This is a genomic window from Georgenia ruanii, assembly GCF_009193175.1.
Taxonomy (GTDB): domain Bacteria; phylum Actinomycetota; class Actinomycetes; order Actinomycetales; family Actinomycetaceae; genus Georgenia; species Georgenia ruanii.
This window is the reverse complement of sequence record NZ_VUKE01000003.1, coordinates 167397-223035: the sequence shown is the minus strand read 5'-3', so window position 1 is coordinate 223035 and position 55639 is coordinate 167397. Positions and strand designations below refer to the sequence as shown.

At 75.5% G+C, this 55639-nt stretch carries 54 protein-coding genes and 1 pseudogene (2 of these 55 only partly in view); 32 read left to right on the top strand and 23 right to left on the bottom strand.

The genetic code is table 11. The annotated features are described in order from the left end of the window. Both GD880_RS05525 and GD880_RS05520 read right to left on the bottom strand, forming a co-directional pair. On the bottom strand, nucleotides 1–833 hold the 5' portion of the coding sequence (locus GD880_RS05525) for a ferrochelatase (protein WP_152230614.1). Its footprint begins 289 nt before the window's first position; 833 of the gene's 1122 nt are visible here — the first part of the coding sequence; it begins with the start codon at nucleotides 831–833; its stop codon lies off the left edge, out of view. A gap of 86 nt (nucleotides 834–919) precedes the next feature. After that, entirely contained in the window at nucleotides 920–2287 is a 1368-nt protein-coding gene (locus GD880_RS05520; RefSeq protein WP_152230613.1) for a glutamyl-tRNA reductase, read from the bottom strand. 38 nt (nucleotides 2288–2325) lie between these two features. On the opposite strand from GD880_RS05520, the gene hemE reads away from it, so the two are divergent. The 6 genes from hemE to hemL all read left to right on the top strand — a co-directional run bounded on the left by hemE (nucleotide 2326) and on the right by hemL (nucleotide 9387). Continuing rightward, on the top strand, nucleotides 2326–3378 hold the full coding sequence (gene hemE, locus GD880_RS05515; protein WP_226909403.1) for a uroporphyrinogen decarboxylase: 1053 nt from the start codon (nucleotides 2326–2328) through the stop codon (nucleotides 3376–3378). Further along, on the top strand, nucleotides 3375–4826 hold the full coding sequence (locus GD880_RS05510; RefSeq protein ID WP_264372270.1) for a protoporphyrinogen/coproporphyrinogen oxidase: 1452 nt from the start codon (nucleotides 3375–3377) through the stop codon (nucleotides 4824–4826). The genes hemE and GD880_RS05510 overlap by 4 nt, the downstream gene beginning before the upstream one ends. Nucleotides 4827–4991: 165 nt before the next feature. Continuing rightward, nucleotides 4992–6065 (top strand): hydroxymethylbilane synthase, encoded by a 1074-nt coding sequence (hemC, locus tag GD880_RS05505; protein ID WP_152230611.1) that lies wholly within the window; start codon nucleotides 4992–4994, stop codon nucleotides 6063–6065. After that, complete coding sequence (locus tag GD880_RS05500; protein WP_152230610.1) at nucleotides 6062–6859, top strand: uroporphyrinogen-III synthase; 798 nt, start codon at nucleotides 6062–6064, stop codon at nucleotides 6857–6859. Before hemC ends, GD880_RS05500 begins: the two co-directional genes overlap by 4 nt. 116 nt (nucleotides 6860–6975) lie before the next feature. Next, nucleotides 6976–7968 (top strand): porphobilinogen synthase, encoded by a 993-nt coding sequence (gene hemB / locus GD880_RS05495; RefSeq protein WP_152230609.1) that lies wholly within the window; start codon nucleotides 6976–6978, stop codon nucleotides 7966–7968. Nucleotides 7969–8025: 57 nt separating this feature from the next. Continuing rightward, entirely contained in the window at nucleotides 8026–9387 is a 1362-nt protein-coding gene (hemL, locus tag GD880_RS05490; protein ID WP_152230608.1) for a glutamate-1-semialdehyde 2,1-aminomutase, read from the top strand. A gap of 40 nt (nucleotides 9388–9427) precedes the next feature. Here the strand turns inward: hemL and GD880_RS05485 are convergent, their stop codons facing one another. Then, nucleotides 9428–10018 (bottom strand): histidine phosphatase family protein, encoded by a 591-nt coding sequence (locus GD880_RS05485; protein WP_152230607.1) that lies wholly within the window; start codon nucleotides 10016–10018, stop codon nucleotides 9428–9430. A gap of 317 nt (nucleotides 10019–10335) precedes the next feature. Here GD880_RS05485 and purB point away from each other — a divergent pair, with 317 nt between their 5' ends. Both purB and GD880_RS05470 read left to right on the top strand, forming a co-directional pair. After that, on the top strand, nucleotides 10336–11775 hold the full coding sequence (purB, locus tag GD880_RS05475; RefSeq protein WP_226909402.1) for an adenylosuccinate lyase: 1440 nt from the start codon (nucleotides 10336–10338) through the stop codon (nucleotides 11773–11775). Between the two features lie 109 nt (nucleotides 11776–11884). Further along, on the top strand, nucleotides 11885–12571 hold the full coding sequence (locus GD880_RS05470; protein ID WP_226909401.1) for a DedA family protein: 687 nt from the start codon (nucleotides 11885–11887) through the stop codon (nucleotides 12569–12571). A 120-nt stretch (nucleotides 12572–12691) separates the two neighbouring features. Here the strand turns inward: GD880_RS05470 and GD880_RS05465 are convergent, their stop codons facing one another. After that, on the bottom strand, nucleotides 12692–13621 hold the full coding sequence (locus GD880_RS05465; protein ID WP_152230604.1) for a Ppx/GppA phosphatase family protein: 930 nt from the start codon (nucleotides 13619–13621) through the stop codon (nucleotides 12692–12694). Nucleotides 13622–13808: 187 nt separating this feature from the next. On the opposite strand from GD880_RS05465, the gene GD880_RS05460 reads away from it, so the two are divergent. The 4 genes from GD880_RS05460 (at nucleotide 13809) to GD880_RS05445 (ending at nucleotide 18866) form a co-directional block, all read left to right on the top strand. Beyond that, the gene (locus GD880_RS05460) at nucleotides 13809–15389 is read left to right on the top strand and encodes a hypothetical protein (protein ID WP_152230603.1); all 1581 of its coding nucleotides are present in this window, start codon (nucleotides 13809–13811) and stop codon (nucleotides 15387–15389) included. Between the two features lie 308 nt (nucleotides 15390–15697). Next, on the top strand, nucleotides 15698–15979 hold the full coding sequence (locus GD880_RS05455) for a metal-sensitive transcriptional regulator (RefSeq protein ID WP_152230602.1): 282 nt from the start codon (nucleotides 15698–15700) through the stop codon (nucleotides 15977–15979). 71 nt (nucleotides 15980–16050) lie between these two features. Continuing rightward, a complete protein-coding gene (locus GD880_RS05450) occupies nucleotides 16051–16296 on the top strand; it encodes a heavy-metal-associated domain-containing protein (RefSeq protein ID WP_152230601.1) in 246 nt (81 codons plus the stop codon). A gap of 185 nt (nucleotides 16297–16481) precedes the next feature. Continuing rightward, nucleotides 16482–18866 (top strand): heavy metal translocating P-type ATPase, encoded by a 2385-nt coding sequence (locus tag GD880_RS05445; RefSeq protein ID WP_264372269.1) that lies wholly within the window; start codon nucleotides 16482–16484, stop codon nucleotides 18864–18866. Nucleotides 18867–19109: 243 nt separating this feature from the next. Here the strand turns inward: GD880_RS05445 and GD880_RS05440 are convergent, their stop codons facing one another. Further along, entirely contained in the window at nucleotides 19110–19790 is a 681-nt protein-coding gene (locus GD880_RS05440; protein WP_152230600.1) for an HAD family hydrolase, read from the bottom strand. Nucleotides 19791–19914: 124 nt separating this feature from the next. Here GD880_RS05440 and GD880_RS05435 point away from each other — a divergent pair, with 124 nt between their 5' ends. Next, nucleotides 19915–20295 carry an STAS domain-containing protein gene (locus GD880_RS05435; RefSeq protein ID WP_193314371.1) on the top strand — a complete coding sequence of 127 codons (381 nt, stop codon included), beginning with the start codon at nucleotides 19915–19917 and terminating at the stop codon, nucleotides 20293–20295. A gap of 101 nt (nucleotides 20296–20396) precedes the next feature. Next, complete coding sequence (locus tag GD880_RS05430; RefSeq protein WP_452176732.1) at nucleotides 20397–21278, top strand: CPBP family intramembrane glutamic endopeptidase; 882 nt, start codon at nucleotides 20397–20399, stop codon at nucleotides 21276–21278. Between the two features lie 47 nt (nucleotides 21279–21325). On the opposite strand, the gene GD880_RS05425 is transcribed toward GD880_RS05430, so the two are convergent. Then, nucleotides 21326–21922, bottom strand: a complete 597-nt coding sequence (locus GD880_RS05425) for a DUF308 domain-containing protein (protein ID WP_193314370.1) — start codon at nucleotides 21920–21922, stop codon at nucleotides 21326–21328. 165 nt (nucleotides 21923–22087) lie between these two features. On the opposite strand from GD880_RS05425, the gene GD880_RS05420 reads away from it, so the two are divergent. From GD880_RS05420 to GD880_RS05395, 6 genes are all read left to right on the top strand, one after another. Continuing rightward, nucleotides 22088–24814: a lysylphosphatidylglycerol synthase transmembrane domain-containing protein gene (locus tag GD880_RS05420; RefSeq protein WP_152230597.1), complete on the top strand. Its 2727-nt coding sequence runs from the start codon at nucleotides 22088–22090 to the stop codon at nucleotides 24812–24814. A 91-nt stretch (nucleotides 24815–24905) separates the two neighbouring features. Next, entirely contained in the window at nucleotides 24906–25598 is a 693-nt protein-coding gene (locus GD880_RS05415) for a hypothetical protein (RefSeq protein ID WP_152230596.1), read from the top strand. 83 nt (nucleotides 25599–25681) lie between these two features. Beyond that, nucleotides 25682–27199, top strand: coding sequence for a DUF2079 domain-containing protein (locus GD880_RS05410; protein WP_152230595.1), 1518 nt, complete (start codon nucleotides 25682–25684; stop codon nucleotides 27197–27199). A gap of 48 nt (nucleotides 27200–27247) precedes the next feature. Continuing rightward, nucleotides 27248–27685 (top strand): CrcB family protein, encoded by a 438-nt coding sequence (locus tag GD880_RS05405; RefSeq protein WP_226909400.1) that lies wholly within the window; start codon nucleotides 27248–27250, stop codon nucleotides 27683–27685. After that, a complete protein-coding gene (locus GD880_RS05400; RefSeq protein WP_152230594.1) occupies nucleotides 27682–28044 on the top strand; it encodes a fluoride efflux transporter FluC in 363 nt (120 codons plus the stop codon). The genes GD880_RS05405 and GD880_RS05400 overlap by 4 nt, the downstream gene beginning before the upstream one ends. A gap of 44 nt (nucleotides 28045–28088) precedes the next feature. Next, on the top strand, nucleotides 28089–28676 hold the full coding sequence (locus GD880_RS05395) for a copper resistance CopC family protein (RefSeq protein ID WP_152230593.1): 588 nt from the start codon (nucleotides 28089–28091) through the stop codon (nucleotides 28674–28676). Between the two features lie 101 nt (nucleotides 28677–28777). On the opposite strand, the gene GD880_RS05390 is transcribed toward GD880_RS05395, so the two are convergent. Next, nucleotides 28778–29332, bottom strand: a complete 555-nt coding sequence (locus GD880_RS05390) for a gluconokinase (protein ID WP_152230592.1) — start codon at nucleotides 29330–29332, stop codon at nucleotides 28778–28780. 276 nt (nucleotides 29333–29608) lie between these two features. Here GD880_RS05390 and GD880_RS05385 point away from each other — a divergent pair, with 276 nt between their 5' ends. After that, nucleotides 29609–29896: a hypothetical protein gene (locus GD880_RS05385; protein ID WP_152230591.1), complete on the top strand. Its 288-nt coding sequence runs from the start codon at nucleotides 29609–29611 to the stop codon at nucleotides 29894–29896. Between the two features lie 84 nt (nucleotides 29897–29980). Here the strand turns inward: GD880_RS05385 and GD880_RS05380 are convergent, their stop codons facing one another. After that, on the bottom strand, nucleotides 29981–30454 hold the full coding sequence (locus GD880_RS05380; RefSeq protein WP_152230590.1) for a VTT domain-containing protein: 474 nt from the start codon (nucleotides 30452–30454) through the stop codon (nucleotides 29981–29983). 193 nt (nucleotides 30455–30647) lie between these two features. Here GD880_RS05380 and GD880_RS05375 point away from each other — a divergent pair, with 193 nt between their 5' ends. Then, complete coding sequence (locus GD880_RS05375) at nucleotides 30648–31190, top strand: DUF488 domain-containing protein (RefSeq protein ID WP_152230589.1); 543 nt, start codon at nucleotides 30648–30650, stop codon at nucleotides 31188–31190. An 86-nt stretch (nucleotides 31191–31276) separates the two neighbouring features. Here the strand turns inward: GD880_RS05375 and GD880_RS05370 are convergent, their stop codons facing one another. Together GD880_RS05370 and GD880_RS05365 are read right to left on the bottom strand one after the other, a co-directional pair. After that, on the bottom strand, nucleotides 31277–32293 hold the full coding sequence (locus GD880_RS05370) for a Gfo/Idh/MocA family protein (protein WP_152230588.1): 1017 nt from the start codon (nucleotides 32291–32293) through the stop codon (nucleotides 31277–31279). A 17-nt stretch (nucleotides 32294–32310) separates the two neighbouring features. Next, a complete protein-coding gene (locus GD880_RS05365) occupies nucleotides 32311–32976 on the bottom strand; it encodes a histidine phosphatase family protein (protein ID WP_152230587.1) in 666 nt (221 codons plus the stop codon). Nucleotides 32977–33101: 125 nt separating this feature from the next. Between GD880_RS05365 and GD880_RS05360 the strand changes: the two genes are divergently transcribed. Beyond that, nucleotides 33102–33710 carry a protein-L-isoaspartate O-methyltransferase family protein gene (locus GD880_RS05360; protein WP_152230586.1) on the top strand — a complete coding sequence of 203 codons (609 nt, stop codon included), beginning with the start codon at nucleotides 33102–33104 and terminating at the stop codon, nucleotides 33708–33710. Here the strand turns inward: GD880_RS05360 and GD880_RS05355 are convergent. Further along, complete coding sequence (locus GD880_RS05355; protein ID WP_152230585.1) at nucleotides 33671–34669, bottom strand: helix-turn-helix transcriptional regulator; 999 nt, start codon at nucleotides 34667–34669, stop codon at nucleotides 33671–33673. The genes GD880_RS05360 and GD880_RS05355 overlap by 40 nt on opposite strands. A gap of 62 nt (nucleotides 34670–34731) precedes the next feature. Between GD880_RS05355 and GD880_RS05350 the strand changes: the two genes are divergently transcribed. Both GD880_RS05350 and GD880_RS05345 read left to right on the top strand, forming a co-directional pair. Beyond that, nucleotides 34732–35769 (top strand): ATP-binding cassette domain-containing protein, encoded by a 1038-nt coding sequence (locus tag GD880_RS05350; RefSeq protein ID WP_152230584.1) that lies wholly within the window; start codon nucleotides 34732–34734, stop codon nucleotides 35767–35769. Beyond that, a complete protein-coding gene (locus tag GD880_RS05345; RefSeq protein WP_152230583.1) occupies nucleotides 35766–36581 on the top strand; it encodes an ABC transporter permease in 816 nt (271 codons plus the stop codon). Before GD880_RS05350 ends, GD880_RS05345 begins: the two co-directional genes overlap by 4 nt. Nucleotides 36582–36676: 95 nt before the next feature. Here GD880_RS05345 and GD880_RS05340 read toward each other — a convergent pair whose 3' ends face one another. Next, nucleotides 36677–37690: a glycine betaine ABC transporter substrate-binding protein gene (locus GD880_RS05340; RefSeq protein WP_152230582.1), complete on the bottom strand. Its 1014-nt coding sequence runs from the start codon at nucleotides 37688–37690 to the stop codon at nucleotides 36677–36679. Between the two features lie 248 nt (nucleotides 37691–37938). Between GD880_RS05340 and GD880_RS05335 the strand changes: the two genes are divergently transcribed. Then, the gene (locus tag GD880_RS05335) at nucleotides 37939–39888 is read left to right on the top strand and encodes an HNH endonuclease signature motif containing protein (RefSeq protein WP_152230581.1); all 1950 of its coding nucleotides are present in this window, start codon (nucleotides 37939–37941) and stop codon (nucleotides 39886–39888) included. A gap of 11 nt (nucleotides 39889–39899) precedes the next feature. On the opposite strand, the gene GD880_RS05330 is transcribed toward GD880_RS05335, so the two are convergent. Then, nucleotides 39900–40613, bottom strand: a complete 714-nt coding sequence (locus GD880_RS05330; RefSeq protein ID WP_152230580.1) for an ABC transporter permease — start codon at nucleotides 40611–40613, stop codon at nucleotides 39900–39902. Next, the gene (locus tag GD880_RS05325; protein ID WP_152230665.1) at nucleotides 40610–41278 is read right to left on the bottom strand and encodes an ABC transporter permease; all 669 of its coding nucleotides are present in this window, start codon (nucleotides 41276–41278) and stop codon (nucleotides 40610–40612) included. The genes GD880_RS05330 and GD880_RS05325 overlap by 4 nt, the downstream gene beginning before the upstream one ends. Before the next feature lie 62 nt (nucleotides 41279–41340). Between GD880_RS05325 and GD880_RS05320 the strand changes: the two genes are divergently transcribed. Further along, the gene (locus GD880_RS05320) at nucleotides 41341–42336 is read left to right on the top strand and encodes an ABC transporter ATP-binding protein (protein ID WP_152230579.1); all 996 of its coding nucleotides are present in this window, start codon (nucleotides 41341–41343) and stop codon (nucleotides 42334–42336) included. 88 nt (nucleotides 42337–42424) lie between these two features. Here the strand turns inward: GD880_RS05320 and GD880_RS05315 are convergent, their stop codons facing one another. From GD880_RS05315 to GD880_RS05290, 6 genes are all read right to left on the bottom strand, one after another. Continuing rightward, nucleotides 42425–43645: an aminotransferase class I/II-fold pyridoxal phosphate-dependent enzyme gene (locus GD880_RS05315; protein WP_152230578.1), complete on the bottom strand. Its 1221-nt coding sequence runs from the start codon at nucleotides 43643–43645 to the stop codon at nucleotides 42425–42427. 62 nt (nucleotides 43646–43707) lie between these two features. Then, nucleotides 43708–43896 (bottom strand): hypothetical protein, encoded by a 189-nt coding sequence (locus GD880_RS05310; RefSeq protein WP_152230577.1) that lies wholly within the window; start codon nucleotides 43894–43896, stop codon nucleotides 43708–43710. A 94-nt stretch (nucleotides 43897–43990) separates the two neighbouring features. Beyond that, nucleotides 43991–44224 carry a hypothetical protein gene (locus tag GD880_RS05305; RefSeq protein WP_152230576.1) on the bottom strand — a complete coding sequence of 78 codons (234 nt, stop codon included), beginning with the start codon at nucleotides 44222–44224 and terminating at the stop codon, nucleotides 43991–43993. A 146-nt stretch (nucleotides 44225–44370) separates the two neighbouring features. Next, on the bottom strand, nucleotides 44371–45195 hold the full coding sequence (locus tag GD880_RS05300; RefSeq protein ID WP_152230575.1) for an ABC transporter permease subunit: 825 nt from the start codon (nucleotides 45193–45195) through the stop codon (nucleotides 44371–44373). 194 nt (nucleotides 45196–45389) lie between these two features. Then, nucleotides 45390–46343 (bottom strand): carbohydrate ABC transporter permease, encoded by a 954-nt coding sequence (locus tag GD880_RS05295; protein WP_152230664.1) that lies wholly within the window; start codon nucleotides 46341–46343, stop codon nucleotides 45390–45392. A gap of 8 nt (nucleotides 46344–46351) precedes the next feature. Next, complete coding sequence (locus GD880_RS05290) at nucleotides 46352–47716, bottom strand: ABC transporter substrate-binding protein (protein ID WP_152230663.1); 1365 nt, start codon at nucleotides 47714–47716, stop codon at nucleotides 46352–46354. A gap of 290 nt (nucleotides 47717–48006) precedes the next feature. Here GD880_RS05290 and GD880_RS05285 point away from each other — a divergent pair, with 290 nt between their 5' ends. Beyond that, entirely contained in the window at nucleotides 48007–49494 is a 1488-nt protein-coding gene (locus tag GD880_RS05285; protein ID WP_152230574.1) for an FAD-dependent oxidoreductase, read from the top strand. A gap of 95 nt (nucleotides 49495–49589) precedes the next feature. Here GD880_RS05285 and GD880_RS20255 read toward each other — a convergent pair whose 3' ends face one another. Continuing rightward, entirely contained in the window at nucleotides 49590–49811 is a 222-nt protein-coding gene (locus tag GD880_RS20255; protein WP_193314369.1) for a helix-turn-helix domain-containing protein, read from the bottom strand. Nucleotides 49812–50067: 256 nt separating this feature from the next. On the opposite strand from GD880_RS20255, the gene GD880_RS05275 reads away from it, so the two are divergent. The 4 genes and pseudogenes from GD880_RS05275 (at nucleotide 50068) to GD880_RS05265 (ending at nucleotide 54073) form a co-directional block, all read left to right on the top strand. Continuing rightward, entirely contained in the window at nucleotides 50068–52053 is a 1986-nt protein-coding gene (locus tag GD880_RS05275) for a thioredoxin domain-containing protein (protein ID WP_152230573.1), read from the top strand. A 9-nt stretch (nucleotides 52054–52062) separates the two neighbouring features. Next, nucleotides 52063–52518: pseudogene (locus tag GD880_RS21245) on the top strand (UPF0158 family protein); the annotation flags it as partial. A gap of 57 nt (nucleotides 52519–52575) precedes the next feature. After that, the gene (locus GD880_RS21240; RefSeq protein ID WP_452176733.1) at nucleotides 52576–53346 is read left to right on the top strand and encodes an HAD-IIA family hydrolase; all 771 of its coding nucleotides are present in this window, start codon (nucleotides 52576–52578) and stop codon (nucleotides 53344–53346) included. Nucleotides 53347–53449: 103 nt separating this feature from the next. Then, nucleotides 53450–54073, top strand: coding sequence for a DUF2231 domain-containing protein (locus tag GD880_RS05265; RefSeq protein ID WP_193314368.1), 624 nt, complete (start codon nucleotides 53450–53452; stop codon nucleotides 54071–54073). A 167-nt stretch (nucleotides 54074–54240) separates the two neighbouring features. Here GD880_RS05265 and GD880_RS05260 read toward each other — a convergent pair whose 3' ends face one another. Together GD880_RS05260 and GD880_RS05255 are read right to left on the bottom strand one after the other, a co-directional pair. Next, complete coding sequence (locus GD880_RS05260) at nucleotides 54241–54963, bottom strand: cache domain-containing protein (RefSeq protein WP_152230572.1); 723 nt, start codon at nucleotides 54961–54963, stop codon at nucleotides 54241–54243. 70 nt (nucleotides 54964–55033) lie between these two features. Beyond that, a protein-coding gene (locus GD880_RS05255; RefSeq protein ID WP_226909396.1) for a FadR/GntR family transcriptional regulator crosses the window boundary here: on the bottom strand, nucleotides 55034–55639 show its 3' portion. 174 nt of this gene lie beyond the right edge of the window; 606 of the gene's 780 nt are visible here — the last part of the coding sequence; its start codon lies beyond the right edge, outside the window; the stop codon is at nucleotides 55034–55036.

Here is a 55639-nt window from a genome sequence, read left to right as displayed (position 1 = left end):
ATGTGGTCCGAGACGAACCCGATGGGCGCGAGGACCACCCGGGCGGCGCCGTCGGCGTGCAGCGCGTGCAGGGTGCGGTTGACGTCCGGCTCGGTCCACGGGGTCAGCGGGGTGCCCGAGCGCGAGCAGTAGGCCAGCTCCCAGGGCACCGGGTGCCCGAGCCGCTCCCCGGCCGCCTTGGCGACCTCGGCGGCGACGTCGAGGTGCTGCACGGAGTAGCTGCCCGTCGTCCGCGTGCCCGAGGCGACCTCCATCGTCGTGGGGATGGAGTGGGTGACGAAGACCAGCGGCGCGTCCGGGCCCGGCGCGGCGCCGAGGCGCTCGTAGGCGGCGACGACGGCGTCGACGTTGGCGGCGACGAAGCCGGGGTCGTTGAAGTAGGCGCGCACCTTGTCGACGACCAGGTCCACGCCCTCCCCGGCGAGCTCGTCGAGCGAGGCGGCGATGTTCTCGCGGTACTGGCGGCAGCCCGAGTAGGAGGCGTACGCGCTGGTCACGATGGTGAGCACGCGGCGGGCGCCGCCGGCGTGCAGGTCGCGCAGGGCGTCGGTGAGGTAGGGGTCCCAGTTCCGGTTGCCCCAGGCGACCGGCAGGTCCAGGCCGCGGCGCGCCAGCTCCTCGCGCAGGGCGGCGAGCAGCGCCTTGTTCTGGTCGTTGATGGGGCTGCGGCCGCCGAAGTGGTAGTAGTGCTCGCCCACCTCCTCCAGGCGCTCGTCCGGGATCCCGCGCCCGTGGGTGACGTTGCGCAGGAACGGCACGACGTCCTCGGGACGTTCCGGTCCGCCGAAGGAGAGCAGGAGGATCGCGTCGTACGGGGCAAGCGTGGAGGTCATCTGGCTCGTTCTCGTCTCGGCCGGCAAGCCGGCGTGCGGGACCGCCTCGCGGGCGGCGGGGTAGGTGCGGCGGCGGGCGCCGCGGGTCAGGCCGGCGTCGCCACCGGCGGGGGCCCGTCCTGCGGGGCCGGCACGGCCACGCCGAGCACCTGCTCCAGCGCGCGCAGGTGCTCCGCGCCGCGCCCCTCGCGGCCGGCGGCGCGGGCCCGGACGGTCGGCTCGTGCACCAGGCGGGCGGCGAGCCGGCGCAGCGCCTGGGCGGCCTTCTCGGCGCTGACGCTGCCCTCGGCGGGCAGCCGGTCGAGCTCGGCGGCGACGGCGTCGGCCACCCGGGTGCGCAGCGCGACGACGGCGTCGTCCATCTGCCGCTCGGCGGTGTCGTCGGCCAGGGCGCGGATGCCCTCGCCGACGATGTCGCGGGCGCGGGCCACCTCCCCGGCGGTGGCGGCCGGGGCGTGCTCGCGCACGGTGGGCAGGTCCACGAGGACGACGTCGTCGAGGCCGGCCACCGCCGGGTCGACGTCGTGGCGCAGGGCGAGGTCCACGAAGACCACCGGCCCCTCGGCGCCGGCGGCGCGGCGGGCGGCGAGCCCGGCGCGCACGGTGGCGAGGTCGAGGACGGGGGTGCCGGTGCCGCGGCAGGTGACCACCAGGTCGGCGGCGGCGAGGGCGGCGGCGAGGTCCTGCGGGGCGGTGCGCACGCCGTGGGACTCGGCGAAGGCCCGGGCGCGGCCGGACGCGGACCAGACGGCGACGTCGCTCGCGCCCCGCTCGCGCAGCGCGGCCAGCGACGCACCGGCGTAGGAGCCGGTGCCCACGAGCAGCACCCGCCGCCCGGACCAGCTCGCCGTCGGCACCGGGCCGGTATGGGCGTCGGCGGGCCAGGGGCGCTGCTCGCGCTCGCACTCCAGGTGGGCGAGGCGGGCGCCGGCCAGGTCGAGGGCGACGGCGACGACGGAGCGGCCGGCGCGGGCGAGGTCGGTGGCCACGGCCACCTGCCGGGAGGTGCGGGTGGCGTGCTGCAGGGTCGCCTCGAGCAGCGGGGAGGTCAGCCCCTCGGCGCGGGCGGCGGCCAGCGCCCGGCGCACCTGCCCGGTGATCTCCCGCTCGCCGACCACCATGGAGTCCAGCCCGGAGGCCACCTCGAACAGGTGGCGCACGGCGTCCTGGCCGACGGCGGGGGTCATGAGCCGGGCGACGTCCTCCTCGCTCGCGCCGCTGGCCTCGGCCACCGCGTGCCGGGCGGCGCGGGCGGCCTCCTCGGGGTCCGCGTCGGCGTCGAGGTAGACCTCGAAGCGGTTGCAGGTGGCCAGGACGACGGCGCCGCGCACGGCAGCACCGTCGGCCACGACCTGCCGGCCCACCTCGGGTGCGCCGACGCTGAGCCGCTCGATGTCGGCCAGGTCCAGGTCGTGGTGATTCGCAGTCAGGAGAAGGAGCACCACAGCACCCATAGTGAACCATTTCCCCGAGCGCCAGGCACAATGCCCTCGTGACAAATGCTGCCCCCGAGCCAAACGTGCCGGAAATCACCGCGTCCCCGCTCCTCGAGGCGTATTCCGGACGCCGCCCCGACCGGCTGCCGGTGTGGTTCATGCGCCAGGCCGGCCGGTCCCTGCCCGAGTACCGGGCCGCCCGCGAGGGCGTGGCCATGCTCGACTCGTGCCTGCGCCCCGAGCTCGCCGCCGAGATCACCCTGCAGCCGGTGCGCCGCCACGGCGTGGACGCCGCGATCTTCTTCTCCGACATCGTCGTGCCGCTCAAGCTCGCCGGCGTCGACGTCGAGATCGTCCCCGGGGTGGGCCCGGTGGTGGCCGAGCCGGTGCGCACCCGCGCCGACGTCGACCGCCTCGTCGAGCACCGTCCCGGCGACCACGCCGCCATCACCGAGGCGGTGCGCCTGACGGTCGCCGAGCTCGGCGCCACCCCGCTCATCGGCTTCGCCGGCGCGCCCTTCACGCTGGCGGCCTACCTCGTCGAGGGCCGGCCCTCGCGCGACCACCTCGCGGCCCGCACGATGATGCACGCCGACCCCGAGGCGTGGCGCCACCTCATGCGCTGGGCGGCGGACATCACCGGCGCGTTCCTGCGCGCCCAGATGCTCGCCGGGGCCCGCGCGGCCCAGCTCTTCGACTCCTGGGCCGGCGCCCTGTCCCTGGCCGACTACGCCACCCACGCCGCCCCGTTCAGCGCCCGGGCGCTGTCGCGGGTGCGCGACCTCGACGTGCCGGTGGTCCACTTCGGCACCGGCACGAGCGAGCTGCTCGTGGCCATGCGCGACGTGGGCGCCGACGTCGTCGGCGTGGACTACCGCCTGCCCCTGGACGAGGCGAACCGCCGCCTCGGGGGCACCACGCCGCTGCAGGGCAACATCGACCCCGCCCTGCTCGCCGCCCCCTGGGAGGTGCTCGAGGCGCACGTGCGCGCCGTGGTCGAACGCGGCCGCGCCGCGCCGGCGCACGTGGTCAACCTCGGCCACGGCGTCCCGCCGGCCACCGACCCCGCCGTGCTCACCCGCGTCGTCGAGCTGGTCCACTCCCTGTGACCCCCACGCCGGACGTCCTCGTCGTCGGCGCCGGCATGGCGGGGCTCACCGCCGCGCACGCCCTGGCCGCGCGGGGTCTGCGCGCGGTGGTGCTCGAGGCCGGCGCGGACGTCGGCGGGCTGGTCGCCGCCGGCACGGTCGGCGGGTACGAGGTCGACCTGGGGGCGGAGGCGTTCGCGCTGCGCCGGCCCGAGGTGCTCGCCCTCGCCGAGGGCCTGGGCCTGGCCGTCGAGCGTCCCGCGGGCCGGTCGTGGGTGTGGGCGGAGGACGGCGACGCCGTCGGCGCCGTGCCCATCCCGGCCGGCTCGCTCCTGGGCATCCCCGCCAACCCCGACGACGCCGACGTGCGGCTCGCGATCGGCCCCGACGGCGCCGCCCGCGCGGCCCAGGACGCGCACCTGGGCCCGGAGGTGGGCGCCGACGCCGCCGACCTGGCGGCGCTCGTACGCGCCCGGATGGGCGAGGCGGTCCTCGCCCGGCTGGTGCGCCCGGTCGCCGGCGGGATCCACAACGCCGACCCGGCCGACCTCGCGGTGGACTCGGTGGCCCCCGGCCTGCGCGCCGCGCTGGCCCGGGAGGGCTCCCTCGCCGCCGCGGTGCGCGCGCTGCTCGCCGCCGCCCCGCCCGGCGCCGCGGTGGCCACCACCACCGGCGGGCTGTTCCGGCTGCCCCGGGCGCTGCGCGACGCCGTGGTGGCCGCGGGCGGCGAGGTCCGCACCGGCAGCCGCGTCACCGCGCTGCGCCGGGTCGCCGCGCCGGGGCCCGGCGCGGGCGAGCGGGCCGGCGCCAGCCGGGGTGGCTCCGGCGCGGACGGGGCGGAGGCGGCCATCTGGGAGGCCGCCGTCACCGGGCCGGGCGGCCCGGCGACGCTGCGGGCCCCGCGCGTCGTCCTCGCCACCCCCGGCGGCGCCGCGCTGGACCTGCTGCGCGGTCTGGTCGACGTCTCCGACGTCGCCCTGCCGGCGGGCTCGGCCATCACCCACGTCACCCTCGCGGTCCGGGCCACCGCGCTCGACGCCGCCCCGCGCGGCTCCGGCCTGCTCGTCCCGCCGGGCGCCGCCGCGGTGCGGGCCAAGGCCCTCACCCACGCCAGCGCGAAGTGGGCCTGGCTGGCGGCCGCCACGGCGCCGGGCGAGCACGTGCTGCGGGTGTCCTACGGCCGCCCCGGCGAGCGGACCGACGACGTCGAGCCCGCCCTGGCGCTGCGCGACGCCGCGACCCTGCTCGGCGTCCCCCTCCCCCCGGCGTCCCTGCTCGACGCGCGGGTGGTGGCGCGCGCCGGCGCGCTGGCCGCGTCCACCCCGGCCCACCTCGCCCAGGTGGCCCGGCTGGGCGAGCGGGTCCGCGCCCTGCCCGGCCTGCGGGTGACCGGGGCGTGGGTGGCCGGAACCGGGCTCGCCGCCGTCGTCGCACACGCGCAAGCGGTCGCGGGGGAAATCTCACAGTGATGGTGACGCCGTGTCACCATATTTCCGAGGGGCCGGAAAAATGTCGCACAGCGGCCATGGGAAATGCGGCTCCGGTATTTTCTGACGGCCCGTCAGATACCGATCTGACAGCCAGTCAGCAAACGCGGAATCGACATTTCCGGCGGGCCTGGGGAGACTGATCCGGTGAGCACGTCGACCCCTCCCCTGCGCGTCGGAACCCGGGGCAGCGAGCTCGCCCTCACCCAGACGTCCGCCGTGGCGGACGCGCTCGCCCTCGCCGCCGGCCGCGAGGTCGAGCTCGTGCGGATCCGCACCGAGGGCGACCGCTCCACCGCCTCCCTGGCCAGCCTCGGCGGCACCGGCGTCTTCGCCGCCGCCCTGCGCGAGGCCCTGCTCGCCGGCGCGTGCGACGTCGCCGTGCACTCCCTCAAGGACCTGCCCACCGCCCCCACCGCCGGGCTGAGCATCGGCGCCCTGCCCGTCCGCGAGGACCAGCGCGACGTGCTGTGCGCCCGCGAGGGCTGGACGCTGGCCACCCTGCCCGCCGGCGCCCGCGTGGGCACCGGCTCGCCGCGCCGCGCCGCCCAGGTGCGCCTGGCCCGGCCCGACGTCGAGGTCGTGGACATCCGTGGCAACGTCGGCACCCGCCTGGCGCGGGTGGAGACGGACCTCGACGCCGTCGTCCTCGCCCGGGCCGGCCTCGCCCGCCTGGGCCTGCTCGAGAAGGTGACCGACACCCTCGACCCCGACGTCATACTCTCCGCGCCCGGGCAGGGCGCGCTGGCCGTGGAGTGCCGGACCGCGGACCTGGCCGGCCCGCTCGGCGAGGCCCTGCGCGCCATCGACGACCTGCCCACCCGCCTGGCCGTGGTGGCCGAGCGCGCCCTGCTCGCCACCCTCGAGGCCGGCTGCGCCGCCCCGGTGGCCGCCTGGGCCCACGTGGTGCCCGCCACCGCCGCCGCGCCGGCCCGCCTGGAGCTGCGCGGCGGGGCGTTCGACCCGGCCGGCGCCCAGGGCCTGGTCCGCACGGGCGGCGTGGAGCTGCCCGGGCTGGGCGAGGCCACCGAGGACCCGGGCAACGCGCTGGGCCAGGACGTGGCCGTCTCCCTCGCCCGCGAGCTCGGCGAGGCCACCGCCGTCGAGCTCCTCGACGCCGGCGCGGCCGCGATCGCGGGCCTGCCCACCCCCGACGACGTCGGCGCCCCCGACCTGCCGGGCGTCCTCGACGGCGCCGACGGCACCGACGCGCGCCCATGACGGCCACGCCGGTGGGGGGCCCGGCGCCGGACCTGCGCGGCGCCACGGTGCTCCTGCCGCGCACCGGCCCCGACGACCCGCTGCTCGCCGCGGTCGCGGCGGCCGGCGGGGTGCCCCTGGGCACCGAGCTGGTGCGCACCGTCGCCGTCGACCCGCCCCACCAGCTCGACCAGGCGCTGCGCGCGCTGGGCGAGGGCGCGCACACCTGGCTGGCGGTGACCAGCGCGACGACGGTGGAGGTCCTCCTCGCCCGGGCCGCGGCGCTAGGCACCAGCCTGGCCGACCTCGCCCGCGGCGCCCGCGTGGCCGCCGTCGGCCCGGCCACCGCGGCGGCCCTGGAGGCGGCCGGCGTGCCGGTCGACCTGCGCCCGGCCGAGTCGAGCGCCGCCGGCCTGGTCGCCGCCTGGCCCCCGGCCGACGGGCGCGGCATCGTGCTGTTCCCGCACTCCGAGATCGCCGGCCCCACGCTGGCCACCGGCCTGCGCGAGCGGGGCTGGCTCGTCGACGACGTCGTCGCCTACCGGACCCTGCCCGTCCCCGAGCCCGACCCGGCGGTCGCCGCCCGGCTCGCCGCCGGGCAGGTCGCCGTCGTCGTCCTCACCTCCGGCTCCACCGCCCGGGCGCTGGTCGGCCTGTACGGGGTGCCGCCGGCGCACGTGGTGACCATCGGCGCCCCCACCGCCCGGGCCGCGGCCGAGGCGGGGCTCGCGGTGCGCGCGGTGGCCGCGGAGCCCACCCCCGCCGGGGTGGTCGCCGCCGTCGCCCAGGCCCTGGCCGCCCCGCCCCCGCCTTGAGGTGCCGTCTTCCCGGTGAGGCGTCCCGCGACGTCACACCGAGAAGATGACCTCGCGCGCCCCCCAGGCCCGTCCCGCTTGCACCCCGACCGCCACCGACCGTCCCAGGAGCACCGATGACCACGCTCACCTCCGTCCCGCAGCCCCTCGAGCGTCCCCGCCGGCTGCGCACCACCGCCGCGATGCGCCGCCTCGTCGCGGAGCACCGCACCCACCCGGCCGACCTGGTGCTGCCCATGTTCGTCCGCGAGGGCCTCACCGAGCCGGCCCCGCTGGCGTCCATGCCCGGCGTCGTCCAGCACACAATGGACTCCCTGCGCCGCGCCGCCATCGAGGCCGCCGAGGCCGGCGTCGGCGGGCTCATGCTCTTCGGCGTCCCGGCCGCGCGCGACGCCGTCGGCACGGCCGCCAGCGAGCCGGACGGGATCCTCAACGCCGGGCTGCGGGCGCTGGTCGAGGAGGTCGGGGACGCCGTCGTCGTCATGTCCGACCTGTGCCTCGACGAGTTCACCGACCACGGTCACTGCGGCGTGCTCGACGGCGCCGGCCGGGTGGACAACGACGCCACCCTGGTGCGCTACCAGGAGATGGCGCTGGCCCAGGCGGCCACCGGGGCCCACATGCTCGGCCTGAGCGGCATGATGGACGGCCAGGTCGCCGCGGTGCGCGAGGTCCTCGAGCGCGACGGCTACGCCGACACCTCGGTGCTGGCCTATTCGGCCAAGTACGCCTCGGCGTTCTACGGCCCCTTCCGCGACGCCGTCGACTCCCAGCTGCGCGGGGACCGCAAGACCTACCAGATGGACCCGGCGAACGGCCGCGAGGGCCTGCGCGAGGCCACCCTGGACCTGGCCGAGGGCGCCGACGTCGTCATGGTCAAGCCCGCCCTGAGCTACCTCGACGTCCTCGCCGAGGTCGCCGAGCTCTCCCCCGTGCCGGTGGCCGCCTACCAGGTCTCCGGCGAGTACGCGATGATCGAGGCCGCCGCCGCGAACGGCTGGATCGAGCGGCGCCGCGCCATCGAGGAGTCGGTGCTGAGCATCCAGCGCGCCGGCGCCGACTTCGTGCTCACCTACTGGGCCACCGAGCTCGCCGGCTGGCTGCGCTGACCGCGCCCGCCGTGCCGACCCGGTAGCCTCCGCCCACCGCCACCCCAAGGAGCCGTGATGACGACCACCACCTCGACCATGCACGAGATCTTCGAGCGCGCCCACCGCGTGACCCCCGGCGGGGTCAACTCGCCGGTGCGCGCGTTCGGCTCGGTGGGCGGGGACCCGCGGTTCATCGCCTCCGCCCGCGGCCCCTACGTCACCGACGTCGAGGGGCGCGAGTACGTCGACCTCGTCATGTCGTGGGGCCCGGCGCTGCTCGGCCACGCCGCGCCCGAGGTGGTCGCCGCGGTGCAGGAGGCCGCCGCGCGCGGGCTGTCCTTCGGCGCGCCGACGGTGGCGGAGGTCGAGCTCGCCGAGGCGGTGCGGGCCCGGGTACCGGCGGCCGAGAAGGTCCGCTTCGTCTCCACCGGCACCGAGGCGACCATGACCGCGGTGCGCCTGGCCCGCGGCGCCACCGGCCGCGACCTCGTCGTGAAGTTCGCCGGGTGCTACCACGGCCACGTCGACGCCCTGCTCGCCGACGCCGGCTCGGGGGTCGCCACCTTCGGCCTGCCCGGCTCGGCCGGGGTGACGGCCGCGAGCGCGGCCGAGACGATCGTCGTGCCCTACAACGACCTCGCCGCCCTGGAGGCCGTCTTCGCCGAGCGCGGGGACGACATCGCCGCGGTCATCGCCGAGGCCTCGCCGGCCAACATGGGCGTAGTGCCCCCGCGGCCGGGGTTCAACGCCGCGATCCGCCGCCTCACCACCGAGCACCGCGCCCTGTTCATCCTCGACGAGGTCCTCACCGGCTTCCGGGTGGGCCCGGCGGGCTGGTGGGGGCTCGACGGCGTCGCCCGCGACGGCGGGGTGAGCGCCACCGGCTCCGAGGCGTACACCCCGGACCTGTTCGCGTTCGGCAAGGTGGTCGGCGGCGGCATGCCGCTGGCGGGCCTGGGCGGGCGCGCCGCGCTCATGGACCTGCTCAGCCCCTCCGGGCCCGTCTACCAGGCCGGCACCCTCTCCGGGAACCCGCTGGCCACCGCCGCCGGGCTGGCCACCCTGCGGCTGGCCGACGACGCCGTCTACGCCCGGGTGGACGAGGCGGCCCGGGTGATCGGCGACGCCGTGGGCGCGGCCCTGGACGCCGAGGGCGTGCCGCACCGGGTGCAGCGCGCCGGCAACCTCTTCTCGGTGATGTTCGGCGAGACGGCCGCCCGCGACGGCGTGCACAGCTACGCCGACGCCCAGGCGCAGGACACCTTCCGCCACCCGCCGTTCTTCCACGCCATGCTCGACGCCGGCGTCGCCCTGCCGCCCAGCGTGTTCGAGGCCTGGTTCCTCTCCGCGGCGCACGACGACGCCGCGGTGAACCGCATCCTGGAGGCGCTGCCCGCGGCGGCGCAGGCGGCGGCCGCGGCGCGCCCGGCGCGGTAGGAGCGTTGGGCGCCCGGCAAGGGGTTCCCGGTCTGCGCCGTCAGGCGGACAGGGGCACGTTCCAGTGGCCGATGACGGGCAGGGAGTGCTCGTAGGTCAGCACCCCGCGGCGGGCCGCGCCGAGCAGGAACCCCGAGCCGTGCCGCGGGTCGAGCTCGAGCCAGCGCGCCGCCAGAACGCGCAGCACGTGGCTGTGGGCGATGAGGAGCACGTCGCCGCCCTCCATCTCCCGGCGTGCCCGCTCGAGCACTCGGTCCACCCGGACGCCCACCGCGGCGGCGTCCTCCCCGCCCGGCGCCCCGTCGGCGAAGAGCTGCCAGCGAGGCAGGCCGACGGACGTGCGGCGCGCCTCGTACTCGGCGGTGGTGTGCCCCTCGAGCACGCCGTAGTCCCACTCGGCGAGGTCCTCGAGCACCTCGTACTCCGCGATGCCGGCGAGCTCGGCCGTGCGCCGGGCGCGCTGGCGCGGGCTGACCAGGACGACGGCCCAGCTGCGGTTGCCGAGGTCCGCGAGCAGGCGGCGAGTCTGGTCCTCACCCTCGGCCGTCAACGGGATGTCGCTGACACCGGTGTGGCGGCCGGACTTGCTCCACTCGGTCTCGCCGTGGCGCACAACGATCAGCTCGGCCATCGCCGCTCCCTCCCGAGGGGCACGAGCATGCGCCAGGCCCCGCGCCCGCGCACCCCGGAGGCGCCAGGCCCGCGCCCGCGCACCCCGGATGCGTCAGCCCCGCGCCCGCGCACCGGGTCGCGGCGCGGCACGGTCGGGCACCGGCGGGGAAGCCACAGAACGCCACAACCGGTACTGGTGAGACCGGTGTGACGCCTCGCCGCGCCGGGATCGCCTCATCTGCACCAGTTGTGGCGTTCCACGGCCCGCCGGACGCCGACCCCGGGCGCGATGGACAGCCCGGCCCCGCGCGCGGCGCGGCTGGAATGATGACGGGCATGACTGAGCGCGTCGACCTCGCCACCGTGACCCCGCCCGTCGCCCTCGGCCCGCTGGACGGGCGCTACCGCAGGGTCGTCGCCCCGCTCGTCAACCACCTCTCCGAGGCCGCCCTCAACCGGGCCCGCCTGCACGTCGAGGTCGAGTGGCTCATCCACCTCACCGACGCGGGCGTGCTGCCCGGCGCCCCGCGGCTGAGCGAGGGCGACAAGGGCTACCTCCGCGACGTCGTCGACGTCTTCGGCGCCGGCGACGAGCTCGAGGAGCTCGCCGCCATCGAGCGCGAGACCCTCCACGACGTCAAGGCCGTCGAGTACTTCCTCAAGCGCCGCCTGGACGCCGCCCCGGCCGTCCTCGGCGAGGACACCGTGCTGCCCCAGGTGCACGAGATCGTCCACATCTTCTGCACAAGCGAGGACATCAACAACCTCTCCTACGCGCTGACGGTCAAGAGCGCCGTCGAGGACGTCTGGCTGCCCGCCGCCTCCGCGATGGCGGACGACGTCGCCGCCCTCGCCAAGGAGCACGCCGGCGCGGCGATGCTGGCCCGCACCCACGGCCAGCCGGCCACGCCCACCACGCTGGGCAAGGAGCTCGCCGTTCTCGCCCACCGGCTGCGCCGCCAGCTGCGCCGCGTCGAGGGCGCCGAGTACCTGGGCAAGATCAACGGCGCGACCGGCACGTTCGGCGCGCACACCGTCTCCGTCCCCGGCGCCGACTGGGAGGCGGTGTCGCGCGGGTTCGTCGAGCACCTGGGCCTGACGTGGAACCCGCTGACCACCCAGATCGAGTCGCACGACTGGCAGGCCGAGCTCTACGGCGACGTCGCCCGCTTCAACCGGGTGCTGCACAACCTCGCGACCGACGTGTGGACCTACATCTCGCTGGGCTACTTCCACCAGCGCCTCTCCGCGCAGGGCTCGACCGGCTCGTCGACCATGCCGCACAAGGTCAACCCCATCCGCTTCGAGAACGCCGAGGCCAACCTCGAGATCTCCTGCGCGCTGCTCGACACCCTCGCGGCCACGCTCGTGACCTCCCGGCTCCAGCGCGACCTCACCGACTCCTCCACCCAGCGCAACATCGGCGTCGCGTTCGGCCACTCCCTGCTCGCCGTCGACAACGTCCGGCGCGGGCTGGCCGGCCTCGACGTCGACGGCGCCGCCCTGGCCCGCGACCTCGACGCCAACTGGGAGGTGCTCGGCGAGGCGGTCCAGCAGGCCATGCGCGCGGCGTCGATCGCCGGGGCGACGGGCATGGAGGACCCCTACGAGCGGCTCAAGGACCTCACCCGCGGCAAGAAGGTCGACGGACCGGCGATGCGGGAATTCATCGGCGGACTCGGCCTTCCCGACGACGTCGAGGCCCGCCTGCTCGCCCTCGAGCCCGGCACGTACACGGGGCTGGCCGAGCAGCTGGTGGGCCACCTGGACGACTGAGCCTGCGCCGCCAGCGCCGGCGCGGCGCCCGGTTCCGGCGGCCCGGCGCCGCGGGCGTCACAGGCCGTCTTCACGACATTCCCAGGAATCGGCCGTACCGTAGCCGCTCGTGACCCCGATCTTCGCCAGCGCCTCGTCCACCGCCACCGCCTCCCTCGACGGCGTCGCCGCCTGGGCGGTGAGCGTCATGGAGGCGCTCGGCGGCCTCGGCGCCGCCCTGCTCATCGCCCTGGAGAACATCTTCCCGCCGCTGCCCAGCGAGGTCATCCTGCCCCTGGCCGGGTTCACCGCGTCGCAGGGCTCGCTCGGCCTGGTCGAGATGATCGTGTGGTGCACGGCCGGGTCCGTGGTGGGGGCGTGGGTGCTCTACGGCGTCGGTGCGCTGCTGGGGCGCGAGCGCACCCGGGCGATCATGAACTGGCTGCCGCTGGTCAAGATCGAGGACGTCGACAAGACCGAGGCGTGGTTCCACCGGCACGGCAAGGGCACCGTCTTCCTCGGCCGGATGATCCCCATCTTCCGCAGCCTCATCTCCATCCCCGCGGGCATCACCCGCATGCCGCTGGTGCTCTTCACCGTCCTCACGGCGGCCGGGTCCCTCGTGTGGAACACCGCGCTCATCGTGGCCGGCTACGCCCTCGGGGAGAACTGGAGCGTCGTCGAGAACTACGTCGGGGTCTTCACCAAGGTCGTCATCGTCCTCGTCGTGCTGGCCCTGGCGTGGTTCGTCGTGTCCCGCGTGCGGGCCATGCGGGTCGCCCGCCCCTCCGGCGAGACGGGCGACGACGCCGCCTGACCCGCGCGAGGACGACGCCACCGCCTGACCGCGGGACGACGGCGCCTCACCCGCTGGCGACGCCCATCCCGCCGTCCCCGTGGGACACACCGTCCTGGGACTCGGCGCCGCTCGACGCGCTCAGTCCGTCAGGACGTCCAGCCGGCGCAGCAGCACCCCCTCGCGCAGCGCCCAGGGGCACACCTCGATCTCCTCGATGCCCAGGTCCTTCATCGCCCGCTGCGCGACCATCGCGCCGGCGACGATCTGGTATGTGCGCTCCGGCGTGATCCCGGGCAGCTCCATGCGCTGCTCCGCCGGGATCTTCGCGAGCCGCGGGGTCCAGTCCACCAGGTCCGCGAGCTGCATGCGACGCCGTTCCTCGGGGCCGATCACCTCGACCCGCTGACCGGCGAGCCGGGCGAGCGAGCGGAAGGTCTTCGACGTCGCGACCACGTGGTCGGGGGCCGCCTGCTTGCGGATCTCCTTGGCCACCGGCGCCAGCGTCTTCTTGATGTGGGACTTCAGGGCGTCGAGCTGCTTGTCCGTGGCCGGGTCGGAGCGCAGGAAGTCGTGCGTGAGCCGGCCGGCTCCCAGTGGCACGGAGACGGCGTAGTCCGGGAGCTCGTCCATGCCCATGGCGATCTCCAGCGACCCGCCGCCGATGTCGAGCACCAGCAGCCGCCCGGCGGCCCAGCCGTGCCAGCGGCGCGCCGCGAGGAACGTCAGCTCGGCCTCCTCGCTGCCGGTGAGCACCTGCAGCGGCACGCCCGCGATCTCCTCCAGCCGGGCGAGGACCTCGGGGCCGTTGGTCGCCTCGCGGATGGCCGAGGTGGCGATGCCGATCAGCTCCTCCGCCCCGAGCCGCTTGGCGGCCTTCGCGGCCTTGCGCACGGCCTCGGAGAGCGCCGCCACGCCGTCGTTGTCGATGCGGCCCTCGTCGTCGAGGTAGCGCATGAGGCGCACGGTGCTGCGGTCGTCGGCCGCGGGGTCCGGGCGCCCGTCCCGTACGGCGTCGACGACGAGGAGGTGGACGGTGTTGGAGCCGATGTCGAGGACGCCCAGACGCATGGGCACACGGTAGCGGCGCGCGCCGCCGGGCCGGACGGCCGCCCGCGGCGCGGGCGCCTGGCGCGGCCGGGCACGACCGCGCCGATCGGCCGGGCACGGCCGCGCCTGGCAGCCGGGCGGGGCGCGGGCCGTGGCGCGCACCACCTAGAGTCGAGGCAGCCCCGCGTCCCCGACCGACAGGCCCACCATGAGCACCGTCACGCTGCAGAAGGCGATCACGCCGCCGATGTCCGCCGCCTACCTCGAGCGCGGGCTGGATCGGGTCGCCGGGTTCGTCGTCCCGGCCGCGGACGTCGCCGCCGTGACGAGCACCGCAGCGCTGTTCGAGCTGCACGGCCTGGGCTTCCCCGGCTCCCCGTTCGCCCCGGACCGCCCCATCGACATCCTCCACCTGCCCGCCTCCCCCACCGCGAACCTGGTCCGGGCCACCGGCGGCGCGGACGAGGCGGGCCGGCGCGCCACCGGCGGGCCGTTCCTCGACCGGCCACCGTTCACCGGCACCGGCCTGGCCGCCGCCGGCGACGTCGTCGCGCCGCTGTCCTGGCTCGAGCACACCCGGCTGACCCCCGGCGCCCGACTGTGGCGCTTCACCCCCGGCGCGGAGGAGCCCGAGCTGGTCGGCACCTACCACGGCGTCGCCTTCGGCTGGCAGAACCACCTCGCCGGCGACGAGCTGCACGCGCTGGCGCCGTCGAAGTTCGTCGGTCCGCTGGCCAAGCTCGACCTCGGCACCTTCGCGGTGGACGTCCGCACGGACGACGACGGCGCCCCCACCGTGGTCACCCTCGTCACCATGGCCGCGGGCTCGGAGGAGCACGGCTTCACCCGCACGAACGCCGGCACGTGGGCCAAGCAGGTCCCCGCCGCGGACGTCGAGCTCTTCGAGATCCACGCCACCGCCCGGTGGCACGGGCTGCCGGTGCGCATCGTCGACCAGGGCCCCGGTCCCGACGGCGAGGTGATGTGCCGGGTCAGCTCGCTCGCGTACGACGCCGACGCCGCCGAGCGGATGCTCATGGACAAGATCGACGCCGGCGTCTACGAGACCACCGCGGCGCTTAGCGCGCTCACCGACGTCCGCTACACCCAGCGGGTGCCCAACGCCTGGGCCAAGGAGAGCCAGCTCGCCGAGGCGCGTGCCGCCCGCGAGGCGGCCGCGGCGGGTGCGGCCGCAACCGCGACGGGGGCCGGCGCGGCCGCGGCCGGCGTGGGGCCGGCGGGGCCGGCGGGTGGCCCCGTCGGGGCCGGTGCCACGGCGGGCGACGGCGCGGCGCCAGGCGGCGCCGCCCCGTCCCAGGCCCAAGCGACCGCCAGCGGCCCGCTGGCCGCCCACGGTGACCTGCTCGAGCGGGTCGCCCGCGGGCTGGCCACCGGGCTGCCGGCGGGGTGGACCCGGGTGCGGGTGCTGTGCCGGATGGCGGGGTCGCGCGGGGAGATCCTCGGCGCCGTCACCGGCCAGGACGGCAAGGAGGTCGTCCTCCCCCGCCTGGCCGACGACGTCGGCCAGGCGCTCTCGCAGCTGCGCCACGTCAGCTACAACCCCGGCGAGGGCACCTGGTTCACCGCCCTGGCCACCCTCGCGGCCGACGGCACGCTGACGCTGAACGTGGATTCGACGAACGAGCCGAAGTGGAGCACGCCGATCGAGGCCGCCGAGTTCGCCGAGGACGTCCGGCGCTACCCCCGGGACGAGGAGCACACCCCGGACTGGCTCCGCGCCCGGCTGGCCGAGGCCGCTGCCGGCGCCGCCGGCGAGTCCGGCGCGTAAGCAGCCCGTCCGCGCGCGAGCCAGCGGTCTCGAGCGCGAGCCAGTCCTGCGGTCGACACCTCGGCGGGCAGCCCGAGCCAGCCCTGCGGTCGACACCTCGGCGGGCCGCTCGTAGGCGTCGTCGGTGAGCCGGACGTGCGCCGATTCCCCCGGACCGAGAGCCACGCTCCCCCGGGACGGGCAGCCCGGAGGACCTTCGTCCCCGCCCACACATACCCCCGCCGGGTACTCTTGAACTCGATACCCCCAGGGGGTACGTTGTCGTTGTCGCGGCCCGCAGGGGGCCGTGCAGGACCGAAGGAGCCGGCGTGCCCGGATACAGCGGGACCAAGGAGCAGTACCTCAAGCGGCTGCGCCGCATCGAGGGGCAGGTGCGGGGGATCGCCCGCATGGTCGACGAGGACACGTACTGCATCGACGTGCTCACGCAGATCTCGGCGGTGACCAAGGCCCTGCAGGCCGTCGGGATCGGGCTGGTCGAGGACCACCTCGGCCACTGCGTCGTGGACGCCGCCCGCGCCTCGGACGAGGCGGGCCAGGAGAAGGTCGCCGAGGCCGCCCAGGCCATCGCGCGGCTCGTCCGCTCCTGACCCACCGCGCGGTCCCCACCGACCGACGTCGCCGCACCGGCGCCGCCCCCGCTCACACAGAGGAGAACGAGATGAGCACCACCGAGATCGACCGGACCACCGTCGTCGACGTCGAGGGCATGACCTGCGGGCACTGCGTGCAGCACGTGACCACCGAGCTGTCCGCGCTCGAGAACGTCAAGGACGTCTCCGTCCAGCTCAACGCCGGCGGCCTCTCCCCGGTCACCGTCGTCTCCGACGTCGTCCTCGACGACGCCGCCATCCGCGCCGCCGTGGACGAGGCGGGCTACGCCGTCGCCGCGATCCACCGCGACTGACCCGTGGAACGGCCCGGGCCCGCCGGCGCCGTCCACCGCCACTGCCGGGTGGCGCCGCCCGCTGCTGCCGGCGACGCCATCCCCTCCCCACCGAGCGGGGTGCCTCCCGCCACCCGCCCAGGCACCCGGCTCCGGCGTCGCGTACCGTCGACGCCGCGCCACCCGACTCCCGGGAAGAAGAATCCGTGTCCACCGCGACCGACCCCACCGCCCCGTTCGTCCCGCTCGGCGAGGCCGACCTCGCCGTCGAGGGCATGACCTGCGCCTCCTGCGTGAACCGCGTCGAGAAGAAGCTCAACAAGGTCCCCGGCGTGCGCGCCACCGTCAACCTGGCCACCGAGTCCGCCCACGTCGACCTCGCCCAGGACGTCCCCGACGCCGACCTGCTCGCCGCCGTCGAGGCCGCCGGCTACACCGCCCACGTCACGCGCCGGCGCACGACGGCGCCCGAGCCGGCCCCGGCCGCCGCGCGCGACGCCGGCGCCGGCAGCGAGACCGCCGCCGCACGAGACGCCGACACCTCCGCCCCCGCCGACCGCCGCGCCGCCGACCTGCGCCGCCGCCTGATCGTCTCCGCCGTCCTCACCGTGCCGGTCACCGTCCTGTCGATGGTCCCGGCGCTGCAGTTCCCCGGCTGGCAGTGGCTGGTCCTGGTGCTGGCCCTGCCGGTGGTCACCTGGGGCGCCTGGCCCTTCCATACCTCCGCGCTGCGCGCGGCCCGGCACGGGGCCTCGACGATGGACACCCTCGTCGCCCTCGGCGTCGGCGCCGCGAGCCTGTGGTCGCTGTGGGCCATCACGCTCGGCGGCGCCGGCGAGATCGGCCTGCGGATGCAGTTCTCGCTCTTCCCCGCCCAGGGCGCCATGCACGCCGCGCCGGAGATGTACTTCGAGACCGCCGCGGTGGTCACGACGTTCCTGCTCGCCGGCCGCTACGCCGAGTCCCGCTCGCGCCGCCGCGCCGGCGACGCGCTGCGCGCCCTGCTCTCCCTCGGCGCCAAGGACGTCGCCCGGGTGACCCGGGACGCCCAGGGCCACCGCACGGAGACCCGGGTCCCGATCGACGCGCTCGCCGTGGGCGACCTGTTCGTCGTGCGCCCGGGCGAGAAGGTGGCCACCGACGGCGTCGTCGTCGAGGGCCGCTCGGCCGTGGACACCTCCCTGCTCACCGGCGAGCCGGTGCCCGTCGACGTCGGGCCCGGCGACGAGGTCGCCGGCGCGACCGTCAACACCGCCGGCAACCTGCTCGTGCGCGCCACCCGGGTGGGCGAGGAGACCACGCTGGCCCAGATCGGCCGCCTGGTGACCCAGGCGCAGACCGGCAAGGCGCCCGTCCAGCGCCTCGCGGACCGCATCTCCGCGGTGTTCGTCCCCATCGTCATCGTCCTCGCGCTCGCCACGCTGGCGGCGTGGCTGCTGCTGGGCAACCCGGTGCAGTCGGCGTTCACCGCCGCGGTCGCCGTGCTCATCATCGCCTGCCCCTGCGCGCTCGGGCTGGCCACCCCGACGGCGCTGCTCGTCGGCACCGGCCGGGCCGCCCAGCTGGGCATCCTCATCAAGGGCCCGGAGATCCTCGAGTCCACCCGGCAGGTCGACACCATCGTCCTGGACAAGACCGGCACCGTCACCGAGGGCCGCATGCGGCTCGCCGAGGTCCTGACCCCCGCCGGCGACGACCACGCGGCGCACGTCCTCCGCCTGGCCGGCGCCGCCGAGGCCGGCAGCGAGCACCCCATCGCCCGGGCCGTCACCGAGGCCGCCCGCGCGGCCCAGGACGGCAGCCCCCTGCCGCGGTCCACCGACTTCTCCAACCACGCCGGGCAGGGCGTGTCCGCCACGGTGGACGACGGCGGCACCCCTCGTCTCGTGCTCGTCGGGCGCCCGTCCTGGCTCGCCGCGCAGGGCGTCGTCGGCGCCGCGCCGGAGGACGCGGTCACCCGCGAGCACCGCGCCGCCGAGCGCGACGGGGCCACCGCCGTCGTCGCTGCCTGGGACGGCCGGGCCCGGGGGGCGCTCACGCTGCGCGACGAGGTCAAGGACACCTCCCCGGAGGCGATCGCGCAGCTCAGGACTCTGGGCATCACCCCGTACCTGCTCACCGGGGACAACCGCGCCGCGGCCGAGCGGGTGGCCACGCGGGTCGGCATCGCCCCGGACCACGTCGTCGCCGAGGTGCTCCCGGAGCAGAAGCTCGACGTCGTCACGGACCTGCAGGCGCAGGGCAAGGTCGTCGCGATGGTCGGCGACGGCGTCAACGACGCCGCCGCCCTCGCCCAGGCCGGCCGGCGGGGCCTGGGCCTGGCCATGGGCACCGGGACGGACGTGGCGATCGAGGCCTCCGACATCACCCTGGTGCGCGGTGACCTGCGGGCGGCCCCGACGGCGATCCGCATCTCCCGCCGGACGCTGCGGATCATCAAGGAGAACCTGTTCTGGGCCTTCGCCTACAACGTCGCGGCGATCCCGCTCGCCGCGCTCGGGCTGCTCAACCCGATGATCGCCGGCGCCGCGATGGCGGCCAGCTCCGTCATCGTCGTGACGAACTCGCTGCGGCTGCGCCGCGCGGGCTGAGTCGGGGCCGCTCACGCGCCCTCTGCGGTAGGCGCGTCGCCTCCGCAACGACGTGGCCGGCCGGCGGACCGGTCCCAGCGCCCCAGATCCCAGCACCCCATTCAGCGGGCACGGGTGCCAGGTCAGTGGAGATGTGGTGAGTCAGTCGGGTCCGGCCCACTGGCTCACCGCATCGTCCCTGGGTCGATAGGCTGTGCCGCTGCTGGCCGGGCCGTCGCGGCTGGGGTCCAGCGCGCCGCGGGATCAGCGCGGCGGCGCGAGCGCCTCGAGCAGGTCGGGGGTGACGTCGTCCAGGGTGCGCACCTGCGCGGCGGTGACCGCGAGGGCGTCCGGGGCCGGCGGGAACGCCTGGTGGGGGACCGCGACGACGATCATCCCGGCCGCCGAGGCCGACCGCAGGCCGTTGCTCGAGTCCTCGATCGCCACGGTGCGGGCGGGGTCGGCGCCGAGCAGCTCGCAGACCCGCGCGTAGCCGTCGGGGGCCGGCTTGCCGCGGGCCACCTCCTCGGTCGACACCGTCGCCCGGAAGCACGCGGCGATGCCCAGCGCGTCCAGCGAGGCGTCGATGAGGCGACGCGGGGAGGACGAGGCCAGGCCCAGCGGCCAGCGGGCGGCCAGCCGGGTCACGGCCTCGACCGCGCCGGGCAGGGTGGGCAGGTGCTCGTGGTACCGCCGGGCCATCTCGTCGATGACCCGTTCGGCCACCTCCCGCGCGTCCCCGCGGACCCCCACGGTGGCGGCCATGTACTGCGACCACTCCGGCGTGCTCATCCCGAGCATCGCCTCGGACGCGCCGTCCGGCCAGGGCAGGCCGTCGGCCGCGGCGAGGGACCGCCGCACCTCGTCCCAGATGGTCTCGGTGTCGGTGAGCACACCGTCCATGTCGAAGACGACGGCGTCGAGCGGGGAGGGGGGCTGCGGCATGGTCCCATCGTGCCCGACGGAGCCGACCCGGTGCGCGCCCAGCCTCGCCGCGCGGGACCGTGATTTAGTCCGTAAACTTCCCGAAATCAGGAGCCTGCCGAAGGTGCGGGCGAGAGGAGCACCGATGCAACGGCGGACGAACGACGTGGGCTGGGTGTCCGTGCTCGCCTCCGAGGAGCGCACCCGCCTCCTGCTCGCCGGCGAGCTGGACGACAGCCTGACCGCGGACCTCACCGAGGCGGTGGACCTCGCGGTGCGCCGAGGCCTGCCGGTGGACATCGACGCCCGCGGCCTGACGTTCATGGACTCCTCCAGCGTCGCCACCCTCACCCGCCTCGCCGCGCGCCTGCCAGCCCGGGCGCGGCTCATCGAGCCGCCCGAGCTTCTGCTGTTCCTGCTGGAGGTCACCAAGCTCGACCAGGCGATGGACGTGCTGGACAAGGACCCCGGCTTCGAGGGCGTGCCGCTGTCGTCGCGCCCCGCGCCGGACGTGACCCCGGCCTGACGCCCCGCGCCGGACGTGACCCCGGCCTGACCGCCCGCGCCGAGGGCCGCCACCAGCCCGCCTTCGCCGCCCCGGCCGCCGCCGGGGGCACACTGTCGTAGGTGAGCGCGAACGACACCACGGACCCGCCGGACGGCGGCGTCCGCACCGCCGCCGCCCCGGCGGGCGCCGACCACGCCACCGCGGCGCCACCCCGCGCCGTCGGCAGCCCGCCCGTGCCCGCCGGGTGGCAGCGCCGTCGGCTGCGCACCGAGATCTGGATCGTCCTGGGGCTGTCGCTGGGGCAGTCGGCGGTCTACGCCGTCGTCACCATCGTCGCCCGGCTCACCGCCGGCACGCCGCTGGGCGAGCAGGCCGCCGCGCTGAACCCCTCGCGCTCGCCGCGGCCGTACCTCGACCTCACCTACCAGCTGCTGTCCATCGGCTTCGCGCTCGTCCCGGTGGCCCTGGCGCTGTTCCTGCTCTCCGAGCCGGGCCGGCGGGCGACGGCGCGCATCGGCCTGGACGCCCACCGGCCCTGGCGCACGCTCGCCGACGGGGTGGGCCTCGCCGCCCTCATCGGCATCCCCGGCCTGGGGCTGTACCTGCTGGGCCGGGCCCTGGGCGTCACCGTGGAGGTGCACGCCTCGGCGCTCAACGCCCACTGGTGGACCGTGCCGGTGCTCATCCTCGCGGCGCTGCAGAACGCGCTGCTCGAGGAGGTCATCGTGGCCGGGTACCTCGTCGAGCGGCTCGAGCAGCTGGGCTGGCGGCCGGCCGCCGTCGTCGCCACCAGCGCCCTGGTGCGCGGCGCCTACCACCTCTACCAGGGCATCGGCCCGTTCGTGGGCAACGCCGTCATGGGCGTGATCTTCGCGCAGTACTACCGGCGCCGACGGCGCACCATGCCGCTCGTCGTCGCCCACGCCCTCATCGACGTGGTCGCCTTCGTCGGTTACGCGTTGCTGCCGGCCGGGGTGCTGGCGTCCCTCGGCCTGACGTGAGACGGGCGGCGCGCCCGGTCACGCGGCTCAGCGGTGCCGCAGGTCGCTCAGCGGTGCTGCAGGTCCTTCGCCGCGCGGCGCAGCCGGACGCCGTGGACCAGGCCCACGATCCCGGCGGCGCAGGCGGTGAGCCCGACGAGGACGGCCACGGTCGCGACGCTCGTGGCGGGGAAGGCGAGGAGGACGGCGCCCACCAGCGCGAGCAGCACGCCGACCCGGACCTGCCAGCGCCAGGTCGACGGCCCCATGCGGCGGGTCTGGGCGGCGATGACCGCCATGCCCACCCCGACGACGACCAGCGCGACGCCGGCGATCGCCGCCAGGGACACGAGCAGCACCTCCGGCTGCCACATGAGCAGCAGCCCGAGCAGCACGCTCACCACGCCCTGGGCCAGCCGCCAGCCCGAGCCCGCCGCGCCGCGGGCGCGCAGGCCGACGACGAGGGCGACCACGCCGTCGACCACCGCGAGCGCGCCGAGCAGGGCCACCACCGCCACCACGCTGGTCAGCGGCGCGAGGAGGATGACGAGGCCGAGCGCCAGCACGACGACGCCGCGCACGAGGGTCAGTCGCCAGGTCCGCGTGGTGAAGCGCTGGAGCTCGTCCAGCAGCCGGCGACGGTCCGGTCCGCGCATCCAGGTCATCGCCCGCTCCCTCCCGTCGACGAGGCGCACGCCGCCGATTTCCCCGCCGTCCACGATACCTAGCGGACCTGAGCGCGAGGAGACGGCGCGGCCGCCCGCCGCGGGCTGGCGCCGCCCGCTCGCGGCACACCGTATTCCCGCAGGTATGCCCCGTAGACTCCCCGCATGAGGCAGCAGCTGGGCGAGGGCGGCGCCGCCGTGCCCGCGAGCGCCCCGCGCGAGGACTCGCCGCGCCGGCAGGTGCTGCTCGTCGACGCCCCGCAGGCCCGCGTGCGCCGTCCGGCCGACCTCATCGCCCTGATCCTCTGCGCGGTCGGCATCGTCGTCGTGCTGATCCTCGCCGTCTACGCGAACGCCACCACCCAGGGCGTGACCAAGGACGTGCAGTCCGCCGTCGCGGACGTGCTGCGCCAGGTGCTTCTCGTGCCGGTCACGGTCCTGCAGGGCATCGTCACGCTGTTCGTGCCGCTGGCCGTCCTGGCCGACCGCCTCATCCGGCGCAGCTGGCGCTCCGCGCTCGAGGCGGCCATCACCGCCGTCGTCGCCGGACTGCTCGCCGTCGGCGCGGTGTGGCTGCTCGACGCCGTCGGCCCCTCCGCCCTCGTCACCGGCCTGGCGATCACCAACTCCCAGGGCCACACCCACATCGCGCTCAACCCGTTCGTCGCGGCCATCGCCGGGCTGCTCACGGCCGTGGGCGACCGGTCCCACAACCGCACCCTCGGCTGGTCCTGGATCCTGCTGTGGGTGGTGCTCGGCCTCGGGGTCGTCCAGGGCGAGCAGACCCTGCCCGGCGCACTCGTCACCGTGCTCCTCGGCCGCGCCACCGGCCTGGGCATGCGGTACGCGTCCGGCGTGCTGCACGAGCGGGCCACCGGCGTCACGCTCGTCCGGGGGCTCCGGCGCGCCGGCGTCGACGCGGTGCGGGTGGTGCGGGTCGACCCCCTGCTGCCCACCACCCCCGTCCAGGCCTGGACGGTGACCACCTCGTCCCCCATCGGCTACACCGAGCGGCTGCCGGAGGGCGCGCCGGCCCGCGCGGGCGACGCCGCCGCGGCCGCCGGGCACGAGGAGTACCGCTCCTCCCGGCCCGGCCGGGACACCGACCTCTCGCCCGCCGAGCTGCTCGCCGCCGTCGACCAGGAGGGCGGGACGGGCGACACGATCGTCCCCGACGTGCTGACCGACCCCCAGCAGGTCCTCGCCGAGGTGGCCTCCTCCGCGGCCGTCGCCCCCGAGAGCGAGGACACGCCCCGGTTGTACGCGGTCTGGGACACGGACGGGCGCCGGCACGACGTCACCGTCCTCGACGGCGACCGGCACGTCGTCGGCTACCTCTCCGGCCTGTGGGAGAGCATCCGGCTGCGCGGCTTCTCCCGGCGTCCGGCGCGGACCCTGCGCGACGCCGCCGACGGCGCGGCGCTCATGGCGCTGGCCACCCGCGCCGCCGGCGTGCACACCCCGGCCATGACCGGGATCACCGAGGCGCGCGACTCCGTCCTCATCGTCACCGACCACCTGCCCGACAGCCGCCCGCTCGACGAGCTCGCCCCGGAGGAGATCGACGAGGCCCTGCTCGACGAGGTCTGGGCCCAGGTCCGGGCGGCGCACGCGCACGGCATCGCGCACCGCGACCTCCACGCCGGCTCGGTCGTGGTCGACGGCGACCGGCACGTGTGGCTCGTGGGCTGGGAGAACGGGGAGATCATCTCCACCGAGCTCGCCCGCCGCATCGACTTCGCCCAGCTCCTCGCCATGCTCGGCATGCTCGTCGGCACCGAGCGTGCCCTCGCCTCCGCCGCCCGGGTGCTCACCCGCGACCAGATGGCCTCGATGGCGCCCCTGCTGCAGCCGGTGGCGCTGCCCAGCCGCACCCGTGCCGCGGCGAAGGACCACCGCGGCCTGCTCGCGAGCCTGCGCTCCGAGCTCGTCGACCTCATCCCGACGGCGGACGTCCCGCCGGTCCAGCTCGCCCGGTTCTCGCCGCGCACCGTCATCACGGTCACCGTCGGCGTCGTGGCCCTGTGGGTGCTGTTCGGGTCGCTGAACTTCCAGCAGGTCGCCGAGTCGGTCCGCGGGGCGTCGGTCGGGTGGATGGTGGCCGCGTTCCTGCTCGGCATGACGACGTACGTCGGCTCGGCGATGTCCCTGGTGGCCTTCACCCCCGAGAAGCTCGGGCTGTGGCGCACCACGCTGGTGCAGATCGCCGCCTCGGTCATCGCGCTGGTGGCGCCGGCCGGGATCGGGCCGGCCGCGGTCGACCTGCGCTTCCTGACCAAGCAGAAGGTGGCCACCGCGATGGCCGCGGCCACGGTGGGGCTGGTGCAGCTGTCCCGGTTCGTCACCACCGTGCTCCTGCTCGTCGCCGTCGCCCTGGCGACCGGCTCCGCCGGGACCCTGGGGATGCCGTCGAGCTCGGTGGTGGCCGTCGTCGTCGGCGTCCTGGTGGTCGTGGGCGTGCTGTTCCTCATCCCGCGGCTGCGCGAGTGGGTGTGGGAGAAGGTCGCCCCGACGGTGCGCCAGGCGTGGCCCCGGCTGGTGTGGGTGGCGTCGAACCCGCGCCGCCTCCTCGTCGGGATCGCGGGCAACCTCATCCTCACCGCCGGGTACGTCGCCGCGTTCGGCGCCTCGCTGGCGGCGTTCGGCTACCAGCTGCCGCTGACGTCGCTGGCCATCACCTACCTGGCGTCGAACTCCCTGGGCTCGGTCATCCCGTCCCCCGGCGGCATCGGTCCGGTCGAGGCCGCCCTCACCGGTGGGCTGGCCCTGGCCGGCATCCCGGGCGCGACGGCGGTCTCGGTCTCGATCGTCTTCCGGCTGCTGACCTTCTGGCTGTGCGTGCCGCTGGGCTGGGCGGCGCTGCGGCTGGTGCAGCGCCGCGGCATCCTCTGACGCCGGCCGGCACCTCGGCGGCGGGCCGGACCGCTAGGTTGAGCCCAGCACGCCCGACGGAGGGCGGGGACGGACCGAGGGAGCCCCCGGCATGACTGTCGCCAGCGCGTCGCCCGCGGCGCTCACGCCGTCTCCGCCGGCCTCGCCCGCCCTGCTCGCCCTGCGCTGCGTGCTCGCCGCGCTCCTGCTCCTGGGCTGGGCCAGCACGCTGCGCCAGCCCGTGGAGCGCCCGCTCGAGAACCTCCTCGCGGACCTGGCGGCCGGGTCGGTCACCGCGCTGACCCTGGAGCGCCCCGCCGGCCCGGACGACGGCGGCCCCTTCTCCGTCGTGTGGACCACCGCCGGCGGGCACCGCGCGTCCGCGACCTTCCCCTCCCCCGCCGGCCAGGGCGATGTCGGCGCCGACGCCGCGGCCGGCTCCGCCGACGCCGAGCGGATCCTCGCCGCGGCCGACCGGTCCCCGAGCCACGTGGCCGTCACCGTCCAGGACGCGCCCGTGCGCCTCGACGGCGGCCCGCTCGCCTGGCTGACCGGGCTCGCCGCCTTCGCGGCCCTGTGCCTGCTGATCGCCGGGCCACAACCGCACCTGGCGACGAAGTGGGCCTGGTTCTGGCTCGCCGGCGCCACGCCCCTCTGGATCGCGTTCCTCCTCCTCGAGCCCGCCCCCGCCTGGGCCCGGAGCATGCCGCCGCCGCGGCGGCGCCTCACCGGCGGGTGGGCGTTCCTCATCAGCCTCACCCTCCTGCCCCTCCTGCTGTCGATGGTGGGCCTGCGGCACCGCTGACCCGGGCACCCGCCGCTCGACGCGGGCGCGCCGCGGGCGCAGGTACCCTCGGACCGGCGGCCGCGATCGGCGAGAGGACTTCCATGGCTCGGCTGGAGGCGACCCAGGCCCCGCCCGGGCCCGGCGCCGTCCGCACCCGCGCCGACCGGTGGGTGCCGTGGGCACTGGCCGGCACCGTCGCCGGGCTCTACACGCTCTTCGCGGTGCTGCAGTGGCGGCTGCTCGAGTCCCCGTCCTGGGACCTGGGCATCTTCACCCAGCTCGCCCAGGCCTACGCCCACGGCCGGGCACCGATCGTGACGATCAAGGGCGCGGGGTTCAACCTCCTCGGCGACCACTTCCACCCCCTGCTCGTCGTCCTCGGCCCGATCTACCGGATCTTCCCGTCGGGGCTGACGCTGCTGATCCTCCAGGCGCTGCTGCTGGGGCTGTCGGTCGTGCCGGTCGCCGCCGTGGCGCGCGAGCGGCTGGGCTGGCGCCGGGGCACCGTGCTCGGGGTCGCCTACGGCCTGAGCTGGGGCCTGCAGGGCGCGGTGGCGGCGCAGTTCCACGAGATCGCCCTCGCCGTGCCGCTGCTCGCGTGGTCGCTCGCCGCGTTCGTGCGGCGGCGCTGGTGGGCGTGCGCGGCCTGGGCGGCGCCGCTGGTCTTCGTCAAGGAGGACCTGGGCCTGACCGTGGCGGTCCTCGGCCTGGTCATGGCGTGGCGGGGCCGGGTGGCCCCCGTGGCGCCCGACGCGCCCGTGGGGCCCGACGCGCCCGTGGGGCCCGACGGGCCCGACGCGCGAGCGACCGGGCCCGGCTCGCCGCGCCGGGTCGGCCTGGGGCTGGCGGCGTGGGGGGTCGCGTGGGTGGTGCTCGCGATCGGCGTCGTCCTGCCGGCGCTGAACCCCCACGGGCGCTGGGACTACACCGGTCGGCTGGGCTCCGCGGAGTCGGGCGGCCTCCTCGATCTGCTCCTCGGCGCCGTCGTCCCGGCGGAGAAGTACCTCACGCTCCTGCTGCTCGTCGGCGTCGCGGGCGTCGTCGGGCTGCGCTCACCGCTGGCCTGGCTGGCGGTGCCCACGCTGGCGTGGCGGTTCCTCGGCAACGTCGAGTACTACTGGGGCTGGCAGTGGCACTACTCGGCGATCCTCATGCCGGTGGCCGCCATCGCCCTGGTCGACGCCGTGACCGCCCGCGCCCCCGGCCCGCGGCGGCCCGCACGGTCGACGACGGCGACCCTCGCCGTCGGCGTCTCCCTCGCCACCACGCTGGTCATGCTGCCGTCGCTGCCGCTCGCGCGGCTCGCCGACCCCGACACCTGGCGGCTGCCGGCCCGGCACGACGCCGCCATGGGCGCGCTGGCGGCCGTCGCCCCCGGCGCCACCGTGGAGACGGACATCTACCTCATGGCCTACCTCGTGCCCCGGGCGCAGGTGTACTGGGTGGGCAACTCCGGCAACCCGTCGCCGGACTTCGTCGAGCTCGACACCTGGCGGCGGACCTGGTCGGACCGGAACATCACCGACGCCGCGGCGTTCGCCGAGGAGCGCCACCCGGGCACCGACTACCGGCTCGTGTTCGACGCGGAGGGCTACCAGGTGGCCGAGCGGGTGCACTGAGCCGCCGACGCCAGGGGTGACCGCCGCGACCGGATAGCGTTACCCGACGTGAGCGTCCCCGACGGGCCGGTGCCTGTGCACCGACCGACCTACCTGCGGGCGGGGGCGTGGGCGGCCGTCGGCGTGGGCGGCGCCGCCGGGACGCTGGCGCGCTTCGGGACGGACAGGCTCGCCGGGCCCGCCGAGGTGCCGTGGTCGACGTTCGCCGTCAACATCGTCGGCGCCTTCCTGCTCGGGCTGCTGCTCGAGGTCTACGCCGCCCGCCGGCCCAGCCGGCGCGGAGACCGGCTGCGCCTGCTGCTGGGCACGGGCTTCCTCGGCGGCTTCACGACCTACAGCACGTTCGCACGCCAGGTCGGCGTGCTGCTCCACGGCGGCGCCCTGGCCGGCCTCGGCTACGCGGCCGCCATGGTCCTCACGGGCCTGGGGGCGGCGGCGCTCGGCGTCAAGCTCGCCGAGGTCCTGCTCCGCCGGAGGCCGTCGTGACGGTGCTGCTGCTCGCGCTCGCCGGCGGCCTCGGCGCCGTCTGCCGGTTCGTCGTCGACGGCGTCGTGCGGGCCCACACCTCGCTGGCCGACCCCGACGGCATCACGGTGGTCAACGTCACCGGCTCGTTCCTGCTGGGCCTGCTCACCGGTCTGCTCACCGCCCCCGGCGGCGCCCTGCTCGTCCTCGGGACCGGGTTCTGCGGCGGGTACACCACCTTCTCGACCGCCATGGTCGACGGCGTCAACCTCCTGCGCGACGGACGCCTGGCCCGGGCGCTGGCGACCGTGGGGGGCACGCTGGTGCTTACCGTGGCCGCGGCGGCGCTGGGCGCCGCGGCGGGCGCGGCGCTGGTCTGAGACGGCGTGCGAGGGCGCCTCGTCCGGTGGCTTACGGTGGCTCCATGTCGTTCCGTCGTCCCCGCGTGCCCGCCGTGCTCGCCGGCCTGCTGGTCGGTCTCCTCACCCTCGTCGCCGCCCCGGCCCAGGCGCACGACGTCCTGCTGAGCACCTCGCCCGCGGCCGACCAGACGCTCGGCGAGCGGCCCACCGAGATCGTCCTGACGTTCAACAACGACCTGCTCGACAGCACCCAGGCCGTCGTCGTGGCCGACGCCGCCGGGCAGAAGGTGGCGGAGGTCGCCGGCGTCGTCGCCGGGCCCGCGGCCACCTTCGCGCTGCCCACGCCGCTCGGGGACGGGAGCTACCGGGTCACGTGGTCGGTGGTCTCCTCGGACGGGCACCGGATCGACGGCGAGTACGGCTTCAGCGTGGCCGGCACCGGCGCGGCGACGCCGACCCCCGAGCCGACCGCCGCGGCGACGCCAAGCCCGGCCGGGGGCGACGTGGTCACCACACCGCAGCCCACGACGCAGCCCGAGCAGGGCAAGGACCAGGGCGGGTTCCCGGGATGGGTCGCCGTCGTCCTGGCGCTGGGCGTGGCCGGCGGGGTCATCGCGATCGCCATCCGGAACTGGCCGCGGAAGGGCTGAGCCCGGCCGCTGCGGCGCGCGCCCCCGATGCATCGACGGCCGCGAGCTCGTCAGGGTGACGAGCTCGCGGCCGTCGTCGTGGTCGAGCGGCGCGGCCCGGCTCAGTGGTCCTTGAGCTGGCCCAGCACCTCGGCGAGGATCTCGGGCGGGGTGCCGCCGGAGGTGACCTTGAAGCCGGCCTCGTCGTCCTCCAGCTCCTCGAGCGTCGCCACCTGGGAGTTCAGCAGGCTCGCGGGCATGTAGTGGCCCTTGCGGGTGGCGAGCCGCTCGGCGGTGAGGTCGACGGGCGGGGCCATGTGCACGAAGATCGTGCTCCCCTCCGCGCCGCGCAGCACGTCGCGGTAGCGCCGCTTCAGCGCCGAGCAGGTCACCACGGTCGACCGGCCGGCGCGGGCCTCGGCGGTCATCCAGTCCTGGATGGACTGCAGCCAGGGCGCGCGGTCGTCGTCGTCGAGCGGGGTGCCCGAGTGCATCTTGTCCCGGTTCGCCTGGCTGTGGAACTCGTCGCCCTCGGCGAAGACGTAGCCGAGCTTGCCGGCGAGCATCATCGCCAGCGTGGTCTTGCCGCCGCCGGAGACGCCCATGACGACGACGTGGCGCGGCCCGCGCGAGCGCTTGGGCAGCGGGGAGAGCTCGGGGACAGGAATCTGGGTCATGCTGGAACGCTCCTCAGGACTGGGCTGAAGGGACGGTACCGAGCCGTCGACGGCGCGATCCACGCCTTGCCAGCAGTTGCCGCTCGTCCAGGCGGGCGAGATGGGTCACACCCGGTGACGCGCCGTCAGCAGTCAGTCACCGGTTCCGCGTGGGTGCGGTGCCCCGCGAGCGGGTCGTATGGTGGAGGGGCGCGTTCGCACCGCGGCGTCACGCGCGCCGGGGCTGCCCCGAACGCCGATCCCGCAGGCCACGGCGACACACACCAGGAGATTTCCATGGATGTCGTGATCAGGCACTACAAGGGCGCCTCCGAGCTCATCGACGAGCTGGCACGCCGATCGGGCGAGGTCGAGCAGCTGATCCGGGGGGTCCCGGGCTTTGTCGCCTACCACCTGGTGAAGACCGCCGACGGCGGGTTCAGCGTCAGCGTCTACCAGGACGCGTCCGGCACCGAGGAGTCGGTGAGGGCGGCCGCCGACTTCATCCGCACGAACGTGCCTCAGCTGAGCGTCGCCCCGCCGGAGGTCATCACGGGCACGTCGGTCATCTCGTTCACTGCGTGACCACAGCTGTCGCTGCGCTGCCCGGCCGGTTCGCGGGCGGCCGCGGTGCCGGCCCGGCGCCGGACGGGTGCGCGCCCTCGCCCGTCAGCTCCCCAGCCACCCGGGCGGGAGCAGCTCGGGGGACAGCACCAGGAGCCAGAAGCGCAGGAAGCGCCCCACCAGCGACACGACCACGAAGAGCCACCACCGCATGCCCACCGTCCCGGCCAGCACCGAGACCACCGCGTACGGCGGCACCCCGGCGAAGGCGCTCACGGCGGTGACGGCGCTGGTCCCCCAGGTGTGCCGGCGGCACCACTGCTCCACCGCCGTCATCCGCGCGGCCCAGCGGCCCTCCGTGCGCCCGCCGCGGCGCAGCCGCGTGACGTCGAGCAGGCCCCGGCCCATGAGGTAGTACGCCATCTTCCCCGCCACCTGGCCCGCGGCACCGGCGAACGCCAGCGCGAGCGCGGGGACGTCGGAGAGCAGCGCGGCACCGACGAGGTACGCCTCGGCGGGCAGGACGACGGCGACGGCGGCGAGCAGGCAGTAGAGGAAGGCCGAGAGGAGGACGGCCATGTCACGCCCCGCACGCGGGGACGGTGGCGCAGGACGACGGCAGGGCGCGGGCAGGCACGGCCGCCATCATGGCGGACCCGGGGACGTGCGAGGCGTCGGCGCCACGACCGGCGCGGCGCCGACCACCTCGGGGTGAGACCGTGCCGACAAGGGGCTGACGTTGCCCCGCCCGCCACACCGAGGAGGTGCCCGCTTGCTCCTCACCGTGGGGCACGGCCGGCTGGACCGGCCCGCCCTGGTCGCGCTGCTGCGCGGCGCGTCGGTGGCCGAGGTGGTCGACGTGCGCCGCTTCCCGGGCTCGCGGGCGAACCCGGACGTGCGCCGCGAGGCGCTGGAGGCGTGGCTGCCGGCGGCCGGGATCGGCTACCGGTGGGAGGACCGCCTCGGCGGCCGGCGGCACCTGCGCCGGGCGGACCCCGCCCCCGACACCTGGTGGGACGTCGACGCGTTCCGTGCCTACGCGGCCTGGACGCGCACCGCCGACTTCCGCGCGGCGCTCGCCGACCTCCTGGCCGAGGCGGCGCAGCGGCGCGTGGCCATCATGTGCTCGGAGACCGTGTGGTGGCGCTGCCACCGCCGGCTCATCTGCGACGTCGCGGTCCTCGCTCACGGGGTGGAGGTCTGGCACCTCATGCCCGACGGCGCGCGCCGGGCTCACGTCGTCGCCGCGGGTGCGCGCCTCGCCGGTCCGGAGGAGGTCGTGTGGGACGGCCCGCCCGAGGCGGCGCCGTCGTAGCCGCCGGGTACGCACGGCCATCGCCGTGCGCGCCGCGTCGCCGCAGGGCTGCGGGGCCGCGGGGGCGCGTCGCCGCGGGGCCGCGGTCAGAACGTGATGCCGTGCTCCGCGCGGTAGACCGCGAGCACGGTGTCGACGAACCGGGCGGTGCGCAGCGCGCTCGCCCCGGTGCTCGGGCAGTTGCCCCGCCCGGTCAGCTCGTCGACGACCGTCTGGATGAGGGGCTGCTGGACCACCTCCGGGTAGGGCGCCTCGATGCGGCGCTCGCCGTCGGCGGTGCGCAGCACGAGCGGCTCGGTGCCGAAGGAGGAGAAGGTCAGCGACCCGGCGCTGCCGACGATCTCGACCTCGTCGCGCTGCTCGGTCGCGTCGAAGGCCCACAGGCCCACCCCCTGCACCCCGGAGGTGAAGACGAAGGTGGCCGTGACGGTGTCCTCGGCGGGGTAGCGGCCCGCGTGGTTGGCGGCCACGCCGCTGACGGCGCCGATGGGGCCGAGGAGGTGGTCGAGCAGGTCCAGGGTGTGCGAGCCGAGGTCGACGAAGAGCCCGCCGCCGGAGATCTCCGGCTGCACCCGCCAGGGCAGGTGCCCGGGCTCCCACATGCCGGGCACGCCCTGGGTGCGCACGCTGACGGCGCGCGGGGTGCCGATGGCGCCGTCGTCCAGGAGCCCCTTGACCGTGACGAACCGGGGCATGGCGCGGCGGTAGTACGCCACGAACAGCGGCACCCCGGCCCGCTCGCAGGCGGCGATCATCTCCTCGCCCTCGGCGGCGGTGCGGGCCATGGGCTTCTCGACGTAGACCGGCTTGCCGGCGGCGGCCACCTTCAGGGTGAGGTCGCGGTGGCTGTCCGGCGGGGTGGCGATGTAGACGGCGTCGACCTCGGGGTCGGCGATGAGCGCGTCGGCGTCGTCGTACCAGCGCGGCACCCCGTGGCGCCGCGCGTAGTCCGCCGCCTTGGCGCCGTCGCGGCGCATGACGGCGACGAGCTCGGACCGGTCGGCGCGCCGGAGCCCGGGCCCGCTCTTGCGCTCGGTGACGTCACCGACGCCGAGGATCCCCCAGCGGACGGTTGTGGGCTGGTGGCGGGAGGAGCGGCGCATGCCCCGAAACTACCTGCTCAGTACGCGTCGACCGGCTCGCCGGCGGGGCCGTCGGTGGCGGAGGTGTCCAGCGCGGGCCCGCCGAGCGCCTGCCCCTCCCAGGTGAGGGCCGTCCAGCCCTCCGCCGGGGATCCCTCGAGCACGATCGCGCCGGTGTTGCTCACCGGGTTGGCGGCGACGAACTCCACCGGGAGGTTGTCGGTGCGGGCCGAGGTCCACGCGCGGATCGCCGCGCCGTGGCTGACGAGGACCGCCGTGCCCACGCCCGAGGCGGCGACCTCGGCGACGACCTCGTCGTAGCGGCCGAGGAACTCCTCGCCGCTCTCCCCGCCCGGCACGCGCACGTCGGTGTCGCCGGCGGGCCAGGCGAAGACGGCCTCCAGGTAGGCGCGGACCGAGGCGTCGTCCCCGAGCATCTCCAGGTGACCGGCCGTCACCTCGCGGATGCCGTCGCGCACGACGACCTCGAGGTCGCGCGCCTCGGCGAGCGGGGCGGCCGTCTGCTGGGTCCGCACGAGCGTGGAGGCCCACAGCGCCTCGATCCGCTCGCCGCCGAGCGCCGCCGGCAGGGCGGCGGCCTGGCGGCGCCCGAGGTCGGTCAGGTCAGCGCCCGGTGCGCCGGTGTCGAGGAGCCCGCCGAGGTTGGAGGTGGTCTGGCCGTGCCGGACGAGGATCAGTCGCATGCCGCCATCCTGTCATCCGTCGCGAGGCCGGCCCGGGGCCCGGCGGCGGCCCCGGGGCGTCCGGGCGCACCCGCGCGGGCCGTGCCCGGCGCGCCGTGGACCTGGTCCGGCACCACCATGGCCGCATGGCCGACGGCGCACCCGAGGACCCCGCCGCCGCGCGCGTCGCCGCGGCGATGCACGCCGTCGACCGCCGCGACTTCCTCCCGTCCTCCCAGCAACGCTTCGCCCATGCCGACCAGGCCCTGCGCATCGGCCACGGCGCCACCTGCACCCAGCCGAGCACCGTCGCGGTCATGCTCCGCCTCCTCGACGCGTGCCCCGGCCAGCGGGTGCTCGACGTCGGCTCCGGCTCCGGCTGGACGACGGCGCTGCTCGCCCGCCTGGTGGCGCCCGGCGGCACGGTGGTCGGTGTGGAGATCGAGCCCGCGCTCGTCACGCTGGGCCGGGCGAACCTCCTGGCCGCGGGCCTGCCGGCGCGCATCGAGCCGGCGGTGCCGGGCCGGCTGGGCCGCCCCGAGGACGGCCCCTACGACCGCATCCTCGTCTCCGCCGAGGCCCGGCGGGTGCCGCGCGGCCTCGTCGAGCAGCTCACCGAGGCGGGCCGGATGGTGGTGCCGGTGCGCGGCGACCTCGTCGTCGTCGAGCGGGCCGGGCCGGACCCGCATCAGGTGCGCACCCGGGCCTACGGCACCTACTCCTTCGTGCGGCTGCGCGCGACCGGCGAGGACTGATCGGCCAGCGCCTGCCCCAGCCGCTGCCCGAACGCCGCGAGCGCGCCCGCGACCTCCGGGGAACAGGAGATCGTCCACTCGTACTCCGCCGGGATCCACAGCAGCGCGGCGACCACCTCGGGCACCGACCCGCCGGCGATCTCCCAGTCCACGGTGCCGTCCGGGCCCTCCGTCGCCGCCTGCGCCCACACCCCGAAGTACGCGCGCACCTGGTGCAGCGGCGCCCTGAGGTGGACGACGGCGGTGTGCCGGCGGGCGAGCGCGCCGTGGGCGGCCCGGACGAACTCGGCGGCGTCCTCGGCGGGCAGGTCGCGCGGCGCGACGCGGACGCCGGTGGGCAGCAGCGCGCTCATCCGGTCGATGCGGAAGGTGCGCCAGTCCGCCCGGTCCACGTCCCAGGCGACGACGTACCAGCGCCGCCCGTACGGCACGAGCGCGTGCGGCTCGACGTGCCGGGCGGTCTCCGCGCCGGCGCGGTCGGTGTAGCGGAACCGCAGCCGCTCGTGGTCGCGGCAGGTCAGGGCGAGCTGGGCGAGCAGGTCCGCGGCCACCCGCGCGCCGGGCCGGACTGCGGGGATGGTGTGCTCCTGGAGGGCCGAGACGCGGCGGCGCAGGTGGCGCGGGAGCACCTGCTCGAGCTTGGCCAGCGCGCTGAGCGAGGTCTGCTCGCCCGCGCCCACGCCCTGGATCGCCGCGGTGCGCAGGCCGACGGCGATGGCCACGGCCTCGTCGTCGTCGAGGAGCAGCGGGGGCACCGCCCCGCCGCTCTCGAGCTGGTAGCCGCCCGCGCCGCCGGGCCGGGCGGCCACCCGGTAGCCGAGCTCGCGCAGCCGGTCCACGTCCCGGCGCAGCGTCCGGTCGCTGACCTCCAGCCGGGCGGCCAGCTCGGGACCGGACCAGAAGCGATGGGTCTGGAGCAGCGAGAGGAGCCGCAGCGCCCGCGCGGTGGGATCGGACATGCCCGCCAAACTACGCCCCGTCGCGGACAGGATCTGACCGCATAGGTTCCTAGCGTGGCGCCATGGCCACTCCCCCGATCATCAGCGCCCGGCACCTCCGCAAGCACTTCCGCGGCCCGGGCGGCGCCCGCGTCGAGGCGGTGCGCGACCTCACCATGGACATCGCGGAGGGCTCGCTCACCGCCTTTCTCGGCCCCAACGGCGCGGGGAAGTCCACCTCCCTGCGCCTGCTCACCACCCTGCTCGAGCCCTCCGGCGGCACGGCGACGGTGTGCGGCTTCGACGTCGTGACCCAGCCGGCGCAGGTGCGGGCGCGGCTGGGCTACATCGGCCAGAAGAACGGCGCGGGCCTGTACCAGCGCGTGCGCGACGAGCTGACGAGCCAGGGCGCCCTGTACGGGCTCGGCCGGGCCAAGACCCGGCGGCGGGTGGACGAGCTGATCGAGGCCCTCGACCTCGGCGAGGTCGCGGACCGCAAGACCATGCAACTCTCCGGCGGCCAGAAGCGCCGGGTCGACATCGCGCTCGGGCTCGTCCCCGCCCCGCGGCTGCTCTTCCTCGACGAGCCGTCCACCGGCCTGGACCCCCAGTCGCGCGCCCACCTGTGGGAGCACATCCTCGACCTGCGCCGCCGCTACGGCATGACCCTGCTGCTGACCACCCACTACCTCGACGAGGCCGACCAGTTCGCCGAGCGGGTCATGGTGGTCGACCAGGGCCGGATCATCGCCGACGACACCGCCCCGCGGCTCAAGGCGGACCTCGCCGGCGACCGGATCACCCTGACGCTCGCCGGGCCGTGGGACGGGGCCGACGCCGTCGTCCGCCGCGCCGCCGCCCGCGCCGGCGTGGGCGAGCCCGAGATCGAGGCGAACCCGACCACGGAGGGCACCCGCGTCGTCGTCCGCCTGGACTCCGGGGACCGGGTGCTCCCCGGGCTGATCACCGCGCTGCACGCGGCCGGGCACCGGGTCCTCGCCGCCGAGCTCGCCCGCCCGACCCTCGACGACGTCTTCCTCGGCCTGACCGGGCGCAGCCTGCGCGAGGAGGGCCAGGACAGCGACGTCCCCACCCCCGAGACCGCAGGAGCGATCCGATGACCACCGCGACTCATTCCGACCCCCGCCCGTCCGGCCCGGACCAGGCCGGCCCCCGTCCGTCGGGCGTGCTGCGCGACTCGCGCAGCGTGTTCGTCCGCGAGATCCACCCGCTGCTGCGCGACCCGCTCAACATCGTCTTCTCGCTCATGCAGCCGCTGATGTTCGTCGCGCTCTACGCCCCGCTGCTCGGCGGCATGACCGGCGCGCCCATCGGGCAGGCGTTCCAGTGGTTCATCCCCGGGATCATCGTGATGATCGCACTGTTCGGCACCGCCATGACGGGGTCGAACCTGCTCTACGAGATCCAGAGCGGCGCGCACGAGCGGATGCTCGTCGCCCCGGTCGCCCGCTCGGCGCTGCTGGTGGGCCGGGCGTGCAAGGAGATGGTCCCGCTGGTGCTGCAGGCGGTGGTCATCACGGCGATCGCGGCGCTCTGGGGGTTCCGTCCCTCGCTGCCCGGGATGGTCGCCGGGCTCGTCGTGCTCGCGGTGTTCGGGCTCGGCCTCGGGGCGCTGAGCTACGCGCTGGGCATCGCCTCCCGGGAGCGGGACTGGATGTTCTGGACCGTGCAGCAGGGCCTGCTGTTCCCGCTGATGCTGCTCTCGGGGATGCTGCTGCCGCTGGAGAACGGGCCGCGGTGGATGCAGGTCCTCTCCGCCTTCAACCCGCTGAAGTACATGGTCGAGGCGGAACGGGCGCTGTTCAACGGCGCGTTCGGCGACCCGGCCGTGTGGCACGGCGCGCTGGCCGCGGTGCTCACCGCCGTCGTCGGGCTCTGGGTGGGCATCCGTCAGATGCGGCACAGCATCTGAGCGGTGAAGGGGCGGCGTGCCGTGCCGGCCTTGCTACCGGCACGGCACGCCGCGCCTCTGCCCGCGCGACGCGCCGTCCCTCTGCCCGCGCGGGGTCAGCCCTGGGCGAGCGCCGCGTCGGAGGAGAAGACCAGCCCGAAGGTGATCTGACCCGACTTCAGCGCCTGCTTCGTCAGGGGCCCGCCGGCATCGAGCGAGACGAACTGGGTGACGTCCAAGCCGTAGGTCTGCTTGAGGCCGGGCTCGCAGAACGGCCGGTCCGGGCACTCGGCCGGCCCGCCCAGGACGAGTCCGCCGCACGCACCGGCAAGGTCGGACAGCGTCTTGACGTCGTGCTCCTTGGCGAAGGCCGTGGTGACCGCGAAGGCGTTCTCGTCCGCCGCCTTCGACGCCGCGCCGAAGGTCAGCCCGACCTTCTCGCCGAGCGTCTGGAGGTTCTTGACCGTGCTGTCCAGGTCCGCACTGGCCTGGGGGTTGTTGGTGGTGGCGTCGGGGCCGTTGATCTTCTTGTTGAGGAACTCTGTCAGGGTGCCGGCGTACTCGGGCACCACGGTGAGCTCGCCGGACTCCAGCGCGGGCTCGTACGTCTCGCGGTTGCCGATCGTGCGGACCTCGGCGTCGTAGCCCGCATCGCGCAGGGCCAGGGCGTACAGCTCGGCGAGGGTGGCGGACTCGGAGAAGTTGCCGGCGCCGACGACGACCTTGCCCGACCCCTTCTCGCTGACCGTGATGCCGGCGTCCTTGTAGTACTGCTGCGCGGCCTGGCTCGACGTGGTGCGCTCGACGTCGACCTGCTTGTTCAGGGCGATGAGCGCGGGGGTGTCGAGCGTGGCGGAGACGGCGTCGAGGGCCGCGATCATCGCCGGCTGGGCTTCCTTGGCGTTGACGGCCGGGATGATGTTGTCCACCGTCTGCAGGTGCTTGTCGTCCTCGAGCACCACGAGCTGGTCACCGGCCACCGGCTTGCAGGCGGCGAGCGTGGAGGAGCCGGACGCCGAGCCCGACGGCGCGGCGCTGCCACCACCACCGGACGAACCCGGCGCGCCGCACCCGGCGAGCGTGAGGGCCGCGAGGGCGGCCAGGGCGGCGATGATGCGTGTCCTGCGCATGGGGACCTCCGTTGTGGGCACGCCGCACCCGGCGACGACGACGGGGGTCATTCGACCGTGACGAGGACCCCATCCGCAACCCGATTGGGGCGAAAGAGCCAATTCGGCCGACTCCACCACGCCCGCTCCGCACCGGGCAGAAGGACCGTCCGAGGGGCACGCCGGCCCCGCACCCACCGATCCGGACCGGCCGGAGCGCTGTCCACAGGCCTCCAGCGGATGTCGGTGGTCGAACGTATGTTGGACGCATGGACGAGCCAACGGAGGATCGCCAGCCCGACGAGGACGGCGCGGCAGACAACGAGGTCTGCCTGCACTGCTCCCTCGGGGTCTGCGAGAAGCACCCCGACCTCTCTCGCAGCAGCGAGGTCCTCGACCAGTCGCACCTCAAGCCGCTGGCGCGTGACATCGCGCCGCTGTTCCATGTCGACGGGCCGCCCGGGGCGGACCGGAAGGCGGTCGCCGCCCTGCGCGAGATGCCTCCGGGCCCGCGCCTGGCGGCCGTGCTGGAGAGCATCGACCCCACGACGGTGGACGACTACGTCGCCGTCGAGGTGATCGCCGGCTACCACCGGATGGAGGCGTGGTCCGCCGCCCGTACCGCCGAGGCGGCCGCCCAGCTGGCCTCCCGGGACGTCATGTTCCCGTTCCTGCACGACCCAGACCCCAGCCGGAGGGACGTCAACGTCGCCGCCGAGGAGCTGTCGATGCGGATGGGCCTCACCCGCGCCGAGAGCCGCCGCCTCATCTCCGTCGGCGGCGCCTTCGACGGCGTCATGGCCCCGACGGCGGAGGCGCTCGAGGCGGGCCTGCTCGACTGGCGCAAGGCCGCGACGATCATCACCACGCTCGACCACCAGCCGGCTCCCGTTGCATGGGCCGTGCAGGAAGAGGTGCTTCCCCGCGCCCCCTTGCGCTCCCACCCTCAGGTGGTCCGGGACCTCAACAAGGCCCTCATCGCCGTCGACCACCACGACGCCGACCAGCGTCAGCATCGAGCTTCCGCGCGGCGGCACGTGCAGCGGCTGACCCCGCTGCCCGACGGGCAGGCCGCCATGCGCCTGGTCGGCCCGGCGCAGGAGCTCATCGCGCTGGACCTGGCCGCCGAGGCCGGCGCGCGGGCCGCGAAGGGTGCCGGGGATTCGCGCAGCACCGACCAGCTGCGCTTCGACACCCTGGTCACGCTCGCCCAGCACGCCCTGGTCACCGGGTGGGCGGGGACCCCACCGAACGAGGCGGGCGGCCCTGCCTCGTCCCCCGCGGGTGCCTCCGGAGCGGCGACCGTGTCGGCCGACGGCCCCGCGGCGCCCGCCCGCGGCGCGGACCCCTTCCCCGGCTGGCCTGGCCCGGCGATGCGGTTGTCGCCCGCCCACGTCCGGGTACGGCTCACCGTGCCCCTGTCGGTGGCCCTGCCACCGGAGGACGACGACTGCGGCGGGAGCCTCGAGCGCGTCGGTGCCCGTGCCTCGGTGAGCGAGGGCTCTGCCGTCGCGACGACGGCCCTGCCCGGTTCGCCGCCGCCGGGCAGTGGCCCACCAGGAGGCGACCCGCCCGCTGGTGCTCCACCAGGAAGTGCTCCGCCCAGCGATGCCCCACCAGGCAATCCGCCCGACAACGCTGCGCCGGGCGAGCTGCCAGCCCACGGCACTGCGCCGGGCGAGCTGCCGCCCGACAACACTCCGCCGGGCGAGCTGCCACCCCACGGGCGGCCCACCGACCTGGTGCCCGCGTGCGACCTGCCCACCGCCGAGGTCGCCGAGCTCGACGGCTACGGCCCGATCACCCCGTCGGTCGCCCGCGCCCTGGCGGCCGGTGGCACCTGGCGCCGCATCGTCACCGACCCGCTCTCCGGCGCCGTGCTCGACGTCGGGCGCACCACGTACCGCCCGCCCGCGGACCTCGTCCGCCACCTCGCCGCACGCGACCGCGGCTGCGTCTTCACCACCTGCCAGGTCCCGCCCGGCAGCTGCCAGATCGACCACACGGTGCCGTGGTCCCAGGGCGGCGCCACCGCCGACTGGAACACCGAGCTGCTCTGCGGCCGCGAGCACCCGCTCAAGTCCTCCGGCGCCTTCAAGCTCGACCAGCCCACCCCCGGCACCTTCGTGTGGACCACCCCGACGGGCCACCGGTACGACCTGGCCCCGGACGGCACCGTCACCCCGCTCGACCCGCCAGACGACCCGCCGCCCTTCTAAGGACGCCGACCTCAGGCGTCCACGGCGTCGCGCCGCGTCCGGCGGAGCCCCTCGCCGGACGCGGCCCGCAGCGGCGCCGGGGTCAGCACCCGCTGCGCCACCGCCAGCAGTCCCTCCAGCCCCAGGCAGACCACGACCACGAGGAGCGCGCCGGCCAGCGCCTGGCCGTACCGCTGGGTGGCGATGCCGTTGGAGATGATGAGTCCGAGGCCCCCGCCGCCGACGAGCGAGGCGAGCGTCACCGTCGCGACGACCTGCACCACGGCGGTGCGCAGGCCGGCGGCGATGAGCGGCATGGCGAGCGGGAGCTCGACGGCGGTCAGCAGCCGCGTGGGGGACATGCCCATCCCGGCCCCGGCCTCACGCGCGGCCGGCGAGACGTCCTGGATGCCGGTGTAGGAGTTCGACAAGATGGGCGGCACCGCGAAGATGGCCACCGCGAGGATGGTCGGGAGCTGCCCGAGCCCGAGCCCGGCGGTGAAGACGAACAGCAGCGCCAGCGTCGGGATTGCCCGGGTCAGGTTCGCGACGGCGACCACCAGCGTCCCGCGGCGCCCGGTGTGTCCCAGCCACAGCCCCAGCGGCAGCGCGACGACGGCGGCGAGCACCACGGCGACGAGGGTCATCCACAGGTGGTCGCGCAGCAGCGCCAGGATGCCCGTGGGGCCCATCCAGCTCAGCGGGTCGTTGAGGTAGCGCAGCGCGTCCCCGATGACGCCGTTCATGCCTGCCTCCGTCGCACCCAGGGCGTCATGGCCCGACCCACGGCGAGCAGCAGCAGGTCCGCCGCCAGGGCGATGAGCAGGCACAGCACGGCCGCCGTCATGATCTCCGCCCGGTAGCCGGAGTTGAACCCGCGGTACATGAGCTGCCCCAGCCCGCCGTAGCCGACCACCACGCCGACGGTCACGAGCGCCACCGTCGACACCGTCGCCAGCCGCACGCCCGTGATGATGGCGGGCAGGGCCAGCGGCAGCTCCACCGTGAGCAGGCGGCGCGTCGAGGAGTAGCCCATGCCACGCGCGGCGTCGCTGACCTCCGCCGGCACGCCCTGCAGGCCGACGATCGCGTTGCGCACCAGCACGAGCAGGGCATAGGCCGTCAGCCCGATGAGCACCGTCGTGCGACCGATCCCGGTGAACGGCACCAGCAGGCCGAACAGCGCCAGCGAGGGAACCGTGTAGAGCACCGCGGACCCGCCGACGGCGGCCGTGCCCAACGCCGGGACGCGCCGGGCGAGCAGCGCCAGCGGCAGGGCGATGACCAGGGCGAACACCATCGCCTCGACCGTGAGGCTCACGTGCTGACTGGTGTACTTGGTGATGTCCGCCCAGTTGTTCTGGAGGTAGCTCCAGGAGAACCACGGGTTCGCCACGGCGGCGGTCGACATCGTTCTCACCGGGGTGACGCTACCTGTGCGCCCCGTGCGCCGCGTCCCGGTAGCGTCAGAGGATGCCGTCCAGCGCCGAGCCCCTCATCCGCTTCGAGGGCACCGCCAAGACCTATCCCGACGGGACGGTCGCGGTCGGCGATCTCGATCTCGACGTCCGCGAGCACGAGCTTCTCACGCTCGTGGGCCCGTCGGGCTCGGGCAAGTCCACCCTCCTGCGCATGGTCAACCGGCTCGTGGAGCCCACCGCCGGCCGGGTGCTCGTCGACGGCCGCGACGTCGCCACCCAGGACCCGGTGCTGCTGCGCCGCGGCATCGGCTACGTCATCCAGGACATCGGCCTCTTCCCGCACCGTACCGTCGCCCAGAACGTCGCCACCGTCCCCGGGCTGCTGGGCTGGGACCGCCGCCGCACCCAGGACCGGGTGGCCGAGCTGCTCCGCCTGGTCGGCCTCGACCCCACGGTCCACGGGCCGCGCTACCCGCACGAGCTCTCCGGCGGGCAGCGCCAGCGGGTCGGGGTGGCCCGGGCGCTGGCCGCCAACCCGCGGGTCATGCTCATGGACGAGCCGTTCGGCGCCGTCGACCCCGAGGGACGGCGGGCGCTGCAGGAGGAGTTCAGCCGCATCCACGACGAGCTGGGCACCACCGTCCTGTTCGTCACGCACGACATCGACGAGGCGGTTCTCCTGGGCGATCGCGTGGCGGTCTTCAGCCAGGGCGGCCGCCTCGAGCAGGTGGACAGCCCGATCCGGGTGCTCACCCGCCCGGCGTCCCCCTTCGTCGAGAAGTTCATCGGTGCCTCGAGCGCCGTTCGCCTCCTCTCGCTGACGACTCTCTCCCCCGCGGACCTCACCCCGGGCAGCGCACCCGCCCCGGCCCGCGCCTTGCGGGTGGGCGACAGCCTGGAGGAGGCGTTCGCGGCGCTGGCCACCAGCCCGGACGGCGTCGTCGCGGTCGACGGCGACGACGGCGCACCCGCGGGCACCCTGACCCTCGCCGGTCTGCACGCGGCCCTGCGTCGCTCGGTCCGGGAGGAGGCGGCGGCGCCCGCCTAGGCTTCGCCCCGCCCTGCCGCCCGGCGCAGGTTCCCCCCGACGACCATCCCGACGACGGCGACCATCCCGACGACCTGGCGCCGGGGTGTCAGCGGCGCAGCCGGGCGAGGCCCCGCGCCGCCTCGGCGAGGGTGGCCTCCTGCTTGACGTAGGTGAACCGCACCCAGGAGCGCAGCTTCTCGGCGACGGCGCCTCCCGGCGCGCAGAACGCGCTCACCGGGATGCCCACCACCCCGGCCCGGTCGGGCAGGTCGCGGCACAGGTCGACGGCGTCCGCGTACCCCAGCCCGGCGCCGTCGGCCACGACGAAGTACGTCCCGCGCGGCACGACCGGCGCGAACCCGGCGGCGACCAGGGCCTCGCACAGCACGTCCCGGCGGCGCTGGAGCGAGCGCGCGAGGCCGGCGACGTACTCGCCGGTGCGCCCGTCCTCGTCGGCCAGCCCGACGGCCACGGCGTGCTGGAACGGTCCGGAGGCCACGTAGGTGAGGAACTGCTTGACCGTGCGCACGGCGGCGACCAGGTCGGCGCGGGCGTGGAGCCAACCCACCTTCCACCCGGTGAAGGAGAGGCTCTTCCCGGCCGACGAGATCGTGATGGTGCGCTCCGCCATGCCGGGCAGGGTCGCCATCGGGACGTGCTCGACGCCCTCGTAGGTGAGGTGCTCGTAGACCTCGTCGGTGACGACCAGGGCGTCGTGGCGCACCGCGGCGCGCGCGATGGCCCCGAGCTCGTCCCGGGTGAGCACCGTGCCGGTGGGGTTGTGCGGCGAGTTGACGAGGACGAGACGGGTGCGAGGGGTCACCGCGCCGTCGAGGTCGGCGGGGTCGAGCCGGAACCCCTCCGACGTCGGGCGCAACGCGATCGTCCGGTGGGTGGCGCCGCTCAGCGCGATGGCCGCGGTGTAGGAGTCGTAGTAGGGCTCGAGGGTGACGACCTCGTCGCCCGGGCCGGCGAGCGCCAGGACCGTCGCGGTGATCGCCTCGGTGGCCCCGGCCGTCACCAGCACCTCGGTCCGGGGATCCGCCTCGAGGCCGTAGTGACGCCGCTGGTGCGCGGCGACCGCATCGAGCAGCGCCGGGATGCCTGGCCCCGGCGGGTACTGGTTGTGCCCGGCCTCGATCGCGGCCACCGCCGCGTCCTTGAGATGGGCCGGTCCGTCGACGTCGGGGAAGCCCTGCCCAAGGTTGATCGCCCCGGTGCGGCTGGCCAGCGCCGACATCTCCGCGAAGATCGTCGAGGAGACGGCGCCGTCGGCGGCCAGCAGGCCCACCGCGTGAGCCACGTCCCTCCAGTGCCCGTGTGCCATGGGGAGATTCTCGACGCCGCGACGTGCCGGGGCCCGGGCCGACCGAGCGGCGGACGCACCGGTCACCCCTGGTGCGCCCCGCCCTGGCCCGCCCCGCCGGCGCCCCCGGACGGGCCCGCCCCGCCGGCGCCCCCGGACCGGGCCGCCTCGCCGGAGCCACCCGAACCCGGCCCGGTCTGGCGGGCGCGCTCGAACCCGATGCCTCGGGGGGCACCGGTGACGACGGCGAACGGCTTGCTGTCGGCGGTCACGACTCCCCCTCGTCGACGGCGATCGGCGGGCACGCGGCCCAGCCCCCGTCCACGGTAGGCGGCGGGAAGCGGGGGTGCACGGCCGCGAAGGGGATCAGGCGCGGTCGGTGATCCCCCGCTCACCGCTGCGCCGGGCGCAGTTCGCGCAGCAGTAGATGTCGCCCTCGGCCTCCACACCGTGCCCGAGGATCCGCACCCGGCACCAGGCGCACATCGGCGCCATCGCCTGGGCGGCGCACTCGAAGCTGTCGAAGTAACCGGTGCGGTCGCCCCGGGTCACGGTGATGAGCTTGTCGTAGTCGTTGCCGCAGGTCTCGCATCGCGCCATGCCGGCCTCCTCGGGCTCCAGGACCGGGCGCCGACCGGACGTCGGCGTCCGGTCCCGCCCGCCCGGTCGCGGGTGCCCAACAGGGTCGTGCAGCGCGGGCGGCGGCGCATCTTGGTGGCGGCCCGACCGCGCGGGGCGGTGGCGCGTCAGCCCTTGACGCCCGTGGTCGCGATGCCCTCGGTGAAGTGCCGCTGGCCAAGGAAGAACAGGATGATCATCGGCACCGTGGTGATGACCGAGGCCGTCACGACGATCTCCCAGTGCCAGTTCCCGCCGAAGCCGAACTGGTCGAGCACGGCCTTGAGCCCGCGCGGGATGGTGAACTTCTCCGAGTCGCGCAGGTAGATGAGCGGGCGCATGAGATCCGTCCACGCCGCCTGGAACTCGAAGATCAGCGTGACGATGAGCGCCGGCCGGGTCAGAGGCAGCGCGATGCGCCGGAACATGGTCCAGTTGCCGGCGCCGTCGAGCTTGGCCGCCTCGAACACGTCCCGGGGCAGACTGAGGAAGAACTGGCGTAGCAGGAAGATGTAGAACGCGCTGCCGAACATGTTGCCCGCCCACAACGGGGTCAGCGTGTCGACCTGGCCGAGGGTGTTCCAGATGAGGAAGGTCGGCACCATCGTCACGGCGCCGGGCAGCATCATCGTGGCCAGCACGACCCCGAACAGCATTCCGCGGCCGGGGAACCGGAAGTAGGCGAACCCCCACGCCACCAGCGCGCTGGAGAAGGTCACCGTCACCGCCGCGAGCACGGTGACGAGCACGGTGTTGCCCAGCCACAGCAGCATCGGCGCCTCGTGCCAGACGCTGAGGTAGTTCTCGACGGTGAACGTCTCGGGGATCAGCCTGTTGTCGAAGACCTCGCCCTGGGGCTTGAAGGACGCGCTCACCAGCCACACGAACGGGTAGATGAACACGACCGTGAGGGCGACCAGCGCCGCGAGGACGACGACGCGGCTCACCGTCACCCGGCGCCGTGGTCGTGCCTCTGCCCGGCCGGCAGGCCGGGCCGGCGGGCCGGGATGGCCGGTGCCGCTCACTAGCGGGGTGAGTGCGGTCGTCGGGGTTGAGGTCTCCGCCGCCGCCGTGGCCGGCGTCGGGGTCGAGGTCTGAGCGGTCCCCGGCGGCGCCGTCTCGGCGGCCTGGCGGGTGGAGGTCGCGCTCACCGTTGCTCCCCCTCCAGGTACACGAACCGTTTGGAGACCTTCAGCTGGACGAGCGTGATGGCGAGGACGATGACGAACAGCACCCAGGCCATGGCCGAGGCGTAGCCCATGTTGAGGAACTCGAAGGCCTGCTGGAACAGGTAGATGACGTAGAACAGGGCCGCCTCGTTCTTGTACCCCGCTCCCCAGAACGCCGTGTAGGTCTCGGTGAAGGTCTGGAACGCGGCGATGGTGTTGACGATGGTGACGAAGAACAGGGCGCCGGAGATCATCGGCACGGTGATGTGCCGGAAGCGGTGCCAGCGGCCCGCCCCGTCCACCCGCGCGGCGTCGTAGAGGTCCGGGGGCACGTCACGCAGTGCGGCGAGCAGGATGATCACCGAGCCGCCCACGGACCACAGGCTCATGAGGATGATCGAGGGCTTGACCCACGCCCCGTCCGTGGTCCAGTTCGGCCCGGTGATCCCGAACCACCCCAGCGCCTCGTTGATGAGCCCGTTCTGGCCGTTGAACACCAGCAGGAGCATCACGCCGACGGCCACCGGCGGGGTCATGTTGGGCAGATAGAAGGCGGTGCGGAAGAACCCCGCCGCCCGCCCCGCCTGGTTGAGCAGCACCGCCACCCCCAGCGAGACCAGGACGTACAGGGGCACCTGCACCATCGTGTAGAACAGCGTGTTGCCCAGGGACCGGGCGATCTTCGGGTCCTCGAACAGCTGCCGGTAGTTCTCCCACCCGACGAAGCTCGGGTCGTTGATGACGTCGTAGTCGGTGAAGGACAGGTAGGCGCTGTAGAGCAGCGGCCAGGCGGTGAAGACCAGGAAGCCCACGATCCACGGGCTGATGAACACCAACGCCGCCCGGGTGTCCCGCCGCTGGCTCGCCGTGCGCGGGGGCCGCTCCCGCCGGGCGAGTGGGTTCCGGCGGCGGGTGCGGGCGACGGTCGCGATGGCCACCGCTAGTCCTTCTGGTCCCAGTCCGCCCAGGCCTTGTCGAGGGCAGCCTGCGCCTCCTCCTGCGCCTGCTCGAGGGAGGCCTGCGGCTCGGCCCTTCCGTTGAGGACCCGGTTGACGGCGTCCTCCCAGGCGGTCTTGAACTCCGCGTCGGCGGGGTTGGCGGGGAGGGAGACGGCGTTCTCGTTCGCCTCGTACATCGCCGCCACGGCGCTGTCCCAGCTCTCGTTGCCGCTGGGCTGGACGAGCTCGCGCACGGCCTCGTCGGCGGCTTCGTTGCCGGTCAGCAGGCCGGTGAACGGCTTGCCCTCGGCGTCGCGGACGGACTTGCGCGCCTCGGCGGCCGCCGTCCAGGCGTCGACCTCGGTCATCGCCCGGGCCCACCGGCAGGCCGCGGCGGGGTTGTCGGTGCCCGCGGGGATGGCCCAGGCGGACCCGCCCGCGAAGGCGAACGGCTGGCCCTGCCGGTCCTTGAGGGTGTCGAAGGCCATCGGGGCGTCCGGGGAGACGTCGTTGAGGACGTTGATGTACCACTGCTCCATCGGCATGGCGCCGAGGGTGCCGGCGGCGAACTGGTTGCCGGAGCCGAAGAAGTCGGCGGAGTCCTTGAGCGCCTTCACACCCGCGAAGCCGCCCTGGTCGTCGTAGACGCTCACCGCCCACTCGAGCGCCTCGACCACCTTGGGGTCGTCGAGCTGGGCCGTGCGCCCGTCCGCCGAGAGCAGGTCCGCGCCGTTCGCGTGGGCCCACAGCGGGAAGAACTCGGGCATCTTCGAGTCGTAGCCGATGACGGACGGCGAGCCGCCGTCGGCCTGGTGCATGGCCCGGTTCGCGGCGGAGACGGCCTCCCAGCTCGAGCCGTCGACGTCCGCGACGCTCAGGCCGGCGGCGGCGAGCAGGTCGGCGTTGGCCATGGTCACCGCGATGGTGCTGAACTCCGGGATGCCGTAGACCTCGCCGTCGAAGGTGACCTGGTCGAGGGCGAAGTCGCGGAAGTCCTCGGTGCGGATGCCCTCGCCGTCGACGCAGCGGGTCAGCGGGATGATGGCCCCGCGGGAGGCGAAGGTGCCGATCTGGTCCCGGGTGGCGTAGATGAGCTCGGGCGGGTCGCCGGCGGCGACGGCGGAGAGGAACTGCTGGATGTCGAGGTCGCCCTGGGTGAGGGAGACCTCGACGTCGCCGAGGGCCTCCTCGGCGTGCTGGACGCGGGCGGTGGCCACCTCGTCGTCGGTGCCGAACCCCATGACGTCGAGGCTGCCGCTGAGCGTCGCCGCCGAGTCGTAGGTCGTCTCGTCCTCCGCCGCGTCACCGCCGCCACCTCCGGTGCCCTGGGCGCAGGCCGCGAGCACCAGTCCCGTCACCGCCGCCATCGCCGACACGCGCACCGCACGCCTCACCACTGCAACCCCCCCCCGTCACGCGCGCCCACCGGCGCCAATTCCAGACCGCTTCGCTGCGGATTTTTTTGACCGTAAACGGCTTCCTGTCTTCCCGCGACCGGAAGACGCACCGTATTTGGCGTGCTATCGCGCCGCTCCTGGCGCGATCATCGTCAGCCGTGACGGGCCCCACGTTCGCCGGTCCGACTCGGATGCGGCCCCTCGGCGCCGGCCCTACGGTGGGTCGCGGGCCCGCGACCGACGGCGGAACGGAGCGCACGATGACCTCGCTGTGGCTGGACCGGCCCGACCTTCCCACCTTCCCGCGGGTGCCCGGCGGGCGCGGGTTCGGGGTGGTGGTCGTCGGCGGCGGGCTCACCGGGCTGACCACCGCGCTGCTGCTCGCCCGGGCCGGGTGCTCGGTCGCCGTCCTCGAGGCGCGCACCCTCGGCGCGGTGACCACAGGCAACACCACCGGCAAGATCACCGTGCTCCAGGGCACCAAGCTCGCCCGGATCGCGCGCCGGCACTCCCGGCGCACGCTCGGGGCCTATGTCGAGGCCAACACCGAGGGCCAGCAGTGGCTGCTGCGCTACTGCGCCGAGCACGACGTGCCCGTCCAGCGCCGCCCGGACCTCACCTTCGCCCAGACCGAGGAGGGCCGCGACGTCGTCGGGGCCGTGCAGGACGCCGCCCGCGAGGCGGGGTTGCCCGTCGAGTGGGTGGAGGACCCCGGCCTGCCGTTCCCCACGCGCGGCGCGGTGCGCCTGGCGAACCAGGCACAGCTCAACGCCGGGGACCTCCTCGTGGCCCTCGCCCGCGACCTCGAGCGCCACGGCGGGGAGATCTTCGAGCACTCCCGGGTGCTGGGCGTGCGCGGCGACCGGCCGGCCCGCCTGCGCCTGGCCGACGGCGAGGTCCGCGCCGACCGCGTGGTGCTGGCCACCGGCACCCCCGTGCTCGACCGCGGCGGGTTCTTCGCCCGGCTCGCGCCGTCGCGCACCCACGCCCTGGCGCTGGCGGTGCCCGGCCCGCTCCCCCAGGTCATGGCCATCGCCGCCGACGCGCCGTCGCACTCCCTGCGCACCGCCCAGGTCACCGGCGGCGAGCGGCTCGTCGTCGCCGGCGGCAGCCACCCCGGCGGCCGGGCCGTCTCCGCCCGGGAGCACGTGGCCGAGCTGACCCGGTGGGCGACCACGCACTTCCCCGGCGCCACGGTCACGCACCGGTGGTCGGCGCAGGACTACCGGGGCACCGACGAGCTGCCGTCGGTCGGCCCGCTGATGCCCGGCTCGGACCGGTTGTTCGTGGCGACCGGGTTCGACAAGTGGGGGCTGGCCATGGGGGTCGCCGCCGCGCTGGCGCTCTCGAGCGCCGTCCTCGAGGGGCACATGCCCTGGGCCCGGGCGGTGCGCACGTGGCGGCCGAACGCGGTGACCGGGCTGGACCGCGCGGTGCGGCTCAACGCCGGGCTCGCGGTCCGCCTCGTCGCCGACCACGCCAGCCCCCGGGTGCGCAGCACCGCCGTGGTGCCGCCCGAGGGCCAGGGCAGGGTCGAGCTGCGCGGGCGGCGGCTGGTCGCGGTGAGCACCGTCGACGGCGTCGTCCGGCGGGTCTCGGCCACCTGCACCCACCTGGGCGGCGTCGTGAGCTGGAACGACGCCGAGATGTCCTGGGACTGCCCGCTGCACGGCTCGCGCTTCGCCGCCGACGGCACCGTGCTCGAGGGCCCGGCCACGTGCGCCCTGGGGGCGCCCGCGGAGCGGTGACGGCACCGTCGGTGCCGGGAGCCCCGGGCAGACGCCCAGGCGCGGCGCTCGCTACGTCGCGACTGCTCGGGGCCGAGCCCGGCCCGGAGCGGGAGCTAGAGCTCGGCGAGCGCCCGCACAAGCAGACTCCCCCACGCGTCCGCGATCGCGCGCTGCTCGGCCACTCCCTCCGGTGTGGGCACGATCCGGGTGACGCGCCGGTCGTCCGGGCCCTTGACCCGGGCGACCCAGCGGCGCCGGCCCCGGATGACGGCGCTGGTGCTGGGCTGGCGCAGGCCGGGCGCCTGGGAGAGCTCGCCGACGGGGTCGACGGTCAACGCGTTCGATCCGGTGGTCTCGCGGGTCTACCTCGATGCCGGCGCGACGTTCGCGCCGGTCGGCGCGGACCTCGCCATGCTGGCCCGGACGTCGGAGGCCCGGCCCCCCGGTGCTCTCGCCGGGCCGCCCATCCCAGCGCAGGGGGAGCAGCATGCGCCGGGGCGGGCAGCGCCGGCGGGTCGCGGGCACACTGGACCATGAGCCACCGGAGCCGCGTGGTCAAGGTCGGCTCCGACAGGAACCGAGAGGACCCGCGTGCCCAATCGTCTCGCCGCCGCGACCAGCCCGTACCTGCTGCAGCACAAGGACAACCCCGTGCACTGGCAGGAGTGGGGCGAGGCGGCCTTCGCCGAGGCCCGCGAGCGCGGCGTGCCGATCCTGCTCTCGGTCGGCTACGCCGCCTGCCACTGGTGCCACGTCATGGCCCACGAGTCCTTCGAGGACGAGGCGGTGGCGGCGGCGGTCAACCGCGACTTTGTCGCCGTCAAGGTCGACCGGGAGGAGCGCCCGGACGTCGACGCGGTGTACATGCAGGCCACCACCGCCCTGACCGGCCAGGGCGGCTGGCCCATGACCTGCTTCCTCACCCCCGACGGCGAGCCGTTCTACTGCGGCACCTACTTCCCCCGCGCCCAGTTCCTCCAGCTGCTCGCCGGCGTCACCGAGGCGTGGACCCGCCGCCGCCACGAGGTGCTGGCCTCGGGCGGGCGCATCGCGGCGTTCCTCGACGCCGGCCTCGACGCGGGCAGCCCGGCCGCGCTCGACGCCGCCGCCCTGGACGCCGCCGCGGCCCGGCTCGGGGCCGGGTTCGACGCCCGGCACGGCGGGTTCGGCGGGGCGCCGAAGTTCCCGCCGTCGATGGTTCTCGAGTTCCTCCTGCGCCACCACGCCCGCACCGGCGCTGCGGCGTCCCTGGCGATGGTCGCCCGGACCGGCGAGGCGATGGCGCGCGGCGGGATCTACGACCAGCTCGCCGGCGGCTTCGCCCGCTACTCCGTGGACGCCGGCTGGGTGGTGCCGCACTTCGAGAAGATGCTCTACGACAACGCCCAGCTGCTGCGCGTGTACGTGCACCTGTGGCGCGCCACGGGCAGCGCGCTGGCGGCGCGGGTCGCGCGCGAGACGGCGGATTTCCTGCTTCGCGACCTGACCACGCCCGAGGGTGGTCTCGCCTCCTCCCTCGACGCCGACGCCGGCGGCCACGAGGGCCTGACGTACGTGTGGACCACCGCCCAGCTCGTCGACGCGCTCGGCCGGGAGGACGGCATCCGGGCCGCCCGCCTCCTCGCCGTGAGCGACCACGGCTCCTTCGAGCGCGGCACCTCCACCCTCCGGCTGCCCGAGGACCCCGACGACGGCGCCTGGTGGGCCGACGCGCGGGGCCGGCTGCTCGCCGCCCGCGCCGGCCGGGCCCAGCCCGCCCGTGACGACAAGGTCGTCACCTCGTGGAACGGGCTGGCGATCGCCGCCCTCGCCGAGGCCGGCACGCTGCTGGCCGAGCCGCGCTACCTCGCCGCGGCGCGCCGGTGCGCCGACGTCGTGCTGGCCACCCACCTGGTCGACGGCCGGCTGCGGCGCGCCTCCCGGGGCGGCGTCGTGGGTCACGCGGCCGGCGTCGCGGACGACCACGGCGACCTGGCCGAGGGGCTCCTGGCCCTGCACCAGGCCACCGGCGAGCCGCGCTGGCTGGAGGCGGCCGGGGCGATCCTCGAGACGGCGCTGACGCGCTTCGCCGACCCGGCGGGCGGGTTCTTCGACGTCGCCGACGACGCCGAGCGGCTCGTGGCCCGGCCGAAGAACCTGGCGGACAACGCAGAGCCGGCCGGCACCTCCGCGCTCGCGGGGGCGCTGGTCGGCCACGCCGCGCTGACCGGCTCGCCGCGCCACCGCGAGGCGGCCGAGGGCGCGCTGGCCGCCGCCGGCACGCTGGCCCGGCAGGAGCCGCGCTTCGCGGGCTGGACCCTCGCGGTGGCGGAGGCGGCGCTCGCCGGCCCGCTGCAGGTCGCCGTCGTCGGCGGGGACGACGCCCGAAAGCTGACCGCGGTGGCGCGGGCCGGCACCTCCCCCGGCATGGTGGTCGTCGCCGGGGCGCCGGACACGCCCGGCGTCCCGCTGCTGGCGGACCGCCCGCTGGTCGACGGGCGCGCCGCGGCGTACGTGTGCCGCGGGTTCGTCTGCGACCGGCCGGTGACGACCACCGCGGCGCTGGAGGCGGCCCTCGTCGCGGTTCGCTCGTCCTGAGGCGCCGCCATGCACCGCGGCACGGTGCATCCTGGTGCCCGACGGCAAGGAAGGGACATCGACGTGCTGACGCTCCCCCACATCGACCTCGGCGAGCTCGTCGCCGCCCGCGACCACCGCGACGACGAGTCCTCGTTCTGGATCGACCCGCGCACCGGCGCGATCGAGTTCTGCTCGGTCGACGACAGCGCGGAGGACTTCGACGAGCGCGGCCTGGTGCCCGTCGAGCCCATCGACACGCACGAGTCCTACGAGATCATGGAGGACTTCGTCGCGTCCGTGAGCTCGCGCGAGGCGCGCGAGAAGCTCGGCCAGGCGATCCGGGGCCGCGGGGCGTTCGGCCGGTTCCGGGACCGGATGTACGACTACCCCGACCTCAAGGAGCCGTGGTTCGCCTTCCGGGACCGCCGGATGGAGCAGCTCGCGCTCGAGTGGCTCGCGTTCGCGGGCCTGGTCGCCGAGGAGGAGGTCGACGCGGCGATCGAGGCCCTGCGGCGCTCCGCCCAGCCGCCGCTCCGGGCGGTGCTGCTCGACGTCGACGGCGTCCTCACCGTCTCGTGGACGGCGCTGCCCGGCGCCGTGGAGGCCTTCGCCGCGCTGCGCGCCTCCGGCGTGCCGCTCGCCCTGGTCACCAGCACGACGTCGCGCACCCGCGCCGCGGTGGGCGAGGCGCTGCGCGCGGCCGGCTTCGACGTCGCGGACGAGGAGATCGTCACCGCCCCCGTCGCCACGGCGGCCTATCTCGCCGAGCACCACCCCGGCGCCCGGTGCCTGCTGCTGAGCAGCGGGGACGTCACGGCGGACCTGACCGGGGTGATGCTGGTCGGCCCGGACGCGGAGCAGGTCGACGTCGTCCTCGTCGGCGGCGCCGGCCCCGAGCTCGGCTACCCCGCGCTCAACCGGGCGTTCGGCCACCTGCTGCGCGGGGCCCGCCTGGTGGCGATGCACCGGTCGATGTTCTGGCGCACCGACGCCGGGCTCGCGCTCGACGCCGGGGCGTTCGTCGCCGCCCTCGAGGCGGCGTCGGGCACGACGGCGGAGGTCGTCGGCAAGCCCGCGGCCGGGCTCTTCACCGCCGCGCTGGCCCGCCTCGGGATCGAGCCGGCGGAGGCCGTCATGGTGGGCGACGACGTCGACGCGGACGTCCTCGCGGCGCAGCGGGCGGGGCTGGCCGGGGTGCTCGTGCGGACGGGCAAGTTCCTGCCCGAGACGCTCGAGAACGCCGACGGCGAGCCGGACGCCGTCCTCGACAGCGTCGCCGACCTGCCGGCGTGGCTCGAGCGGCGGCGCTGACCGGCCGCGGACGGCGCGGACCGCCGACCGGCGGCACGGCACTCCGGATGCGGGCCGCGCGGGCGGCTCGCATCCTGGCTGGGTCACGGCACTGGGAGGTGACATGAGCACCGATCGCACGACGCCGCTCGCCGGCGTCACCCGGGGCATCGAGGAGAACCGCAAGCTCGACGGTGCGGTCCGCGCCCTCCAGCCGCTCGCCGGCGGCCTGGTCTCGAACCCCTCGGTCCGGGACCTCCTCCACGGCCGGTGGCTCGGCCACGCCCTGCACCCGCTGCTCACCGACCTGCCGCTCGGGATGTGGATGAGCTCCATGGCGCTCGACCTGACCGGCGGCCCCTCCGCCCGGCCCGCGGCGTCGCGGCTGCTCGGCCTCGGCGTCCTCACGGCGGTTCCGACGGCCATCACCGGGCTGGCCGAGTGGGCCGTGACGGACACCCGCAGCCAGCGGGTCGGCGTCACCCATGCGACCGCCAACTCGGTGGCGCTGACGTGCTTCGCCGCCTCCTGGGTGGCGCGACGGGCCGGCCGCCACGACCAGGGCGTCGCGCTCAGCCTGGCGGGCGGGCTGGTGTCGGTCTGGGGCGGCTACCTCGGCGGGCACCTCACCCTGGCCCGCAAGGTGGGCACCTTCGACCCGGCGGCCGCCGGTGCCGGCGAGGCCCCGGTGACCGCGTCGACGCCCGGCACCGAGACCGACTCAGGGATCGAGATCGGTGTCAGCTGAGGAGCTGCGGGTCGTGGGCCGCGGCCCGGTCTGCGGGCCGCTCGTCGGCGGGATCACCGCGCTCGCGTCGCTGGCCCCCGAGGTCGTGAACGAGGCCGAGCGGGTCTCTCACGCGGCGTTCGACCGGGAGCGCTCTGGCGCCAGTCGGGGCCTGGCCCCTGCCACGGTCAGTCGGCGAGGACGGCCAGGGAGAGGTCGGGGCAGGGGAACCGGCGCAGCGTGAGGAGCGTCGGGTCGCTACGCAGGGAGTCTCCCGTAGCCCGGCTGGGATCGGTCGACAGCACCACCCTGTCGAGCCCGTTGACGATCGTGAAGTCGCCCTCCTCGTCCTCGAGCAGCGGGACGAGCTCCCGCTCGATGCCGTCGACGAGGAGGTCGAGGCCGGCGACGCCGGCGAACTCGCCGTCGAGGTGCACGGGCACCGCCGCGGTGACGGTGTACTCGTCGCTGCACAGGTAGTCGACGTAGGGACCGGCGATGTGGGCGGCGCCGGTGCTCATCGGCACCCGGTACCACTCGAGGCCGCTGTAGTCGATGTGCTCCTTGTCGATCGCCTGGGCGGCCAGGGTGAGCTGGGACTGCTGCGGGCCCTGCCACCAGGCGAGGTGGCTGTTGGCGTCGAGGAGGAGGCCTCGTGCCGCCACGAACCCCGCGCCGTACACGGGGAGCCCAGGCACCGAGAAGCAGGTGCGCGCGTAGGGCTCGACCAGCCCGTCCGTCTGCGCGACGGTGAGTCGACCGGCACCGCCCGCCGCAGCAAGGTCCGCGGCGAGCTCGTGACGCCAGGACTCGACGGCCTCCAGCGCGGCGGCGAAGAAGGAGGTGACCAGGCCGACGGCACGGGGCGCGTCGGCGTGCCGGGCCCCTCCCACGGGGGCGGTGAGTGCCATGGGATTCTCCTCTGCGCGACGTCGCCCCAGCGGAAAGCTATGCCCGCGCAATGTACGGCATGACGTGCTCCTACGCTCCCTCCTGCTGCAGGACGCGGTGCCGGCGCACCAACCAGTCCACCTTGTGCTGCACGTCGGCGTCGAAGGCCGACACTGCGGCCTGCGCGTCGCCGGCACGGACGGCGGCCAGCACCCGCTCGAGCGCCGCGGCCTGCCCGGCACGAAACTCCTCGACGTCGTCGGCCAGGGCGAGCAGGGGGGAGATCTCGGCCTGGAGCGTCATGTACTCGCGGGTCAGTCGTGCCGACTGGCTCAGCGCCGCCACCTCGACGCGCAGCTCGTCGAGCGTCCGGCTCCAGCCCACGAGGTCGAGGTGCTCCAGCCGTTCCACCAGGAGGTCTACCTCGCTCGGGTGCGCGCGGGCGGCAGCCAGGCGCAGGCAGGCCTCGCCGATCGCCAGGTAGTGGGCGGCGAGGTCACGCAGCGCCGTGCGCGTCATGTCGCCGAGCCGGCGGGTTGCCAGCTCCGTCCGGTCGGCACGGGCGGTGACGAAGCTGCCGCCGTTGCGTCCCCGGCGGGTGACGACCAGGCCGCGCCGGCGCAGGGCCACGAGCGCCTCGCGCACCGTCATGAGGGCCACGCGCATCGAGCGGGCCATCTCCGCCTCCGACGGCAG

Bases quoted from the DNA above. Each gene is read 5' to 3' on its own strand.
- GD880_RS05520 (WP_152230613.1), bottom strand. From the start codon at position 2,287: ATGGGTGCTGTGGTGCTCCTTCTCCTGACTGCGAATCACCACGACCTG.
- GD880_RS05500 (WP_152230610.1), top strand. From the start codon at position 6,062: ATGACGGCCACGCCGGTGGGGGGCCCGGCGCCGGACCTGCGCGGCGCC.
- hemB (WP_152230609.1), top strand. From the start codon at position 6,976: ATGACCACGCTCACCTCCGTCCCGCAGCCCCTCGAGCGTCCCCGCCGG.
- hemL (WP_152230608.1), top strand. From the start codon at position 8,026: ATGACGACCACCACCTCGACCATGCACGAGATCTTCGAGCGCGCCCAC.
- GD880_RS05485 (WP_152230607.1), bottom strand. From the start codon at position 10,018: ATGGCCGAGCTGATCGTTGTGCGCCACGGCGAGACCGAGTGGAGCAAG.
- purB (WP_226909402.1), top strand. From the start codon at position 10,336: ATGACTGAGCGCGTCGACCTCGCCACCGTGACCCCGCCCGTCGCCCTC.
- GD880_RS05465 (WP_152230604.1), bottom strand. From the start codon at position 13,621: ATGCGTCTGGGCGTCCTCGACATCGGCTCCAACACCGTCCACCTCCTC.
- GD880_RS05460 (WP_152230603.1), top strand. From the start codon at position 13,809: ATGAGCACCGTCACGCTGCAGAAGGCGATCACGCCGCCGATGTCCGCC.
- GD880_RS05450 (WP_152230601.1), top strand. From the start codon at position 16,051: ATGAGCACCACCGAGATCGACCGGACCACCGTCGTCGACGTCGAGGGC.
- GD880_RS05440 (WP_152230600.1), bottom strand. From the start codon at position 19,790: ATGCCGCAGCCCCCCTCCCCGCTCGACGCCGTCGTCTTCGACATGGAC.
- GD880_RS05435 (WP_193314371.1), top strand. From the start codon at position 19,915: ATGCAACGGCGGACGAACGACGTGGGCTGGGTGTCCGTGCTCGCCTCC.
- GD880_RS05425 (WP_193314370.1), bottom strand. From the start codon at position 21,922: ATGACCTGGATGCGCGGACCGGACCGTCGCCGGCTGCTGGACGAGCTC.
- GD880_RS05420 (WP_152230597.1), top strand. From the start codon at position 22,088: ATGAGGCAGCAGCTGGGCGAGGGCGGCGCCGCCGTGCCCGCGAGCGCC.
- GD880_RS05415 (WP_152230596.1), top strand. From the start codon at position 24,906: ATGACTGTCGCCAGCGCGTCGCCCGCGGCGCTCACGCCGTCTCCGCCG.
- GD880_RS05410 (WP_152230595.1), top strand. From the start codon at position 25,682: ATGGCTCGGCTGGAGGCGACCCAGGCCCCGCCCGGGCCCGGCGCCGTC.
- GD880_RS05395 (WP_152230593.1), top strand. From the start codon at position 28,089: ATGTCGTTCCGTCGTCCCCGCGTGCCCGCCGTGCTCGCCGGCCTGCTG.
- GD880_RS05390 (WP_152230592.1), bottom strand. From the start codon at position 29,332: ATGACCCAGATTCCTGTCCCCGAGCTCTCCCCGCTGCCCAAGCGCTCG.
- GD880_RS05385 (WP_152230591.1), top strand. From the start codon at position 29,609: ATGGATGTCGTGATCAGGCACTACAAGGGCGCCTCCGAGCTCATCGAC.
- GD880_RS05380 (WP_152230590.1), bottom strand. From the start codon at position 30,454: ATGGCCGTCCTCCTCTCGGCCTTCCTCTACTGCCTGCTCGCCGCCGTC.
- GD880_RS05370 (WP_152230588.1), bottom strand. From the start codon at position 32,293: ATGCGCCGCTCCTCCCGCCACCAGCCCACAACCGTCCGCTGGGGGATC.
- GD880_RS05365 (WP_152230587.1), bottom strand. From the start codon at position 32,976: ATGCGACTGATCCTCGTCCGGCACGGCCAGACCACCTCCAACCTCGGC.
- GD880_RS05360 (WP_152230586.1), top strand. From the start codon at position 33,102: ATGGCCGACGGCGCACCCGAGGACCCCGCCGCCGCGCGCGTCGCCGCG.
- GD880_RS05355 (WP_152230585.1), bottom strand. From the start codon at position 34,669: ATGTCCGATCCCACCGCGCGGGCGCTGCGGCTCCTCTCGCTGCTCCAG.
- GD880_RS05350 (WP_152230584.1), top strand. From the start codon at position 34,732: ATGGCCACTCCCCCGATCATCAGCGCCCGGCACCTCCGCAAGCACTTC.
- GD880_RS05345 (WP_152230583.1), top strand. From the start codon at position 35,766: ATGACCACCGCGACTCATTCCGACCCCCGCCCGTCCGGCCCGGACCAG.
- GD880_RS05340 (WP_152230582.1), bottom strand. From the start codon at position 37,690: ATGCGCAGGACACGCATCATCGCCGCCCTGGCCGCCCTCGCGGCCCTC.
- GD880_RS05335 (WP_152230581.1), top strand. From the start codon at position 37,939: ATGGACGAGCCAACGGAGGATCGCCAGCCCGACGAGGACGGCGCGGCA.
- GD880_RS05330 (WP_152230580.1), bottom strand. From the start codon at position 40,613: ATGAACGGCGTCATCGGGGACGCGCTGCGCTACCTCAACGACCCGCTG.
- GD880_RS05325 (WP_152230665.1), bottom strand. From the start codon at position 41,278: ATGTCGACCGCCGCCGTGGCGAACCCGTGGTTCTCCTGGAGCTACCTC.
- GD880_RS05320 (WP_152230579.1), top strand. From the start codon at position 41,341: ATGCCGTCCAGCGCCGAGCCCCTCATCCGCTTCGAGGGCACCGCCAAG.
- GD880_RS05315 (WP_152230578.1), bottom strand. From the start codon at position 43,645: ATGGCACACGGGCACTGGAGGGACGTGGCTCACGCGGTGGGCCTGCTG.
- GD880_RS05305 (WP_152230576.1), bottom strand. From the start codon at position 44,224: ATGGCGCGATGCGAGACCTGCGGCAACGACTACGACAAGCTCATCACC.
- GD880_RS05290 (WP_152230663.1), bottom strand. From the start codon at position 47,716: ATGGCGGCGGTGACGGGACTGGTGCTCGCGGCCTGCGCCCAGGGCACC.
- GD880_RS05285 (WP_152230574.1), top strand. From the start codon at position 48,007: ATGACCTCGCTGTGGCTGGACCGGCCCGACCTTCCCACCTTCCCGCGG.
- GD880_RS05265 (WP_193314368.1), top strand. From the start codon at position 53,450: ATGAGCACCGATCGCACGACGCCGCTCGCCGGCGTCACCCGGGGCATC.
- GD880_RS05260 (WP_152230572.1), bottom strand. From the start codon at position 54,963: ATGGCACTCACCGCCCCCGTGGGAGGGGCCCGGCACGCCGACGCGCCC.